Consider the following 57671-nt stretch of genomic DNA (forward strand, 5'->3'; position numbering starts at 1 on the left):
TGGGTGAATATCAGGCAGATAACAAGCCGGTGCAGGAAATCATTTGGCTGGGCGATACACCGGTAGCCGTGGTCAGTACAACGGGCGCAAGCGCTAACATCAGCTATATTTGGGCTGATCACCTTGGTACGCCTCGCCAGATTACTGACCCAGCCAGCAAACAAATCCTCTGGCGCTGGGATGGTGAAGCCTTTGGTAACAGCCTAGCAGATGAAGACCCAAGCAATACGGGTAAGAAATTCAGCTACAGCCTACGCTTCCCCGGCCAGTATTTTGATAAAGAAACCGGCAAGCACTACAACTACTTCCGGGATTACGACCCGGCTACCGGCAGGTATATTCAATCAGACCCGATTGGTTTGGCTGGCGGGATTAATACTTATGGCTATGTGGGTGGGAATCCGGTTTCAGCGATTGATCCTGTGGGATTAGCGGGCATAATTCCAGGGCCAGTTCCGCTGCTAATTCCGATTCAAAATAATATGAATAATAAGAATGAATATGGGCAGCCTCAAGCTGATTCGCCGGATGATATTGTACTAAAGGCGAAAAAATGGTGGAAAGAGACTTGTGGAAATGACGGTAAGTATGCTGGTGATGGAGTTGATCCACCTGGTGATTGTTCAAAAGGAAATTATGATTATTTAAAAAATAGAAAAGATCAAATGTGTAATGTTTCTGGAGGAAGAGGCTGCGGTGGTTTAGATAGCTGTGCTGTAATTAAAGATAAGATGGTTATGAATAATGCCTGCATAAATGCAAGAAATGATGTAATGAATATGTGTTTCCATGGTGGTGATTTACGACATCAGTTAGAAAGGGAAAATGCTCGTAATAGCTTGAACAAATGTATTGTTTATTCTGCGATTAAAGGGTGTTAGGGGGTGGTATGGATAAGTTTGAATTGTTACATATGCTTGAATCTGCCTTTGATGATGCACATACTATTCGTAGTGTTGATTTATTGTTTGATAATAAATGCCAGTTGGAAGATTGCAGGCGTGCAATTAATATATTTAATAATAAGCGATGGGGAGAAGTAAAAGATAGTGACCTTTTATTTACAGAGGGGGTTGTTTATCGATTGTCTGATAAGGCGTTTTCTTATTATGTTGCCTCATATTTACGATGGTTTGTGCAGGATTATGCTAATGCAGATGTTATGGTTGATTGTGTTTTGTCAATGCTAACTCCTCCGTTTAGTAATGGTGAGGTTAGGTTGTCTTGGGTTGAAAAACGGATTAATTATTGGTCTATTAGCCAGAATAATGCAATTGCTAAGGTACTTGATTATCTTGCTGATAAACAAGGCTGCTATTTGTCAAGTCAAGCGTTGGATGTTTTTTGGGAGCAGTATTTAACCAAGTAAGGCGGGTTAGTTTTATCAACCTGAGCTAACGGCCGTCAAATTGGCTGCTTTTAATTCATCACCACTCTGGCTATTCAAAATAGTGGCGGGTTATCTCTATCGCTAACCCGCCATACACCACATTGGGCTTTTGTAGTGTGTGGCTGAGTCTACAACGCCCAACACTCAAGTAATGTTGAGTAAATAACAATGACGCCGCCAGCAATTTACGCCGCATTGAAGACATTAATGCCTCGCTGTGCAGCCAGGAATATAGTTATGATCTGCTCGATCGGCTAAATCTGGCCATTAGTCATAACAGCTCGTAAGCTGAAGTTTTTTTTGTCAGTGCAGCTAGAGTCAGAGGTTGTCCATATAATCAAGATGCAGATCGAGAAATTACTCTTGGTCCTAAATCACCAACAGCGAAATATTAAAAATGCGATACTTGATTTCTAAAAAATATACTATTTATTTTGAAGTTAATGTAGGCGATGAAGAAATTGAGATTGCAGCTTACGCTAAGGGTATCCAAGGTGGGGATGTAAAAAAAATAGCAAATTCAGAGTCCGCTGGTTTTTATGATGTTTATAATAAAATTGGCCTATTCCTTGACAAGGGTAGAGAGGAATATGCTGGCAATAGTTATTTCAAAGTTGCGCTAGCTCATGTTCAACAATATAAAGATAATCTATATGGGTTTTCAATTTTTGAAGGATCTGTCTTTAATCTCGAAAAGCTGCTGTTTATCCAAGAGGCATATGTACAATTTTTTTCGTTAGAAATAGCTTCATTTTTTTATGAGCTAAATGAAAGTGATTGGGCCATGTTTTATCAAGAGCTAACAGTATGTTCAGATAGTAAAAATGAACACTATTCTGAAGTGATTGAACTTGAGAGGCTTGTACAGTGCTGGAAACGTATTAGCTCCTAAATTGAACGTATACGTTGGGCTTTGGTATTTTTCCTTAAGCCTACAAAGCCCAACTTCCAATCAATGTTTACTAAATAACAACGATGCCGCCAGCAATTTCGCCGTATTGATGACATTAACGCCCCGCAGCGCAGAAAAGAATATAGCTACGATCTGCTCGACCGGCTAAATCTGGCCGTCAGCAATAACAGCTCGTTTAATTATTTTTATGATTTTAACGGCAACCGTACTGACCAAACCGTTGGAATAACTGGGGTCAGAGTAAAGTTAAATCTAATTTCTTTGGCTCTGAGAATGTTAAACAAAGGAATTAAACTTTTTCTGATCCAAGTTATACGCTGAGTTATTCCTGCTCTGTGTATCAATGATACTCAGGGCCATTTACTGGGTGAATATCAGGCTGATGGCAAGCCTGTGCAGGAAATCATTTGGCTGGGCGATACGCCGGTAGCTGTGCTTAGCACTGCGGGTGCCAGCACTAACATCAGCTATATCTGGGCCGATCACCTTGGCACACCTCGCCAGATTACTGATCCAGCCAGCAAGCAAACCCTCTGGCGCTGGGATGGCGAGCCATTTGGCAATAGCCTGGCTGACGAAGACCCAAGTAAAACGGGTAAAAAGTTCAGCTACAACCTGCGCTTCCCCGGCCAGTATTTTGATAAAGAAACCGGCAAGCTCTACAACTACTTCCGGGATTACGATCCTGCGACAGGGCGATATATTGAATCTGATCCGATTGGTTTAGCGGGAGGGATTAATACTTACTTATGGATATGTGGGAGGAGATCCGCTGAGTTACACCGATCCGTCAGGCTTAGTGCCGAATTTTATGGTTCCACATCAGGTAGGAAGAATACTCAGCAATTGGTTCAAAAGGCTTGCAATAATGTATTCAACAAGGATGAGTTGGAAGGTTTGACCGAAAAGGTCATAAACGATATTTCCTTGTCAGATGCTGTTAAGTTCAAAGATATTGATCCGAATAGCACTCCGGTGGTTCTGACGTCAGAGCAGAAAAAAATACTTGACGGCGTCATGAAGGGGCTTCAGGGCGATGCGCTTGGTGATAAAGCCAACAAGCAATATCAGAAGGCCATGCAGAATGGCGTCATTAAGGTGCGATAAAACAATGACTGACAAGTCGAACTTCTTATCAGGACTGCAGGCTGGCAGTATGGTTTATGCTGTTGGCGTTATCCTGTACGTTGGATTATGCCTAACCTTAGTGGTGGCGAACCTTTTGCTCGGGTACGAGGAATGGCATACGGCAAGAAGGGTAGTATTGATGCTATCTGACGGATTGTTGTTTCCGTTTCCCAACGATTTGCTCCCGCTATTTTATGGGTTGTTTGATAGTTGGCCCGGGGCAATTGGGATGGTTGGCGGCCTAAATCTGGCATTTTTTTGGCTGGCCGGGAGGTTTGTTCATGCGCGCAGATCAAACAGTGCGATAATTTTTGCATTTATTGGATATTTATTGCTTTCCGTACTTATCTATTTTTTTGCTAATTATTTATTTTTCTCTGTTTTTTTTATGCAGCCACACCCATAGGCAGCCACATTTCCGAGACTGACCACCAACAATCTATGGGTATGTGGGTGGGATCCGTAATAGTTAAAATAGATCTCAAGGACATTTTTATGCGAAGTAATGCACTTGTTCTTTCTGCTTTTTTTTGAGTTTAATTTTTTTTTTTTTTTCAGTTTTTTGTACTACATATTTTTTGCATTGGCATGATCAAGGTGTTGCGCAGTCATATATTTACCATGCTATGAATGATAAAAATTTATCAAGCATTAAGAAAATTGAATTATTTAATAGAGCTATTGCGCTTAATGAAAGCTCTGTCGAGGCTAGGCTAGGGTTAGCTGCAGCGTATGAGAATTCAGGTTTTGAAGCCATGGCTAAAAATGAATATGAAATTGCTATTTTACTAACTAGTCCCAGTGATATTGGGGTAAAAAAAATGATAGCGCATAAAATTGATAAGATTCAAAGGAAGTAAGAACAATGGAATTAGCCGGGATAGCTATTGAGACTTTGTTTGTGTTTTGGATCGTTTTTATGAGGGGAGCAGACGAAATAAAAGAAAATTCGTTCTGGTGTCAATTTGTACATCCTCTTGCTGGAAGATGGAATGCGGACGGTATAAAGATTTATGTAATCGGAGGCTGGATTGCAACTATTCTCATATATTTTATCCTTAATTAGGGGCTCGTAGAGCACGATATGCTTATGGCTCTGCAGGGCAATTAGCTGGAGGTCCTGGTGGTGGATAACCAAGGATCAAGGTGAAACAGGAATAAGTTGGGATCCTGCAGCATCAAAATGCAGTTGTGAGAAATAAACCGGGGATTTTATGCTTATTGGTGGTTACAAACGCGATGGCACAAAAGATAAAATTAAACCTTGGGTATTTATATGTGTTGGAATAACTTTCTTCCTTGTTCTTCTTGTGCTTGTATTTCTTGATTAAACTTCATCACGGGTATCTTTTATAAGCTGCCGTGCTTCGCTTGTCGGCCAGCTAAATAGCAACACACTAAACACCGTGTGCCGCCATTGAGTTGGCTTTGTCTTTTGGGTTAAATTTATTATGCGGGGGTTAGATTGAATCGCCCCCTGTTTTGTCGACAATTTTTGTCCGCTTAGCTCGGTAGGTTGGGCTAAAGCTTTATCAGCCCAACATTTGCATCATGGAATTGTTGGGCTGATCGGTCACCAGCCCAAGCTGCAGAGCTTTTAACTATTATTACGATTTCAGCGGTAACCGTACCGACCAAACCGTTGGGGCGGGGACTACAAATTATAAGCACGCTGACAATAGCAACCGCCTGTTCTCATCCAGCGGGGCCAATAAAGCCACTTACACTTACGAGGCTTGAGTAAAGTGTCATGAAATAAGGGCATCCCACCTATTTGACCATCCGAAATAGCTATGTTGGGCAAGCAGCTAAATCAAGGGTTCCGGAGCAAGAGACATAATTAGGCATAAAATTAAACCTGATTATGTTTTTTGCTCAATAGCATCTGCATAGATGGTTTTTGTGAGTGTGTAGAATGGGGGCTTATCTGAGAGTAGTGCTGAATAAATACTCGGATGAGCACTCGCTTTACCATATTGTAGTTTGAATAAAGGCATAATCAGAAAATGAAAAGAGTAGCAAAAAATCAATTCTATTTGGCTCTTGGGCAAGCAGACCCTCGGTTCACAGACGAATTTTCTATTAATATTGTTCGCAGAGATACATTTGAATTGGTGTTGGTAAAAAAGTCTATTGAACATAATATGGATCAGTTGAATCATTTTGCTGTAAGTTTATTGAGTAATCTTCCTTGTCCAGAAGATTGGATGCTTGCAAGTAGGAAATGCCTTGCCATTTATTTAAAGGCAAGAAGAAAAAAAGAATGCTTTATTACTGAGCTTTTAGGTAAAGATAAAACTGTGATTGATGTTGCTAAATATCTAAAAACACTTGAAAGTCACGTTGCCTACATAACACAATGTTACAACTTATTAAATGAGAAAGAGCTTGTTTTTTTACTGACTCCCACAAAAGTGGAAATTGAAACATATGCATCAGCTGACACAAGTGATTTGTTTTATGGGAGAGTGGCTTCTTATAAATTTATTACAAAAAAAACGCCTGAAATAGACAAGGCATATAAAATATTGCTGAATATTATTTCAACTATATATCCAGATTGTGATTTGGAGAGTATATCTACTAGCTTATAAAAAAATTAAATTAAAACCTTGTAGAAAGGATTGATTTTATCAACCCGCGCTGACGGCCATAAAATAGGCGGTCTGTATTTATCGCCATTCTGGCGGTAATAAATATTTGTGGGTTAGGCTTATGGCTAACCCGCCATACACCTCATTGGGATTTTGTAGTTTGTTACTAAGCCTGCAAAGCCCAACTTCCAATCAATGTTTATTAAATAACAACGATGCAAAAAGTAATTTATGCTGTTTCTATAAAAATAACGCCCCGTAATGCAGTCAGGAAGATAGTGATGATCTGCTTGATTGATTAAATCTGATCGTCATTAATAAATGGTTTAATTCGATATTTTAAGGCTTTAACAGCGTAATTCTAATTAATACAAATAATCAGCGCCCTGCTATTTAGCTGAAGTTCTGAGCTTTTATCCCCGGCTTTTTATCTCTGTGCATTTTGTAAAGAAACACCCAAGCCACAGGCTGCGCTTGGCTTTATGATGGTGTTTTTTGCCGGTTGGTTGCCATGCTGCATAAACTTGCGATTGCCAATTACCGTTCCCTGCGCGATTTAATTATTCCTTTGGCTCAGCTCAATGTTATCAGTGGAGCTAATGGTTGCGGGAAATCGAGTTTATATCGCGCTTTACGCCTGATTGCGGAATCTGCGGCGGGGCGTTTGATTGGGTCTTTGGCGCAGGAAGGGGGCTTTGCTTCTACTTTGTGGGCGGGGCCGGAGAGTATTTCTGCTGCAATGCGCCGTGGTGAGGTGCCGATTCAGGCAACGGTCAGAAAAGCGGCGGTTTCACTGAAGCTGGGTTTTGCTGGCGATGATTTTTCTTATGCGATCGATTTGGGTTTGCCCACACCCAGCTCATCGTTATTTGCGGCCGATCCTGAAATAAAGCGTGAGAAAATCTGGGCGGGCAATGTTCAGCGTGATGTGGCCTTGCTGATGGACAGGCGTAATGCCGTAGCCAAAACACGCGTGGGGCGCAGCTGGCAGGTGGTCAGCCAGCATGTGCCTGCTTACGACAGTATTTTTAGCCAGTGTGCCGATCCGGTGAATGCGCCCGAGGTTTTGCAGCTGCGCGAGGCGATGCGCCGCTGGCGTTTTTATGATCATTTACGTACCGATGCCAGCGCGCCCGCCAGGCAGGGGCAGATTGGTACTTACACGCCTATTCTGGCGAATGATGGTGGCGATCTGGCTGCGGCGCTGCAAACCATCATTGAGATTGGCGATGCCGCTGCACTCATGGCGGCGGTTGACGACGCTTTCCCCGGTGCACGAATCGAGATTACCGTGAATGATGGGCGCTTCAGCGTTTTGATGTGGCAGCGTGGCCTGTTGCGCCCTTTGGCGGCAAGGGAGTTATCGGACGGTACGCTGCGCTATTTATTGCTGATTGCCGCTTTGCTTAGCCCGCGCCCGCCGGAGCTTTTGGTACTGAACGAGCCTGAAACCAGTTTGCATCCGGATTTATTGCCTGCTTTAGCCCGCTTAATTTCTGCTGCGTCGGCGCACAGCCAGGTAATTGTGGTCAGCCATGCCAGCCGTCTGGTTGCTGCGCTTGAGCGTGAGGCAGATTGCAATTCGATTATTTTGCAAAAAGACTGTGGCGAGACGTCGGTTTTAGGGCTGCATGATTTAGATAAGCCGGTATGGTCGTGGTCAAACAGATAGGTTTTGTATTTGGGAAGGCCTGTTTTGTTCTTGATTACGTTTTTTGATTCGGGATTCAGCGCTTAGCGGCGTTGATTTTTGTATGCCTCTTTTTATTGGTTCTGAATGCTGAAGCTTCTAAGTTCTCCCGCTTATGTGTTTTTAATGCTGGCCATTGTATGTGTGTGGCTGCCTGCGGTGCGATGGGGCAGGTTTGCTGTATTGCCTTATTGGGTCTTTTTTGGGCTGGCGCTTTGCGCCGGGCTGGCAACAGGTGTGCTGGGACTGGTTGGCGTATTGGCGGTGTTTTTGCTTGCTTTAAGCTTGCTGGTGGCGGAGTGCAACCGGCTGCCAGGGGTTTTACGGCTGGCTTTGGGCGTGATTGCGGCGGTGCTGGCGCTGGCTTTGGCGGTGCATCGCGTGCCGGGTTTTAATAATTTGCTGCTTTTTAATGGCGTGCAATTAAGCGCTGATTCGCCGCCATTTACGCTGTATGCCAATTTAGATAAAGGGCTGGCTGGCTTCTTATTGCTTGCCATTTTTTGCCGCAAGGCCGCAAGCCGGGCGGAGTTGAAAGAGGGCTTGCAGCGTTCATGGCGGCTGGCTTTGGCAAGCATTGCAATCCTGATAATGCTTGGGCTGCTAAGCCAGTTTTTCCGTGTGGATTTAAAGTTGCCAGCGCATACGGCGGTGTTTTTGCTGGTGAATTTACTGCTGACTTGCGTTGCCGAAGAGGCTTTTTTTCGCGGCTTTGTGCAGGAGTCTTTGCACCGCTTAAGCAGCAAGCCTTTAGGCACGGCACTGGCGGTGGGGGCTTCGGCGCTGTTGTTTGGGCTGGCCCATTTTTCAGGCGGAGCAATATATATGGCTTTAGCTTGCCTGGCGGGGCTGGGCTATGCCTTGGTGTATCAGCAGAGCCGGCGTATAGAAATGGCGGTTTTGCTGCACTTTGGATTTAATCTGATCCACTATTTGTGCTTTTCTTACCCAAAGTATGCGGGCGTTTAAGCCTGATCTTCAGCTCTGGCTTACAGGAATGCTGGCGGGTTGTGCATGTGCCACTTTAGGCGCAGTGCTGGATTTTACTTCGGCCACTACAGTGCTGCTATCGCACGCGTCCCCTGCGTTTTCTACCCAGCATTCACACTGATCAATATTGCCTTTGCTGTCTATTTGTACTTTTAGCGGGCCAATTTTGCACCAGTTGTTATTCTGGCTGGAATACAGATGATCTACATCCAGTGCTTTGGGGCTAAAGCTGTGAGCAGGCAGGGTGTAAATGCCGTGTTCGCCATCCCAAACGGCAACGGGCAGGCTGCTTTGATTTACCACTTTGCCATTTAAGGGCCATGGCCAGTATATGGCAGAGGCATAGGTGCTGAGGCAGCTGATAGTAAGGAAAAGCAGGGTATAGAGAATTCGGGTCGTGCGGGTCATGTGTCTGCGCGCTGAAAAGTCAGCCGTCTATCATGCCGCTATTCGCTTGCCTGTGGCTGTGATCTATTGCCGCTTCTGAGCGTTAAAATTGAATACACGCCCGGCCTGCTTCAAGCGAGAAACAAGGGCAGTTTTCCAGATAGCCATCAGCTTTCAGCGTAACAGTCTTCATGCCTAATTTGCACCAGCGCCCGGATGCGGTTTCTTGAACATGATCGATATCCTGGTGATCCCCGGAGCGGGTTTTTGCGGCAATTGTGTAGTAAAGATGGTCATCATCCCAAACTTTGGCAGGCTGGGCGGATTGATTGATCAGCACGCCATTCAAAGGCCATGGCCAGTGCCCGTCCTGCTCTTTTTCTTGCATGATGGCAAAGTAAGCGACGGCGCTGGCGCTTATGGCAAGGAAGAGGCCAAGGGCAATTAACCTTGCTGGGGTGAATATTTTCAGCATCGTTGGCACAGGCTCTCTGGGGGGTAAAAAATTAATTGCGTTTAAATAAAGCCAGTGCAGCCAGGCGCTGTGCTGCGTGATCCACAATCGGCTCAGGATAATCATAGTTGGCTTTTTGCCCGAAAATAGCTTTAGCCAGCCATGGCGCGTGGATTTCTTTATTGCTGAGCGCGGCAAGCTCGGGGCAATAGCGGCGGATAAACTTACCCTGAGGATCAAAGCGCTCTGATTGCGTAACCGGGTTAAATATCCTGAAATAAGGTTGGGCATCGCAGCCGGTGGAGGCGGCCCATTGCCAGCCACCGTTATTTGCAGCTAAGTCAAAATCATTGAGTTTTTCGGCGAAATAGCGCTCGCCCCAGCGCCAGTCAATCAGCAGGTCTTTGACTAAAAAGCTGGCGGCAATCATGCGCAGGCGGTTATGCATAAAGCCGGTTTGATTCAGCTGGCGCATGGCGGCATCCACAATCGGAAAGCCCGTGCGGCCTTCGCACCATGCGGCAAAGTAATCCGGCTTATTCGGGAAGGGCAGCGTGTCGTATTCTGGCTTAAATGCGTGCTGAACAACTTCAGGCCTGTGCCAGAGGATTTGCTGATAAAACTCGCGCCAGATCAGCTCGGAAAGCCATGTTTCTGCACCTGCGCCACCAATCTGCCAGGCTCTTTTTGCTAATTCTCTGATCGATACCGTGCCAAAGCGCAGATGCACAGATAAATAAGACACGCCCTTTACTGCCGGAAAATCTCTTGCCTCATGGTAATCCGTGATGCGTTGGCAAAAGTCATCAAACAGTGCCTCGCCGCCGTCCATGCCGGGTTTGAGTATGCTTACGTCTGTATCATCAAAACCCAGCTCTGCCAGTGTGGGCATTGCTTCGCCACTCAGCGGCGCAAGGCTGCTTAAATAAGGGCGTATGGGGTAGGACTTCAGATAAAAGTCATTTACTTTTGCCAGCCATGCGCGTTTATACGGAGTAAATACGCTGTACATGCCGCCGGTTTTTGTGAGCACTTCGTCTTTTTCAAAAATCACTTGGTCTTTGAAGCTGTAAAAGCGGCAGCCCATGGTGGCTAATTGCCCGGCTACACTGAGATCTCTGGCAATGGCTGCGGGCTCGTAATCGTGGTTGCAGTAAAGTGCTGTGGCTTTGAATTCTTTAACCAGGCTGGGGATTTCATCACTGGCCACGCCATGGCGAATGATTAAATCCGATCCTTGCTCTATTAAGCTCTTTTTTAATTGCTGCAGGCTGTGCCAGATAAATGCCACGCGCCGGTCATCTTTTGATAATCCATCTAAAATGGCAGTATCAAAGATAAAAACGGCAATCACACTTTTGGATGCTTTCAGTGCGTGGTACAGGGCGGCGTGATCAAATAAGCGCAGATCGCGTCGAAACCAAACAAGTGATGTCATGGACTAAGGCAGTGAAGTGGGATGCGGTATTGTGCCATTGGTCCGAGGCGTTGTTGAATGATTTGTCACCAAGCTGATGCGCCCATTTTTAGCGCCTTGTGCGATAATTACAGGCATGGATAACGCAATGAACTTTTCTCGTCATTTTTTGATTGCGATGCCTAGCCTCGTTGATCCCATTTTCTCCCGGGCCCTGACCTTTGTGTGTGAGCACAATGAGCGGGGCGCTATGGGGGTGATTGTGAATCGGCCGCTGGGCATGACGCTGTCGTCGCTGTTTGAGCAGATTGATATCGAGCTGCACCGCCCCGACATGGCCGCGCTGTCGGTGCATTTTGGCGGGCCGGTACAAACTGATCGAGGCTTTGTGCTGCACACGCCCTTGGGCAGCTGGCAATCCAGCCTGGCCGTTTCAGATGAAATGGGGCTGTCTACTTCCAGAGATGTTTTGCAGGCGCTGGGGGACGGCGAGGGGCCGGATCAGGTGTTTCTGACTTTGGGCTATGCGGGCTGGGATGCCGGCCAGTTAGAAAACGAGATCGCTCAGAATTCCTGGCTTACGGTAGAAGCCGATCCCAAAATTATTTTTGATTTACCGCCCGAAGCGCGTTATGCCGCAGCCTTGGGTTTGCTGGGTATTGATATTGCCATGTTGTCTAAAGAAGCAGGCCACGCTTAGCAGCGGCTTTGTTTGGGCATACCACATTTTGAAATAGCCCGAAGCATCCGGGCTGTCATCTGGAAAATAATGAGTACTCTCCTGGCTTTTGATTTTGGTGAAGTGCGGATAGGCGTAGCAGTTGGCTCATCCGAGCTGGGCATTGCCCACCCGGTAGAAACCATCACCGCAGAAGAAAACGAGCGCCGTTTTGCGCGGGTTGAGCAGCTGATTCGTGAATGGCAGCCTGCAAGTTTAATCGTTGGCCTGCCCAGCCATTTAGATGGCACGCCACATGAGATGACGCGCCTTTCGCGCAAATTTGCCAATCGCCTGCACGGGCGTTTTGGCCTGCCGGTATTTCTGGTGGATGAGCGCTTATCCAGCGCCGCTGCCTGTAGTGCATTAAACGAAGCGGGTGTTCGTGGGCGCCGCCAAAAGCCAGCTTTAGATCAAGTGGCTGCCATGCAGATTTTACAAACTTATCTGGATTCACCGGCTACGGGCGAGGCGCTCAGCCACCGCTCACCGGAGGCTTCAGCTGATCGTTCCGACGAGGATGCCGATGTATAACCCGCAGTTAAATGCTCAAGGTGAGCTGATCCACCTGTTAACGACCGAAGGCCTGCCTAAGCGCATCCTGACCCAAATCCTTGATCAGGCTGCCGAATATGTTGAGAACGGCGAATTACTGAATAATAAATGGCAGGATCTGGCTGGCACTTCTGTTTTTAATTTGTTTTTTGAAAATTCTACCCGCACCCGCACCACCTTTGAGCTGGCCGCAAAACGCCTGAGCGGCGATGTATCCAGCCTCAATATTCAAGCCTCCAGCACCGCCAAGGGCGAAACTCTGCTCGATACCATCCACAATCTGGAAGCGATGGGCGCTAATTTATTTGTGGTGCGCCATTCAGAATCGGGCGCGGCGCATTTAATTGCTAAGCACGTTAAAAAAGGCGTCGCGGTGGTGAATGCAGGCGATGGCCGCCATGCTCACCCTACGCAAGCCATGCTGGATATGTTTACTATCCGCCACTTTAAGGGCGACTTTACCAAGCTGCGCGTAGCGATTGTTGGCGATGTTTTGCATTCGCGCGTGGCGCGCTCGCAAATCCATGCGCTGAGTACTTTAGGCTGCCCGGAAATCCGTGTGATTGCGCCAAAAACGCTCTTGCCGACCGGCATTGAGCAGCTGGGCGTGCATGTATACCACGATATGGCCGAAGGCCTGAAAGACGTGGATGTGATTGCCATGCTGCGTTTGCAAAATGAGCGGATGGCGGGGGCTTTTCTGCCATCGACTCAGGAATTCTTTAAGTATTACGGCCTTACCCCGGAAAAACTGGCGCTGGCGAAACCGGATGCCATCGTGATGCACCCCGGCCCGATGAATCGTGGCGTAGAAATCGATTCGGCCGTGGCCGATGGCCCGCAGGCGGTGATCTTGCCGCAAGTGACTTTCGGTATCGCTGTGCGCATGGCTGTGCTGGCGATTGTGGCCCGTAATCAGAAAGCGAATAAATAATATGAAAAATGTTCTTTCGGTATTGACCCGCGTATGGCCGTATTCAGAGTGTTTCGCCAGCAAAGTGGGTAAACAAAAATGAAAAACATCGCAATTCTTGGCGGGCGATTAATTGATCCGCTGAATAACACCGATCAGATTGCTGATTTATACCTGGCTGGCGGCAAAATTGTTGGAGTAGGCGCGGCTCCTGCTGGCTTTGTGGCGGATGAAACCATAGATGCCAGTGGCTTATTAGTCTGCCCCGGTCTGGTTGATTTAGCCGCACGTTTGCGCGAGCCTGGCTTTGAATATAAAGCCACTTTGGCATCCGAAATGGCCGCTGCGGTGGCCGGCGGGGTGACCAGTATTGTGTGCCCGCCAGACACTGATCCGCCGCTCGACGAGCCCAGCCTTGTAACCATGCTGCGCCAGCGCGCTAAAAATCTGGATTTGGCCCGTCTCTATCCTGTGGGCGCTTTAAGCCGCCAGCTTAAAGGCGAAGAGCTCACCGAAATGGCCGAGCTGCGTGATGCCGGTTGTGTGGCGTTTTCGCAAGGCGATCAGCCTATCAGCGATTTACAAATTATGTATCGCGCCATGCAATACGCCGCTACTTTTGGCGCAGAGCTGCGTCTGCGTGCGCAGGATGCCGGTTTAGGCAAGGGTGTGGCCCACGATGGTGATTACGCTACCCGCCTTGGGCTGACGGGCATTCCAGTGCTGGCCGAAACCGTGGCGATTTCTAATATTCTGCTGCTCATGAAAGAAACCGGCGCGCGCGTGCATTTGTGCCGACTTTCATCCATGGCCGGGCTGGATCTGGTGCGTAAGGCTAAAAAACAAGGCCTGCCGGTGACTTGTGATGTGAGCATTAATCATGTTCATCTGGCCGATGTGGATATTGGCTTTTTTGACAGCAATTTCCGTTTTGATCCGCCATTACGCTCGGTTCGTGACCGGGATGCCATTGTGGCCGCGCTGGCGGATGGCACAATTGACGCCATTTGCTCCGATCACAGCCCTGTGGATGACGACGGTAAATTACTGCCGTTTGCTGAGGCAGAATCAGGTGCCACAGGGCTTGAGCTGCTCTTGCCGCTGACCCTTGCATGGGCAGAGCGCCAGCATATTTCATTGCCGCAAGCGCTGGCTAAAATCACCGCTGTGCCTGCTAAAATGCTGGGTTTTGCTGCGGGTTTAGAAGTGGGCCATCGTGCAGACATGGTGATTTTTGATCCGGAAGCGCATTGGCAAGTCACGCCTGCTGCATTAAAGAGCCAAGGCAAAAACACGCCGTTTGTGGGCATGGAAATGAAAGGCCGGGTGGTGCATACGCTGGTGAAAGGAAAGCGTGTGTATCAGTTAGCCGACTAAGGGATATCAACAAGCCCGTGTTGCTTGGTTTATCCAGGCGCACGGGCTATACTTTTGCCTTATTAAAACGATCGTTTTATCCCTCTTTGGAGAACACAATGTCTGATCTCGCTTCCCTGTTTCAAACCGCTCAGGATGATGTGGTTAAATTAAACGATGCGCCTGATGTGGCAACGAAGCTCAAGCTTTATTCTTTGTTTAAGCAAGCAGCGGAAGGTGATGCAACAGGCGATCGCCCGTCTGCAATTCAGTTTGTGGCCCGTGCCAAGTTTGATGCATGGTCAGAATTAAAAGGTATGACTGGCGACGAAGCCAAACAAAAATATATTGATCTGGTTACAGAATTAAAAGCAAACGACGAATAAAAAAATGCCGGGTGATTAAGCCCGGCTTTTTTTACAGCGCTAATTTTTTGCTGCTTATCAGCATTTCTTCAAACGCCGCTGCAGTAACAGGTTTACTAAATAAGAAACCCTGAATTGATGCAGTTTGTGTTTGTTTTAAAAATGCCAGTTGTTCGCGTGTTTCTACGCCTTCTGCCAGTACATCCATTCCCAGTGTTTGCCCCAGACCAATAATGGCCAATACAATTGCAGCATCATTATTATTACTGCAGGCATCCCTTACAAAGCTCTGGTCTATTTTTAGCTTATTAAAAGCAAATTGTTTTAAATAGCTCAGGCTGGAATAACCCGTTCCAAAATCATCTAAAGACAGTTTTACGCCAAGCTGTTTAATACCATGCAGGGTAGACATCACTTGTTTAACCTCCTGCATAATCACCGATTCGGTTACTTCTAATTCCAGATGGCGGGCATCGAGTGCGGCATCATTTAAGGCCGAGGTAATGATTTCTAAGAAATTAGCCTGGTGTAACTGGTGGGGGGATAAATTCACCGCCATATTAATCGGAGCTAATCCCATTGATTGCCATGCAGCAGCCTGGCGGCAGGCTTCTTTTAACACCCAATTGCCAATCGGGATAATTAAACGGCTTTCTTCTGCAATGGGTATAAATTTAGTGGGCGATATCAGCCCATGCTTAGGGTGATTCCAGCGAATAAGTGCTTCTGCACCAATGATTGTTCCGTCTTTAAGGCTGAGCTGCGGCTGGTAATAAAGAATAAACTCATTATTAAGCAGCGCGGTGCGCATGCTGGTTTCCAGTTCCAGCCTTTCTGAAGCACGGGCATTCATTTCAGGCGTGAAATATTGAAAATTGCTGCGCCCCTGTGCTTTTGCCTGAAACATAGCCACATCGGCGTTGCGAATTAAATCATCTGCTGTTGTGCCGTCTTCAGGATAAATACTGATACCAATTGAAGTAGAGGTTGAGAAATGCCCGGCCTCTAATTCAAAGGGTTTGGCAAAGGAAGCCAAAATAGCTTCTGCAATGGACCCCGCAATCAGGGAATGGGAGATATTGGTCAGCACAATGACAAATTCATCCCCTCCTAATCTCGCCAGAATATCTCCCGGGCTGATTAGTTTTTTAAAGCGGTTCGCTACCTGAGCCAAAACGGCATCTCCTGCGGCATGGCCCAGGGAGTCATTAATCGTTTTAAAACGATCTAAATCCAAAAAGAAAACCGCTAAGTTTTGCTGATTGCGCTCTGCTGAGGCAAGCGCAAGCCTGAGTTCATCACGCAGTAAATTGCGATTAGCCAAGCCTGTAACAGAATCGAAATTCGCTAATTCAACGATGCGCTCCTGGGCTTCTTTGCGCTCAGTAATATCGGTCATGGTGCCAATAATGCGGGTGGGTTTGCCACTGGAATCAAATGCGACAAATTTACCGCGCGATTGAAACCAGCGGTATTCTCCTGACTGTGTTTTACGGCGATATTCGCTGATTAATTGCGGCGCTTCCCCTTTCAAGTATTGCTGAAAATGGGCAAGCGATTGTTCTTTATCATCAGGATGAACCTGTGCCTGCCATTTTTTAAAGCTTTCATCTCCGGGCTTTAAGCCCAGCAGCCTGTCATATTCAGGGCTGGTAATGGCAGTTTGATCGCCAGTCATCTGCATATCAAATAAGCCAGTATTTGAGGCTTCCAGGGCCAGCCGCAGCTGTTGCTCACTTTTAATAATGGCAAGCTCAGCCAGACGGCGCTCGGAGATATCCCGGACGACAGCGCAATTGAATTCCAGCTTTTTAAAGACAATAAAATTAGAGTTGATCTCGGTAGGAATGCTGCTTCCATTACGCGCTTTAAGTGAAATTTCATCTCTTAAATGTTTATGGGTTTTTAATTTCTGCCAGAATTTAAGCCAGTAATCCGGGTTGAATGTGGGGTTAATATCGCGCAATTGCATAGAAAGCAGCTCTGATTCGCTATAACCCAGCCGGGTACATGCAGTGGTATTCACATAGCGGATGCGGCCCATGGCGTCCAGCCAGATGGCCATATCCGCACCATGCTCTACTGCAACTTTGGTGAGATAAAGATCCGCTTCGGTTTTTTCTAAACGAGATAACTGGCGAAATACATAAACGAGCAGAAGCGCGCCAAAGAGCAGCATTAAAAAAGTAATGCCAATATTAAGCAGGCTTTCGTTTTTCCATGAGCGTAATGCTTCGTCTTTATCTATGCCTACCGAAATACCAAGATGCCATTGCTCCAGATATCGCCAGCCAAAAATGCGTGTCATTTGCTCAACCTGGCTGTGCTCAGTAAAGAGGCCACTTTCTTTACGCGCAAAATGATCGCCAAAAAATTCTTTGCCTGATATATCCCGGCCAACATCCCGATCGTTATGCGGAAAGCTGGCAAGAGAAATGCCATCATCCCTGAATAAACGAATAACAATGCCTTTTCTCTGGCTGAGTGAAGAATAGAAGCGCTCAAAATAGCCAGGGTTAATGCCTGCAATTAATACGCCATTAAATTGGCCTTGTTTATCAATTAAGGGGCGAACCAGAGGAATAATATCGAGGTTACCGCTGGGGTCTGCCTGCTGCTCAGCAATATAAAAGCGCGCCTGTGGCTGCATTTTTGGGGCGCTAAAGCTCATTGACTGAGAAATATTATGCTCGGGAGCGGGGTGTTGCAGGGTGGAGGCCGTGATATTGCCTTGCGAATCGGCCGCTGCAAAGGTGCTGAGCTGGGGGTACTGGCTCAGCTGGCGGCTTAGAAATGCGTACAGGCAAGGCTCATTTCTGGCGGCAAGGCAGCTTTGAAAAATATCATCGTTTTGAATCTTATACAGCCCCTGCAGGCTGTTTTCCATGCTGCGGCTTAAGTGCTCATCAATGGCCCGCGCCATGGTCAGAATTTCTTTTTCGCTGCTGTGTAAAGTGTCTTTATAGTCCCGGTAAACAGACCAGCTGACTGCGGCAATCGTAAAAATAAAGATAGAGCTGGAAAGCACAATCAATAAGCGGCGAATCTGCTCAAAAGAGTGTTCGGCATCGGGAGAGGATGCCGCTTGAGGATGAGACACACAGTCACCTTAAATAAATACAAAATAAAAATTAAAGCGCTGAGCTTAAGGGAGAAATCGCGGCACATTATCCCATCGGTTAAAACAGGCTTAATGTAATGTGATCTACTTAAGCTTGGGCTGGGTAATGACTTTGTTATAGGCAATATAAATCAGCCTGTGCAGGGCAGACGGAGCCAGCGCGCTGTGCGCTGGTCCTTTTGAATTTGCTGATGCAGCCAGCGCAGTGCGCCGGCTGGTTTAGTGGCTGAGTACGGCGGGCAGCTGGTAATCGCCACTGATTCTGGCGGCTGCCAGCTCGGCACTTTTTCTGTCAGGGTAGGGGCCAAGCCTTACCCGGTGAAGCTGGCCTATGGTCTGAATCAGCAGCTTGCTTGAGTCGCTGTCCAGCTGGCTGGATAAGTGATTGCGGAAGTTTTCGGCATTGGCTAAAGAGCCAAATGCGCCCAGTTGCAAGTAGATTGCACCATTACCTGCATCGGCCAGCGGAATGCTGACGGGTTTGGGTTTGGCTGCAATTACGGGCTGAACGGCTGCGGCCACACTGCCTGGCGTGTCGCTGGCGAGTAAGCTTTCAACCTCTACTTCGGCACTGCCTTCCATGGTGTAGCCCAGGCGGCAGGCGGCCAGAAAAGACAGATCCATCACGCGGCCATGCAAAAACGGCCCTCTGTCATTGACGCGCACAATAATGCTGCGGCCATTTTTTACATTGGTGACGCGGGCATACGATGGGATGGGCAAGGTAGGATGCGCTGCCGTAATGGCGAACATATCGTAGATTTCACCAGTCGATGTTTTTTGCCCGTGAAATTTGCGCCCGTACCATGATGCAGTGCCACGTTGTTTTAATTCGCCAGGCCGTGGCAGCGGGGTGAAATTTTGTCCCAGCACGGTATAAGGATTATTTGCCCAGCGGTGCAGCGGCTCCCAGCGTGGCAAAGGCTCAGGGATCTGATCTATCCCTGAGGGAAATGAATCCATCGGGCCATCATCTTTGTAAAAAGCGCCGCCCCCTTTGGCCGAGTAGTTGCAGCTGTACTGCGGCGGCGTAGTCGGGCCTGGTGGTAAATTAGCTGGTAAGGGCTTGCCAGGCTGAGCCGGGGGCAGAGGTGTGGTGCTGCAGGCTGCCAGCAGGAGGGCGGCGATCAGCGGTGAATAATGTGTTAGCTTCATGATTTCATCAACTTACGATCACCCTGCACACTCATTAAAAGGCCAAAGCCGGTCAGCAGCGACACCATCGATGTGCCGCCATAAGAGACCAGTGGCAGCGGAACGCCTACTACGGGCAGAATTCCGGAAACCATACCCATATTAACGAAAGCGTAGGTAAAAAATGTCAGCGTAATCGCCCCGGCTAATAAACGCCCAAACTGGGTTGAGGCGTTATTGGCAATAATTAAACCGCGGCCAATCAGCAGCAAATATAAAATTAACAGGATGGCATTGCCCAAAAGGCCGAATTCCTCGCCAAACACGGCAAAGATAAAGTCTGTGGTGCGCTCCGGAATAAAATCCAGATGGGTTTGTGTGCCGTTTAGCCAGCCCTTACCAAAGATTCCACCTGAGCCAATTGCAATTGTGCCCTGAATAATATGGTAGCCGGCGCCCAGCGGATCTTGCATGGGATCAAGCATGGTGGCAATACGGCGGCATTGGTATTCGTGCAGAATATTAATGCAGGAGTTCCAGTGCATGACTATATAGGCCAGCCCGCCGCCCGCCGCCCCCATCAGGCCGATAAACTTCCATGATAAGCCGGCAAAAAACAGCACATAAAAGCCGGATGATGCAATCAGCAGGCTGGTGCCCAAGTCGGGCTGTTTCATAATCAGGCCAACCGGCACAATCATCAGCAAGGCCGCAAACAGGTAGTGTTTCCAGCGGATGCTGGTTTCAAAGTGATGAAAGTACCATGCCAGCATCATAGGCAAGGCCAGCTTCATCAGCTCTGAAGGCTGAATTTTTGTGACCCCAATATGCAGCCAGCGGCGTGCGCCGTGGCTGATATCACCAAAGAGCGCCACGGCAATCAGCAGCAGTAAACCCACCACATAAGCCGGTACGGCGAGGCGGATCAGGGTTTGCTGGGAGGTATTAGCGACCAGCCACATCACCGTCAGGGCGATGCCCATAAAGGTAATTTTGTTGATGATCATGTCCAGATCGCGGTTGGACGCAGAAAACAACAAAATCGTGGAAAGCACAAGCACCAAAATGGTAAACAGTAAAAGCCAGGGATCAATTGGCCGGATAAAGCGGCCCCAAAGATGCTTAATCACCGATGATCTCCTCTGTGCTGCTTGCTGCCTGAGGAGCCGCGCTGCTGGCTGCCGCTTTAGGGATGGCAGGCATTTTGCCGGTAAGATAAAAATCCAGCGCCTGTCTTGCAATCGGAGCTGCCGCCTGTGCGCCAAACCCCCCGTTTTCTACAATAACGGCGAGTGCAATGGTCGGCTTGTCTGCCGGGGCAAAAACAATAAACCAAGAGTGATCGCGTAAACGCTCGCTGATGTTTTTATTATATTTACTGCCTTTCAGGCTATACACCTGCGCCGTACCGGTTTTACCCGCGGCAACATAAGTAGCACCAGCAAAAGTACGTGCTCCGGTTCCTTCGCGGATCACCCCTTCCATACCCCGGATCACCCGCTCTGTATTTTCACTTTTCCAGTTCATGGTTTTAACGGGCTGTGGCTCCACAATTTTTACAATCCCGGTGATGGGATCAATGATTTTGCCAACGGCGTGCGGGCGGAACATTACGCCGCGATTAGCCAGCGTGGCGGTTGCATGGGCCATTTGCATCGGCGTGTAGCTGTTATATCCCTGGCCAATCCCAATCGAAACGGTTTCGCCTGAATACCATTTTTGCGTGGCGGGTGTTTTAAAGCGTTTTTTCTTCCATTCCGGGCTGGGCAAAACGCCTGGACGTTCGCCATTCAGGTCGACACCGGTAGGGCTGCCAAAATCGAGCGTGCTCATAAATCTGGCGATATTGTCGATGCCCATTTGTACGGCAAGCTGGTAGAAATAGGTGTCGCTGGATACCACAATCGAGCGGTCAAAGCTCATTGAGCCATAACCACCGGCATGTGAATCGCGGAATTTATTATTGCCATACATAAAATAGCCGGGATCGCTGATGGTTTGCCGTGTCAGCGGGAAATCCCCTTCGAGGGCCGCTAAAGCCATAAATGGTTTAAAGGTTGATCCGGGAGGATATTCGCCGCGAATCGCCCGGTTGAGCAAAGGCTTATCAATCGAGGTATTGAGCTCATTCCAGTTTAATGGATCAATTCCATCCACAAATAAATTGGGATCAAAGCCCGGCTTGGAAACCATGGCTAATAAGCCGCCGGTTTTAGGATCAATAGCGACTAATGAGCCACGGCGCTTATCAAATAAATCTTCTACTACTTTTTGCAATTTAATATCGACAGACAGCGTGAGATCACTGCCGGGCACAGGCGGCGTGCGGCGTAAGGTGCGCACGGCCCGTCCGCCGGAATCAATTTCAACTTCTTCAAAGCCGGTTTTGCCATGCAATTGCTGCTCGTAGCTTTGCTCAATCCCAATTTTGCCTAAATGATCGGTGCCACGGTAATTGGCGGCAACACCGTCTTCGTCGAGTTGTTCTAAATCTTTGGTATTGATACGGCCAATATAGCCAATTAAATGGCTGGCGATTTCGCCTAATGGGTAATGTCTGAATAAACGCGCTTTAATTTCTACGCCGGGAAAGCGGTAGCTGTTGGCCGCAAAGCGGGCGACTTCTTCATCGCTTAAACGGGTGCGGATAGGCAGCGTTTCAAAATCACGTGTTTCATCACGCAGCTTTTTAAAGCGGCGTTTATCTTTGGCCGTGATTTCGATAATGCCGGATAGCTGCTCGATTGTTTCTTCCAGATTGGCCTGCTTGGAAGGGGTGATTTCCAGCGTATAAGCAGAAAAATTATGCGCCAGAATAACGCCGTTTCTGTCCCGGATAATGCCGCGCGATGGCGGAATCGGCACGAGAGAAATTCGGTTTTGCTCGGCCAGCGTCATGTATTTATCGTGCTGAACAGCTTGCAGCCAAAAAAAACGGCCAAACAGCAGGGAAAAAAGAGATAAAACAAAAAGAGCAGCCGCGATGATTCGCAGCTGGAAAGCGTATCGCTCTCTATGCTGATTTTTAAGTTCGCCGCGGCTCATAGTTCTTCAGTCGTCGGTCTGCGTTGATGAGAGAGCAGAATATTTGAAAGGGGGGGCCAGATAAATGCAGCAACAAAACATCCTGCAAAATAGGCCCAGCCAGGGAAAGGTGCACCCATTGCAGTACGCAGGGCCAGCATCAGCGCCTGCCCGGACAGCATCAGTGCTAAAGCAACAAAAGCCTGCTGCCAAAATGGGAAAACGGCCAGCTGGCGCTGACGTGCCAGTGTAAGGTAGGCGATCACGGTATAGGCAAGTGCATGCTGGCCAAGAATATTCCCGTCGGCCACATCCATTAATAGCCCCAGAAAAAAGGCCCAGCCCACACCCACACGACGGGGCTGGTTGAGTGTCCAGTAGATAATAAATAAAGCGACAAAATCCGGTGCAAAGCCGATCAGGCCTGCCTGCCAGGGCAACAGATTAATGGCAAGCGACAGAACAAAGGTCAGCAGGATGAAACCACTGCTGACCGGGCGAAGTAATTGACGTGAAACAGGCATTAGCGACCCTTCTTTTTCTTGGCCCCAGCCGTTTCCGAAGCATTGGCTGGATAAGGGGCAGCGGCTTGATTGTGATCTAAAATAAGTAAGAAGCGATGTTGCTCAATACCTGCCAGAGGGGTGCAATAAATTCGGGCAAAGGCATTGCCGGTATTGCGTTCGATTTTTTGCACTTTGGCTACAGGTAATCCTTGCGGATATAAACCATCAATACCTGAAGTAATCAGAATATCGCCTTCTTTAATTTCTGAATTAGATGACATATTGCGAATTTCAAGCGGTAAACCACGCCCCATTCCATAAATCACCGTACGCAACTGATTGCGCTCAATCTGTACCGGCACCATATGATTACGATCAGAAATCAGCCGCACTTCACTGGTCATTGATTGCACCCGGACCACCTGACCTACCACGCCGCTGGCATCTACAACAATTTGCCCTTCACTGATCTTGGCTCTTTCACCCCGATCGACAATCAGGCGGGCGGTAAACGGATCGCGGCCATTGTAGAGGATTTCTGTAAGCTGGCTGGGCTGGCTGGCCTGAACACTATTGAGCTGCCTCAGGCGGGCGTTTTCTGCTTCCAGTGATTTTAATTTCATCGCGTTAACACTGGCTAAGAGCTGGGCATCGTGCAGTTTACGGTTTTCCCCCAGTAGCTCAGCTTGCCTTGATAAAAAGGTGCTGGTGTCTCTGAGTACCTCGAATGGCGCGGTGACCAGCCATTGCAAAGGGTAAAGCAGGATAGAGAGCTGCTGGCGGACAGGCCCGAGCATCTGATAGTTGGCGTCCCCTACTATCAAACTAACAGACAGGACAGAAAACAGGAAAAACCGCGTCAGCGGTTTTGGTCCCTGCTTAAAAAAGGCGGGCTGAGAGGCTTGCATGAAAGACGGCCGATGTTTCTCAAAAGCTAAGTAAAACGCAAACCACCTCTTTAAGCGGGTGGTTTGCGTGTGTTTTATCGCAAATCGTTATTTCATACGACTTGCCGCCTCACGATGAGCGCTTAATCGTAAGTAAAGATGCTGCCCGCTTTGTCCAGCTTCTCCAGTGCCTTGCCTGAGCCACGCACCACGCATGTCAGCGGATCTTCAGCTACGAATACCGGCAGGCCGGTTTCTTCCATGAGTAAGCGGTCCAGATCGCGCAGCAGTGCGCCGCCGCCTGTGAGTACCATGCCTTTTTCGGCGATATCCGCACCTAATTCCGGCGGGGTTTGTTCCAGGGCTTGTTTTACTGCCGAAACGATCTGGTTAAGTGGTTCTGTCAGCGCTTCCAGAATTTCATTGGAAGAAATCGTGAATGAGCGCGGGATCCCTTCGGCCAGATTACGGCCTTTTACTTCCATCTCGCGCACTTCTGCACCCGGGAAGGCGCTGCCGATGCGTTTTTTGATTTCTTCTGCAGTGGCTTCACCAATCAGCATGCCGTAGTTGCGACGGATGTAATTGATAATGGCTTCGTCAAACTTATCGCCGCCTACGCGTACGCTGGATGCGTAAACAATACCGCCAAGCGAGATCACGCCCACTTCGGTGGTACCGCCGCCGATATCCACAACCATCGAGCCGGTTGCTTCTTCAACCGGCATACCTGCACCAATTGCAGCAGCCATTGGTTCTTCGATCAGCTCTACCTTACGTGCGCCTGCACCCAGAGCAGATTCGCGAATCGCACGGCGCTCAACCTGAGTAGAGCCACATGGCACGCAAATAACGATGCGGGGAGGGGACGAGAACATGCGGCTTGGGTTCACTTTTTTAATGAACTGTTTGAGCATTTGTTCGGTGATGGTGAAATCGGCGATCACGCCGTCTTTCATCGGGCGGATGGCGTTAATGCTGCCAGGGGTTCTGCCCAGCATTTTTTTTGCTTCTGCGCCAACGGCTAAAATGGTTTTCTTGCCTGATGGGCCGCCTTCTTGCTGAATGGCTACCACGGATGGTTCATCAAGCACGATGCCCTTGCCCTGCATATAAATCAGCGTGTTGGCAGTGCCCAGGTCAATGGCGATGTCGTTGGCAAAGTAGCCGGAAAGAAGTCCAAACATTCGGGTCTCACACTTTTATAGAGGTGTTGAAGGCCGCCGGTAAAATACCCACGGGCTATTAAGTTTTGCTGTTTAGTTTTGCCTTTCAGGCAAAATATTTTTTACGTCTGCTCTAAGCGGGCTTGTCATGGACAACGCCCTATACAAAAAAAGCCCAAATATCTGGCTTTTTCGCATGCAATTTATTTTTGCTGTCCGCCGGCATTGTATTGCCACGGCACGATATCGGGTTTTTCCACCCGGCTTTGTCTTGCGCTTAATTGACAAGAACAGCCTGTTAAGGCGGCGGTGCAAGCGAAAAAGTTCCGCGGCACATTTGAACGTTACAGCCTCCGCCCTAGTGTACTGACGGGTGGTGGTAATCAAACCCTGTATGATACCCTATCGAGTTGACGTTAATAAATGTTTACGGGGTAAATCCGACATGTCCCTGTCTATTGAAGATGTAGCGCGCATCGCCCGCTTGTCCCGCATCGCGGTGACCGGTGATGAATTAGCGGCTACCCAAGGCCAGTTAAACCAAATTCTTACTTTGATTGAAGAAATGCGTGCCGTCGATACCACAGGTATCGAGCCGATGGCGCATGCGCAGGATGTGATGCTGCGTTTGCGTGACGATGTGGCGCGTGAGCCCGATCGTCGCGAAGCATGGCAGGCGGTGGCGCCAGCAGTTGAAGCTGGCTTATATCTTGTTCCGCAAGTGATTGAGTGAGGGGCAGGGGTTATCCCCGCTAAAAAATAATGATAGAAAAATCAGTAAAACAACTGTCGGCCATGCTGGCCGCCAAAGAAATTTCTGCGGTAGAAATGGCCAGCGAATATTTAGCACGCGCTAAAGCCATGCAGGACTTGAATGCCTTTATTACTTTGGATGAGGATAAAACCCTTGCCGAAGCAAAAGCCGCTGATGCGCTGCTGGCCAATGGCCAGGCGGGTGTTCTGACTGGTGTGCCGATTGCGCAAAAAGATATTTTTTGCCAGCAGGGCTGGAAAACCAGCTGTGGCTCCAAAATGCTGGATAACTTTGTTGCGCCTTACGACGCCAATGTGATCGAGCTTTGCCGCAAGGCAGGTTTGGTGAGCTTAGGCCGCACCAATATGGATGAGTTTGCCATGGGCTCATCCAATGAAAACAGCTTTTACGGCGCGGTTAAAAATCCATGGGATAAATTAGCTGTGCCAGGTGGCTCATCGGGTGGCTCGGCTGCTGCAGTGGCTGCGCGTCTGGCTCCGATTGCTACGGCAACCGATACCGGTGGCTCGATTCGCCAGCCTGCGGCATTTTGTGGCGTAACAGGGATTAAGCCTACTTACGGTATTGTCAGCCGCTTTGGGATGATTGCTTTTGCCAGCTCGCTGGACCAGGGTGGCCCGATCGGTAAAAGCGCTGAAGACTGTGCACTGCTTCTGAATGTGATGGCGGGCTTTGATGAGCGTGATTCCACTTCGCTCGAGCATGCCAAAGAAGATTACAGCCGTGATTTAAACGCACCGCTGGCTGGTTTAAGAATTGGCCTGCCTAAGGAATATTTTGCTGAAGGTTTGGCTAGCGATGTGGCTGCCGCAGTAGATGCGGCGATCAGCGAATATAAAAAGCTGGGTGCTAGCGTTGTTGAAGTCAGCTTGCCGAATACCAAACTGTCGATTCCAGCTTATTACGTGATTGCCCCGGCAGAAGCTTCGAGTAATCTGAGCCGCTTTGATGGCGTGCGTTATGGCCATCGCGCTGCGGAATACTCTGGCCTTGCGGATATGTATGAGAAAAGCCGTGCAGAGGGCTTTGGTGCAGAGGTTAAACGCCGCATTCTGACCGGTACTTATGTACTCAGCCATGGTTATTACGACGCTTATTATCTGCAAGCGCAAAAGATCCGCCGCATTATCGCCAACGATTTCCAGGCTGCGTTTGAGCACTGCGATCTGATAGCAGGCCCTGTTGCACCAACGGCTGCCTGGAACCTGGGCGAGAAAAATGCCGATCCAACTGCAATGTATTTGGAAGACATCTACACACTGGCTGTGAATCTGGCAGGTTTGCCAGGCATGAGCCTGCCTGCGGGCTTTGCTGCCAATGGCCGCCCGGTTGGCTTGCAGCTGATTGGTAATTATTTTTCTGAAGCCAAAATGCTGAATGCGGCGCATCAGTTGCAGCAAGTCACCGATTGGCACACCCGTGCGCCCAGCCTTTAAGCAGCCATAGGAATCACCAAAATGAAATGGGAAGTAGTGATCGGGCTGGAAGTGCATACCCAGCTCTCGACTCAGTCGAAAATTTTCTCCAGCGCCAGCACCGCTTACGGCGCTGAGCCAAATACACAAACCGCCGTGGTCGATGTGGCCATGCCGGGTGCCTTGCCGGTAATGAACCGTGGCGCGGTAGAGCGTGCGATTCAGCTTGGCCTGGCGATTGGCGGCAAGATTAATCGCAAGTCGGTTTTTGCGCGTAAAAACTATTTTTATCCTGATTTGCCTAAGGGCTATCAGATCAGCCAGTTTGAACTGCCTGTGGTTGAGGGGGGTGCGATCGAGATTCAGGTTGGCGATGTCACAAAAACAATTAATGTGACCCGTGCTCACCTGGAAGAAGACGCGGGGAAATCGGTGCATGAAGACTTCCACGGCATGACCGGGATTGATCTGAACCGCGCCGGTACACCGTTGCTGGAAATCGTTTCCGAGCCGGAAATGCGTTCCGCAGCCGAGGCGGTTGCTTACGCCAAAGCCCTGCATAGCCTCGTGACCTGGATCGGTATTTGCGATGGCAATATGCAGGAAGGCAGCTTTCGCTGTGACGTGAACGTTTCTGTGCGCCCGGAAGGTCAGAAAGAATTTGGTACGCGCCGCGAAATTAAAAACTTGAATAGCTTTAAGTTTATGGAACAGGCGATCAAGTTTGAAACACAGTGGCAGATTGAGCAGATCGAAGACGGCCATAAGATTCAGCAGGCAACTATCTTGTTTGACCCGGACAGCGGCGAAACCCGCATGATGCGCAGTAAGGAAGACGCGCATGATTATCGCTATTTCCCGGATCCGGATCTGCCGCCACTTCGCATCTCGGAAGACTGGATTGAGCGTGTGCGCGGCGAAATGACCGAGCTGCCTCAGCTGATGCGCGAGCGTTTTAGCAAAGAGTACGGTTTGTCGGCTTATGATGCCAGCACGCTGACCAGCTCTAAAGAGATGGCTGTGTACTTTGAAGCCATGGTTGCTGCAGGCGCGGATGCCAAGCTCGCTGCTAACTGGATCATGGGCGATGTTTCAGCCACACTGAACCGTGAAGAAAAATCGATCGGCGACAGCCCTGTTTCTGCCGCAGCTTTAGCTGGTTTAGTGAAGCGGGTGATGGATAACACCATCAACAATAAAACCGCTAAAGACGTGCTGAAAAAGATGTGGGAATCTGGTGATGCAGCGGATGCGATTATCGAGCGTGATGGCCTGAAGCAAACCACGGATACCGGCGCAATCGAAGCGATTATCGACGAAGTGCTGGCCGCCAATGCCAAGGCCGTTGAAGAGTATAAGAGCGGAAAACTGGCTGCGATTAACTCCTTAATGGGCCAGTGTATGAAAGCCAGCAAGGGTAAAGCCAACCCGGCTATGGTGACTGAGATTCTGACTAAGAAGCTAAGCTGATCATTGCTTAATCATCAGAAATAGCGAGCCTGCGGGTTCGCTATTTTTTTGCAAAAATGCAGGGCGGGTGAAAGCCCAAGTGCGCTAAGCAATTTGTTTTTACATCAATAAACAACGAAAAAACGTAATAACCACGATCTTGGCATAGGGCTTAAAAGTCCCCTTGAAGCACGCCGAAGCGAGGAACAAGCGGGGCGGGGGATCGCTTGGGAGCGAGGAACGAGCTAATCCCGCCCGCCGCCGACTCGATTGTCCGCAGCTGAGGGGCTTTCGTGCTGGTCGGGGCGGCCTTCTTTGCGTACCAGGATTTCTGGCCGTTCAAGAAAGTGAGTTCCCGCGGGGATGCCGCACCTGAATCAGCGTGCCGAAGGCACTAAAAAGATCTTTTTGACTTTGCTTAGCGCACATGGGGTGCGCACCTAGCCTACGAACAATGCGATGCTTGTAAAGCCACCCAAGCGTTGTATACCGCCTTTGTGATCAGGCGCGCTTTCTCTGTGCACTGCTTTTTAAATTCTGTGTTCTCTGTGCCTGCAGATTTAAGGATATTTCATAAAAATCCGCCTGAAGGCTGTTGCTTAAAAATTAGGCAGGCGTTAGAATGCGCGGCCTTTTACTGCGCCAGCAGCATATGCATATCGGCCCCTATCCCCTTGTAAATAATCTGATTGTCGCTCCCATGGCGGGGGTGACCGATCGTCCTTTCCGTATGCTTTGCAAGCGTTTTGGCGCCGGGCATGCGGTGAGCGAGATGATTACGGCCGACAGCAGCATGCGCTCGCACAAGAAGACCCTGAATCGCGCTAATTTTGAAGGTGAGCTTGCGCCGGTTTCTGCGCAGATTGCCGGCTCTGATCCGGAATTACTCGCAGCTGCAGCCCGGCATAATGTGGCGCACGGTGCGCAGATCATTGATATCAATATGGGGTGCCCGGTTAAAAAGGTGTGCAATAAGCTGGCTGGCTCCGCCCTGTTGCAAAATGAAGACTTAGTTGCAAAGATTCTGCATGCCGTGGTGCGTGCCGTAGACGTGCCGGTTACACTGAAAACCCGCTTGGGCTTTGCCAATGGCGAAGAAAATATTATGCGTGTGGCCAAAATAGCTGAAGAGGCAGGGATTGCCGCGCTGGCTATTCATGGCCGAACGCGTGAAGATATGTACTTGGGTCATGCGCGCTATGCCTTGATTGCCCAGGTAAAACAATCGATTCAGATTCCTGTGATCGCCAATGGCGATATCGACAGCCCGCAAAAAGCGGCACTGGTGCTTAAAGAAACCGGTGCGGACGCGATTATGATTGGGCGGGCTGCACAGGGCAGGCCGTGGATTTTCCGTGAAATTGCCCACTATCTGGCCAGCGGTGAGTTACTTCCCCCGCCGGAAGTGGTAGAAGTTCGCGATGTATTGCTCGGCCATCTGGATGATCTCTACGCCTTTTATGGCGAGTATTCTGGTTGCCGTATCGCTCGCAAGCATATCGCCTGGTACACCAGGGGCTTACGTGGCAGCAATGAATTTCGTCAGGCTATGTATGCTCAGGAATCAACGGCAGGGCAAGCGGATACCACCCGCCAGTATTTTGATGGCTTGCTTACTTTAGGTGAGCGGCTGCAGTACGAAGATTTACCAAAAGAAACAAAATCACAAAAAGATGAATCGGGAGATTTATGAGTACTCAAACCGATCTGATCGCCGAGGCGATTTACGCTTCTCTCGACCAGTATTTCCAGGACCTGGACGGCGAACCGCCGTGTGCAATGTACGATATGGTCCTGGCTCGTGTTGAAAAGCCACTGTTAGAATTGATTTTAGAGCGCGTAGAGGGCAATCAGACCCGAGCGGCCGATATGCTGGGTATTAACCGCAATACCTTGCGTAAGAAATTACAGATTTACGATTTGCTGTAATGCGCAGACGCGCAGTTTTCACAAGAAACGAGTTTGTATCTTTATATACAGGGAAGCTGAAATCATGACCAAAATTACCCGTGCGCTAATCAGCGTATCCGATAAAACCGGTGTACTCGATTTTGCCAAAGCACTGGCAGCGCAAGGCGTCGAAATTTTGTCGACCGGTGGGACCGCTAAATTGTTTGCTGACAATGGCGTGCCTGTGATCGAAGTGGCTGATTACACCGGCTTTCCTGAAATGCTTGATGGGCGTGTAAAAACGCTGCATCCAAAAATCCACGGCGGTATTTTGGGCCGGCGCGATTTACCTGCACACGTTGCCACCATGGCAGAACACCAAATTGGCAATATTGATCTGGTCTGTGTGAATCTCTACCCATTTGAAGCCACTATTGCCCGCCCTGATTGCAATTATGAAGATGCGATCGAAAATATCGATATCGGCGGCCCGGCCATGGTGCGCTCTGCTGCTAAAAATCATGCCCATGTGGCGATTGTGACCGATGCCAGTGATTACGCAGATCTGATTAAAGAAATGCAGACCAATGACGGCGCTTTATTACTGGCTACACGCAAAGTGTTGGCTAAAAAAGCCTTCAGCCACACCGCTGCTTACGATGGTGCAATTTCTAATTACCTGACTGCACTGACTGCAGAGGGCGAGAAAAAATCCTACCCGGATCGCCTGAATATGCAATTCGTTAAAGTGCAGGATATGCGCTACGGCGAAAACCCGCATCAAAGTGCTGCTTTCTACCGTGATATTGATCCGGCCATGGGCAGCCTCGCTGCTTATAAACAATTGCAAGGCAAGGAATTAAGCTACAACAATGTGGCCGATTCCGATGCAGCATGGGAATGTGTGAAACAGTTTGCAGAGCCTGCTTGTGTGATCGTTAAACACGCCAACCCGTGTGGCGTGGCTGTTGGCGTAGATAGCTACTCGGCTTACCGCCTGGCTTTTGCCACCGATACCACCAGCGCGTTTGGCGGCATTATTGCGTTTAATCAGACTGTTGATGCAGATACGGCAGAAGCGGTTTCCAAGCAGTTTATGGAAGTGCTGATTGCCCCTGCCTATACCGCAGAAGCCTTGGCATTGCTGGCTAAAAAGCAAAATGTTCGCGTACTGGAAGTCCCGGTAGAGCAGGGAGCTAATCGTTTTGATCTGAAACGCGTGGGCGGTGGCTTGCTGGTGCAAACGCCTGATTCGCATGAGCTGACCTTGAATGACTTGAAAGTGGTTACCAAACTGCAACCAACCGAAGCCCAGCTTAAAGATCTGTTGTTTGCCTGGAATGTGGCTAAATTTGTTAAATCAAACGCCATCGTATTCTGCGGCAAGGGCCAGACACTGGGCGTGGGTGCAGGGCAGATGAGCCGTGTGGATTCCACTAAAATTGCGGCTATTAAAGCCAAGGCTGCGGGTCTCGATTTACGTGGCTCGGTGGCAGCGTCTGATGCTTTCTTCCCATTCCGTGATGGCGTGGATGTCATTGCAGAGAACGGTGTTTCGGCCATTATTCAGCCAGGTGGTTCGGTGCGCGATGATGAAGTGATTGCTGCTGCGGACGAGCATGGTATTGCGATGGTGGTGACAGGGATTCGTCACTTCCGTCATTAATCAAGTGATTTGACTATTTAAAAGCGGGGAAGAGATTCCCCGCTTATTGTGTTTATGGTGTTGTGTTTAATTGAGAAGCTGGCGGAGCTGCCGGTGCTTTGAAATATTTTGGTTGAGATAATGAAAAAACTGTTTGCCACCCTTTGCTTGCTGATTGCCTTACCCGCATCTGCAATGGATTGCTCCAATATGTGGGATTGGGCGACGGCTGCTTGTCAGCGTGTGGATAAAATAAACCGGGAAGGTAAGAATGATTTATTGCTGTCGGGGTATTCCTGGCACGATCGTTCAACCTATACCGCTGAGAAACTCGAAGACTTTCAAGAGTTTGCTTACGGTGGTGGCCTGGGTAAGCGTATTAGTGATGAAAATAATAACCAGGAATTTATCTACGGAATGATTTTTGCCGATTCGCATAATCAGCCGCAGCTTCAGATTGGATATATGCATCTTTGGTATTGGCCGATTGTTGGTGAGTTATCAGCTGGTCTTGGTGTGTCGTTACAGCTTATTTCACGCCAGGATGTTATCGGCGGCGTTCCTTTTCCTGCTCCTTTGCCTGTTGCATCGGTTCGCTATGGCAAGGCGTCTTTGATTGGTACCTTTATCCCAAGGCTGAATGGTCAGTTAAATAATGGCAATGTGGCTTATGTGTTTGGCCGCTACGAATTCGATTAACAGGAAACAGATTCATGAATATTTTGGTGATTGGTTCGGGTGGTCGTGAGCATGCACTGGCTTGGAAAATTGCTCAGTCAGAGCGCGTAGGTAAAGTGTTTGTAGCGCCTGGTAATGCGGGTACTGCACTTGAAAAAGATTTAATTAATGTTGATATCTCGGCCATTGATGAGCTGATTGAATTTGCAAAAGCAGAAAATATTGCCATTACCGTGGTTGGCCCGGAAGCACCATTGTCGCAAGGCGTGGTTGATGCATTTCGCGACGCAGGTTTAAAAATCTTTGGCCCAACCCGCGCCGCAGCGCAGCTGGAATGGTCTAAAGACTTTGCCAAAGCCTTTATGCAGCGCCATGGTATCCCTACTGCGGCTTACCAAACTTTTGCCAATGCGGATGAAGCGCATGCTTATATCAAGGCTCAAGGCGCACCGATTGTGATTAAGGCTGATGGCCTGGCTGCGGGCAAGGGTGTGGTTGTAGCGATGACGCTGGATGAAGCGCACGCTGCGGTGGATTCCATGTTGTCTGATAATAAATTTGGCGATGCGGGCGCTCGCGTGGTGATTGAAGAGTGCCTCTTGGGTGAAGAAGCCAGCTTTATTGTGATGGTTGATGGCAAAAATGTGCTGGCCATGGCTTCCAGCCAGGATCATAAACGCCTCCTGGATGGCGATGAAGGCCCGAACACTGGCGGCATGGGCGCGTACAGCCCGGCACCTGTGGTCACCCCTGATGTGCATGCCAAAGTGATGCGCGAAGTGATTTTGCCTACCGTGCAAGGGATGGCTAAAGACGGCACTGTATTCACCGGCTTTTTGTATGCAGGCCTGATGATCGATGCTTTGGGTAACCCTAAAGTGATCGAATACAATTGCCGCTTTGGTGACCCGGAAACCCAGCCGATTATGCTGCGTTTAAAGAGCGATTTTGTCACCCTGCTTGAGCATGGCGTGAATGGCACGCTGGATCAGGTTGAAGCTGAATGGGACAGGCGCGTGGCAATGGGCGTGGTGATGGCTGCGGCCAATTACCCGGAAACCCCGCGTAAAGGCGATTTAATTTCCGGCCTGCCAACAGCGGCTTTAGAAGATGGTCATGTTTTCCATGCGGGGACTACGCTCAATGAGCAAGGCGAAGCCATCACTGCTGGTGGCCGTGCTTTGTGTGACCGCTTTTGGCGACAGCTTTAAAATGGCGCAAAAACGTGCTTATCAAATTCTGGCAGGCGTTTCATTTGCGGGTGCGCAATACCGCAGCGATATCGGCTGGCGGGCGATTAGCCGTAAGTAATAGCCTGACGGGCTGAAAAAAAGCCATGCATTGATTGCATGGCTTTTTTATTACGTGAAAATAGTGTACTGATGTAAGTCAATAAACCAAGGGGCTCGCATTGACTCTTGTTGATGTAAGGTAGAATATGAAGTTAACAAAAACCGTTCTCATTGCTAAAACCATGACACTTGCTGATCTTCCTCTGAACACCCTTGCCAGAATTCTCTCCACTCAGCTTCCACCAGATTTAACGCAGCGCCTTGCCGCCTTAGGTTTGCATGTAGAGCGCGATATCGAGGTGATACGCCGTGGTTTTCTTGGCGGACCTTTGCAGCTGCGCGTTGCGAGCACCGACTTTATGCTTAGAAGGGAAGATGCGCGGCAAATTCTGGTCGATATTCTGCCGCAAGCGGATAGTAACCTGATCGCGGTGGCGGTATGAAGCGTGTTGCCCTAGTGGGCATGCCTAATACCGGTAAATCGACCTTATTTAATCGCATCACAGGTGGCACTGCCCGCACGGCTAACTGGCCAGGGCTGACAGTAGATCTGGCTTCCAGCCGTATTTTGCTGGGCGGATCTATGGTGCAGATGGTCGATCTGCCGGGGATTTATGATCTGAGTGGCGGGGCAGAAGACGAGCGTATTACTCAGGCGTTTCTAAATAAAACCGAGCTGGATGCCGTTCTCCTGGTGCTGAATGCCACGCAGCTGGACAGGCAGCTGGTGCTGGCTCTGCAGCTAAAGGCACTGGGCGCGCCGCTGATTATTGCGCTCAATATGAGCGATGAAGCCAGGCAGGCCGGGGTGCAAATTAATCTGGAAGGGCTGTCTGCAGAGCTGGCCTGCCCGGTGCTGAAAATCAGTGCCAAGCATGGCCAGGGTGTGCCTGAGTTAAAAGAGGCGCTCAATCGTCTGATCAGCCAGCAAGCGCCTAAGCAAATTACGCTGGTCAATGCGCCTGCATCAAATACCCTGCATCAGGACGAAGCCCGGCTGTATAGCCGTTTTATTCAGCGCCCCTCTGTTTTGCCCCCTGGCCCCACCGCTTTGCTGGATCGCTGGGTTCTGCATCCGGTGCTGGGTTTGCCGCTGTTTGTGCTGATGATGTTTTGCCTGTTTCAACTGACTTACGCCATTGGCGTGCCTTTGCAAGATCTGGCAAAAGATGGGCTGGAATGGTTTAAAACCGATATTTTAAAAACGGCCGCTGCTTCCTGGCCGCCATTTTGGTCAGGTTTTTTAGTCGATGGTGTGTTTGATGGCCTGAGCACGGTACTAACGTTTATCCCAATTATTTTTCTGTTCTTTTGCCTGATGGCCATTATCGAAGACTCAGGTTATTTCTCGCGCGCCGCTTTTATGATGGACGGGCTGATGGCGCGTCTGGGTATGGATGGTCGTGGCTTTGTAATGCTGATGATGGGCTTTGGTTGTAATGTGCCAGCGCTGATGGGCACACGAGTGATTCGGGATAGAAAGGCCAGGCTATTAACCATGCTGGCGATTCCTTTTTCGCTTTGCTCGGCGCGTTTACAGATTTTTCTCTTTTTAACCGGCGCGCTCTTTAGTCCTTTGCAAGCACCCTGGGTGCTGTTGTCACTCTATTTTGCGAGTATTTTTATTTCTATGGGCACGGCGCTTTTGCTGCGTGGCCGCTTTAAATCGACCGAGCCATTTACGCTGGAGCTGCCGCCTTATCGCTTTCCTGTGCTGCGGCAAATCTTTTTACGTGGCTGGGGAGAGGCGGCGGGCTTTGTGCGCCTGGCGTCTACCATGATTGTGATTGGTGTGGTCCTGGTTTGGCTGTTGAGTAATTACCCAAGCTCACAACACAGTTACTCCACCATGATTGCCGGATTCTTTCAGCCCGTACTATCGCCGATTGGTATTCAGGCCGAGCTGTCGATTGCTTTGATGTTTGGCTTTGTGGCTAAAGAAGTGGTGCTTGGCGCGCTGGCGGTGATTGCCGGGCAGGATGGCCCGGCTTTGGCGCATCATTTATCTGTCGTGCTTGATCCGGTCTCGGCTTATAGCTTTATGCTGTTTTCATTGACCTATGTGCCCTGTGTTTCTACTATTGCGGCCATGCGCAAGGAATCGAACAGCGTAGCGCTGACGACATTCTCTGTGGTCTATTCTTTATTACTTGCCTGGGTGCTGTCGTTTATCTTTTACCAGGGGGCGCGAGCCTTAGGTTTTTGATTCGTAAACAGGGGCAGCAATGCCCCTGTTTTGCATCCATCTTACAAAGGTTAATAATGAGCGATTTATTGTTTCCGGACATTCAGCCCCACCGCAGCGGCCGCCTGGCCGTGGATGATGTGCATACCCTTTACTGGGAGGAATGCGGTAATCCTGATGGCGTGCCGGTGCTGTTTTTGCATGGTGGCCCCGGTGGCGGTATTTCGCCCATGCATCGCCGTTTTTTTGACCCTGGCTACTACCGCATTGTGTTGTTTGATCAGCGCGGCGCAGGGCAATCGACGCCCTTGGGTGAGTATCGCAATAACACCACCGCTCATTTAATCGCCGATATCGAAGTCTTGCGTCAGATGCTGGATATAGAGCAGTGGCTGGTGTTTGGCGGCTCCTGGGGCTCTACCCTGGCGCTGGCTTATGGCGAAGCGCATCCTGAGGCGTGTTCAGGCTTTATCCTGCGTGGGATTTTTCTCTGTACTAAGGCTGAGGTGGATTGGTTTGTGAATGGCATCGGGCATTTTTATCCGGAAGTTCACGCCGAATTCGCCGCGCAAATTCCTGCTGCCGAGCGGGACAATTTGCTCGAAGCCTATAGCCAGCGCCTGTTTAATGATGATCCGGAAGTCTATCTGCCTGCTGCCCGCAGCTGGAGCCGCTATGAAGGCAGTTGCCTGTTTTTAGAGCCGCAAAGCAGTGCCATTGCTCAGTTTGAAACCGACGCTGTTTGCACAAGTCTGGGCCGCTTAGAGGCGCACTATATGCGTTACGGTGCTTTTATGGATGAAGACCAGCTGGTGCAACAGGTGGGCAAGATTCGCCATCTGCCTGCGGTGATGATCCAGGGCCGCTACGATGTGATTTGCCCGCCAAAATCGGCTTATCGCCTGCATCAGGCCTGGCCTGAATCCACTTTGCACATCATCCCTGATGCGGGACATGCGGCGATGGAGCCGGGGATTGCTGCGGCTTTAATTAAAGCGACTGAGGAATATAAATTGCAGGGTAGGTTTTCTTAATAGGGATGGTGCTTTGGGGTGAGTTTTTTGTTCGTAGTAGTGAATCAAAGGCAAAAAGAGCTTAAGACCTTTTTAGTGCCTTCGGCACGCTGATTTTGGTGCGGGCGTCCCGCTGGACCTTCCTTTCTTGCGCGGCCAAGAAAGGAAGCGAAAGAAGGCCGCCCCTAAAACACGAAGGCCCCTCGCTGCGGACAATCGAGGCGGCGGCTGCGGAACTCGCTTCGCTCAGACAGTCCTCGCCGAAACCCCGCCCCGCTTGTTCCTCACTTCGGCGTGCTTCAAGGGGGCTTTAAAAAGCCCCATGCCATGAGTCGCGATGTAAATCCAGTCGTTTGAATTTGAAAATACTCAAGCCTCAAAGCTGATCGCTTGTTCTCCCTTTGTTTTTCTCTGTGAAACTCCGCGTTCTCCGTGCCCTTCGTGTTTCAAGGTTTGGGTTTGTGCTTACCCAACAACAAAACTACTTACTCTCTTCGTCTTCAGGCTTTTTAGCCCTTGGGTGAGTTCGGTCGTATTCTTGTGCCAGGTGTTGGTAATCGAGATGGGTATAGACTTGGGTGGTGGCGATGCTGGCGTGGCCGAGGAGTTCTTGCACGGCGCGCAGGTCACGGGAGCTTTGGAGTAAGTGGCTGGCGCAGCTGTGGCGCAGTTTGTGCGGGTAGAGTGGTTCTTTTATATTGAGTTTGGTTTCCCAATATTTAATACGTAATTGCACCGCGCGGGTGCTGAGTGAGCCGCCGTTTTTGCCGATAAATACCGTGTTATCCCTCGGTGCCAGTTTGGGGCGTTCTACCAGCCAGCGGCGGATGGCTTCGCAGGCTACGCTGCCAACGGGCAGTTGCCGCGTTTTGCCACCCTTACCTGTAACCACTGCCATGCCGTGGTTGAGGTCTAAATCCGGCAAGGTAATCGAAACCAATTCAGCCACGCGCAGGCCCGAAGAATAAGCGAGTTCAAAAATCGCTTTATCGCGGCAGCCCAGAATTTCGTCATCTGGCATGTTTTCTAAGAAGCCGCTGGCGTCATCAATGGTCATTGCCGCCGGCAGCTTTTTGCTGGATTTAGGCGGTTTTACCCCATCAGCGGGGTTCATCGGCCAGTGATAATCACGGCACATCAGGCGATAAAATGTGCGCCAAGTGGAAAGCGTGCGGGCGATACTGCGGGCCGACAGGCTTTGGCCGGTGAGCTTTCGCACATAGCCGCGAATTTCTTTGGGCGTGAGCGCCGGTAAATCCTGGCCGGCAGCGCATTCCAGCAGGGTGGCCATATCGCGGGCATAAGCCGCACGAGTGTGCTCCCCTGCGCCTTTTTCGCCTTCCAGATATTGTACAAAATGAGCAAGCATGGCTTGTTTTGCGCTGATTTGCTCCGGGCTGTCGTCTTCAGCCGCAGTGGTCAGTTTTTTACTGACCGCTTTGTCTTCCCCGCTGGAAGGGATTAAACGCTCTGTTGCTGCTTGCATCACACTTCTTCGGTTAGCAGCAAGGGCTCGTCATCGGGGGTAATCACAGGAACGGCGCGGCGAATTGATGCGGATACTAAATCAGATAAGCGCTGCAAATACAGCGTGCCCATATCAGGATAGAATCGCTCGATATCTTCGCTGGCCATGACGAGGACACCAAAGGGCTCGCCGCCGGTACGCAGGGCAAACTGGGCGAAAGATTTCAGCGTATTGGCTTCAACATCAAACCACGACAGTACTTCATCGGTGACATAAGGGCCGCAGTAAGGGGATACTAAGTTTTGCGCTAGTTTTTGTACTGCTTCTCCCACGGGGGCAAATTCGCGCAGATTACAATCACTGTTCAGCCACAGCCTTAATGCGATATGCGGCACGCCAAAGCGGTGCTGCAAATGGTATTCCAAGGTACCTATCATGCTGGCTAAGTCATCTGCCTGCATCAGGCTGACGCTCAGTTGGTGCAGCTTTTCTGAGATATGGTCGTTCTCCTCACCAAATTGCAGCAAATCGCCCAGGCGCAGCTCCAGCGAGCGGTTTTTTTCGCGCAGGGTGAGCAGTTGCCGCTCTGCGAGAGAAATAGCCTGGCCGCGGTGTGAGTGTGGTACATAAATTTCGGCCAGCTCATCGGCGTATTGGTCAAAAAATTCTGGGTTGTCCCTAAGCCAGGTGACGATTTCATCAGGCTGCATATTCTTCTCCCTGGAGATTGATAGTGCCGTCAAATACGCTGACGGCCGGGCCGGTCATCCAAACTGCGGCTGAGCCACCTGCCCAGGTAATGGTCAGCTCTCCGCCATGTGTATGCACACGAACACGCGGGTTTAGTAAGCCACGGCGGATTCCTGCTACTACTGCTGCACAAGCGCCGGTGCCACACGCCAGTGTTTCACCCGCAGCACGTTCAAACACGCGCAGCCTGATTTCATCACGGCTGATAATTTGCATAAAGCCAGCATTCACTTTAGCCGGAAAGCGCGGGTGGGTCTCAATTTTTGGCCCAATGCTGGCAACAGGGGCGACATCAACATCGGCAACAATTTGCACGGCGTGCGGGTTGCCCATTGATACCACGCTGATTGCAAAGCTGGCTCCGTCCACATCCAGCGGGTGAATAATAAGATCGCTGTCAGCAATAAATGGGATTTCCTGCGGGGCAAATTGCGGTACGCCCATATTCACGCTGACATTGCCGTCGTCTTCCAGCCGGGGATAAATCACGCCTCTTGCTGTTTCAACGGCAATTTCTTTTTTAAGGCTCAGGCCTTTATCGTGCACAAAACGTGCAAAGCAGCGGGCGCCATTGCCGCATTGCTCCACTTCACCGCCATCATTATTAAAAATGCGGTAGCTAAAATCGATATCGGCACGCGAGGCGGGCTCTACCAGTAAAAGCTGGTCAAAACCAATACCAAAATGCCGGTCTCCAAGCTGGCGTATGGTGCTGGTGCTCAGCCTGACCTGCTGATTTACCCCATCAATCACCATAAAATCATTACCCAGGCCTTGCATCTTTGTGAACTGAAGTTTCATATATCTGGCGCCGCTGAAGAGTTTGACTAAAGGTAAACGCAGCTACAGTTTAAGGCAATGCGTTAGCCCATATTTTCTGTGTTTTTGGGGTAAATTCCTCACTGGGGGGCTGAGGAGGGCGGGTATTATTTCTTCCGTACTTTAAAAGCGAATAAATCGTGCTGATCCGGGTGGCTTTCCATTTCGATTTTGCCTTGTGCCGCCAAGCTGCGTAAGCGCCACATGGCTAAGACATCACTGCGAAAAAAGCCTTTGGCAGACTGCATCCAAAGTAGCGCAATCTGGCGGCAAGGCAAGTAATCAGCGGAGATTAAATCCAGCATTTCGCTGTCAAGCGTGCTTGCATCCAGATGCTGGAATGTCTCTCCATTCCAGCCGCGAAACATGCTGGTTTGCTGGGTCAGCGCTTGCCATTCTTGCGCTAATTTGTGTAATTGGGCGGGAGGAATCAGTTCGCTGCTGGCCGATTCGATTTGTTCCGGGCCAATCAGGCTGAGTGGCACCTGGCCTGCAATATAGCTGTCAGCGCCTGTGGTATCAGGCATAGTCAGTTTAAAGCTTTGCCCTTTCTGATAGCGCCACCATGCTAAGCGGCGCAGCAGCAGTGCCTCGCCACAGGAGGTGCCTGCCCAGAAAGTAAGATCTTCCGGCAGCGCCGCAAGCTGGGCATTGCCCGCGGGGAGTGCATCGCTAAAGTCAAAACTGGAGAGCGGGAAGACTTCATTCCAAAATTGGATTCTGGCTGCAGGATAAACGTGGTCGATATCGTTGAGCGGGCCAAGCGCTAAGTCATCCTGGTGAATGCGGATATCGGCATAGGGGCCAAGCGACTGACGCAACAGATCGGCTGCAAAATCCCCTAAAACCAGATGGCAGCTCACAGACAAAGCCTCAGATAATCAATTTTGATACATCTGTCCATCACCACAAACAGTCCTGCCGCCTGGGCGCGCTCTGCTGCAGCCTTATTAATAATGCCCTGCTGAATCCAGATTGCCGGAATATTCAGCGCAATCGCTTCATCCACAATAGCGTCGATCTGATCGGCGGCCCGGAACACATTCACCAAATCCACCTTGCCCGGCACATCGCTGAGGCTGGCAAAGGCTGGCTCGCCAAGTACGCTTTCGGTAAACGGGCGCACCGGCACAATTTTCATGCCCGCCTGTTGCATCACCTTGGCTACAGCAAAACTGGGCCGGTCGGGCTTGGGCGAGAGGCCAACCACCGCGATGCGGTGGATGCTGAGCAAAAACTGGCGGATGGCTTCGTCATCAGGATTTTGGAAGGACATTATTATGATTCGCTTAAAACCATCACGCCATCGGCCTCAACCAGCGCACCCTTAGGCAGGGCTGCGGCCTGAATGGCGGCCCGGGCAGGGTAGGGCTCGGTGAAATATTGCCCCATGATGTCGTTGAGTGCGGCAAAGTTGCTCAGGTCGGTAACAAATACACCTAGCTTAGCTATATTTTGCAAATCACCGCCTGCGGCCTGACATACTGCGCGCAGATTTTGAAAGACTTGATGCGCCTGAGCATTAAAGCCTTCTGCCAGAATGCCAGTGCCAGGGTCGAGGCCGATCTGGCCGGATAAATACACGGTATCGCCCATTTTAACGGCTTGCGAGTAAGTGCCGACGGCTTTGGGTGCGTTATCACTATGAATAATCGATTTGTTTATTGTGTTCATTTATTTAGGCCTTTGAATAATAAAACGCTCGCCTACAACGGCGTAATCCGGCCCGCCCAGGCGGGACAGCGGGTCGAGTGGCTCGGGGTGGATACGCCCGTCTCTGAGTAAATCGTCGGCCACACCAAGGTGGATGACTTCCAGCAGCATTAAATCAGCAACCACAGGATCACCTACTTCTACGTGCATATGCAGACGGCATTCCAGCGCAATGCCGCAATCGGCAAGGCGGGGTGGTTTCACGGCAGCGGAGGGCGACAGTGCCAGCCCAAGTGCAGTGGCTTCGCTTTCATTGGGGGCAAAAGATGCTGCAGAAGCGTTCACTTGCGGAGCATGCCCGCGCGAGGGCAGATGCACAACGCATTCGCCCGTTTGTAAAATATTACGCGCAGTATCTTTAAGCAGGGCATTATCGTGGCGGCGATTAATACTCACCGACACAATCATGGGCTCATTCGAAACAATATTAAAATAAGAAAAAGGCGCTACATTGACTATGCCGCTGGTGCTTTGGGTGTTAATCCAGGCAATCGGGCGTGGTACAACACAATCGCTGATCAGCGCGTATTTTTCATCGGGCGAGAGCGCCGAGATTGTTAATTCCATGCTTGTGCTGCCCATTCTGGCTTAAGTATTAATCGTAAATGGGGGCAAAACCGATTAACTCAATACAAATAAGCAAAGATAAGATAATGATTCAAAATTGTTTTGTTCGCCTTTGGCGGGTAGAATTACGCCCCTTTTTGCCGCCCGGAACAGGCCTGTGACTACTCCTAATTTTGCTCGTGCCTGCGGCATCGATTTTGGTACATCCAATTCTACGGTGGGTTGGGTTCGCCCCGGCCACAGCACGCTGATTTCCCTGGAAGATGGCAAGGCCACGCTGCCTTCGATGGTGTTTTTTAATGCTGAAGAAGATTCGGTTTGCTTTGGCCGCGCGGCCATGGGCGAGTATCTGGAAGGCTATGAAGGCCGTCTGATGCGCTCTCTTAAAAGCCTTTTGGGCAGCAGCCTGATTGACGCACAAACCGAAGTAAATGGCCGTGCTTTGCCATTGCGCGGGCTATTGGCTAAATATATTGGCGAATTAAAGCTGCGTGCAGAAAATGCCGCTGGCCGCCCTTTCGAGCAGGCGGTATTTGGCCGCCCCGTCCATTTTGTTGATGACGATACGGCGGCAGATGCGCAGGCCGAGAAAACGCTGGCCGAGATTGCCTATCAGGTTGGCTTTAAAGAAATCAGCTTTCAGTTTGAGCCGATTGCCGCCGCTTTTCATTACGAGTGCAGCATTCAAAAAGAAGAGCTGGTGCTGATCGTGGATATTGGCGGGGGTACTTCAGACTTCTCGCTGGTGCGTTTATCCCCAGAGCGCGCTAAGGTTTTAGACCGCCGGGAAGATTTATTGGCCAGCGCCGGTGTGCATATTGGTGGTACGGATTTTGATAAAGCACTGAGCCTTGCTGGTGTAATGCCACTACTTGGCTATAAAACGCGGCTGAAGAATAACTCGGAAGTTCCATCAGGCACCTTCTTTAATCTGGCCACCTGGCACACGATTAACTTTGCCTATACCCGCCGCTCCTGGAGCGATCTGGCCGATGTTTACCGCGATGCAATGGAGCGCGATAAGCTGGATCGCTTGATGAGCCTGATCGAGCAGCGCGCCGGTCACTGGCTGGCCCTGCAAGTTGAAGACGCCAAAATTGCGCTCTCTGCCAGTGACAAAACCACCATCTCTTTGGATCGCTTAGAAGACGATCTGACCCACGATCTGACCCGTGCCGATTTTGACAACTCAATCTCACGTCTTGTCGATACGGTGGAAAAAACCGTGACCGGCTTATTAAGCAGTGCTGGTATCGGTGTGGAGCAGGTCGACACCGTATTCTTTACCGGCGGCTCCAGCGGCGTGCCGCTGCTGCGCGCGCAGGTCGGCGCATTACTGCCCAATGCCCGCCATGTAGAAGGCGATTTATTCGGCAGTATTGGCACAGGTTTGGCTGTGGAAGCGGCAAGACGGTTTGGCTGATCATCCTTTGCGGGGTGGGGGCACAGCCAGATCGTGCCCATGTTTGCGGGTGTGGTGCTATTCGCAGGGCGGGTGAAACCCGGCGGGCTTTACCTATAGGCGCTAAGCAAAGTCAAAAAGACCTTTTTAGTGCCTTCGGCACGTTGATTTTGGTGCGGTTAGCCACCGCAGGGGCGTTCTTTTCTTGAACAGCCAAGAAAAGAACCAAAAGAAGGCCGCCCCACGAAACACGAAGGCCCCTCATCTGCGGACAATCGAGCGGCGGCTGCGGAACTCGCTTCGCTCAAACAGTCCTCGCCGAAACCCCGCACGCTTGTTCCTCGCTTCGGCGTGTTTCAAGGGGACTCAAAAAGCTCCGTGCAAAGAGCGCGGCCATTACGTTTTTTTGCTGCTCGCTAATGAAAGAAAACTTGGTTAACACGTATGAGGTTTCACCCGCCCTTAAGGTTTTCTCCGTGTTCTCTGTGTCTACAGATCTTAGGTTTGCCTTCCTTTCACCGCTTCGCTTTGATAATCACAAATTTTGCATTCTGAGCGATGAGCTCGATCTGTCTGAAGTGTTTCTTTAGCGCTGCCTGGTAGTTTAAGTGCCGGTTTGCCACTATCCATAATTCGCTGGTGGCTGCCATGCATTGCCAGGCTTGGGCAAACATGCTGAGTGCAATATCGGTGGTGACAGTGTTTTGCTGATGAAATGGCGGGTTGATCAGAATTAAGTCAAAAGTTTGCCCGTTTGCCACTGCAGCAGAGAGGCCATCGCTGTGCTGAATCTGGTAAGCCGCTTCAGGAAAGCTGGCAGCAAAGCTGAGTTGGGCGGATTCTACCGCTGCTAAAGACTCATCAAATAAATGTAACTCAGCCTTGGGGTGCAGGCGGTGGTAGGCAAGGGATAGTAAGCCATTGCCACAGCCCACATCGGCTATGGTCTCTGCGCTTGGCAGGCGATCAAAATGCTCGATAAAAAAGCGCGAGCCTATATCTATTTTTTGCCCGGCAAAAACACCTGGCATATTGTGAAGTGTAAGGCTCAGCTCAGGCATAGCCTGCAGATAGGGTGTGGCGATTTGTTGGCCTGGCCGCAGGCGGGCAGTGTACATACGCGCCTTGCGCTGCGTGGGCAGGTATTCAACCTCGTCGCAATAAGACTTAATGATATCCAAGTGCCCGCTGCTGACATGCTTTTGCATGCCTGAGAAATATAAGGTCAGCGGCGCGCTTAAATATCTTGCTGCCTCTTGCAGCTGAGCTTCAAATAAAGACAAAGACTTGGGCAGCTTAACAAGGCCATAGGCCAGCGCCTGGCCGGAGTAGGGCGTAAAGCTTTGCTGGCTGTTGATTTCAATCGCGTGGCGCGAGCACCAGGAATCATTGATATGAAACGCGTTTACACCCACGGCACAATGCAGCGCGCCAAAAGCATCGTTGATTAACAGCGCTGGTGCATCTGCACGGATAAATTCTGCAAGGTATTCATCACTGGCATCCCATGCACGTAAATCTTTAGCGTGCTTTGCCGGGTAGCGCAGCAAATTCAGCGCGGCAAAATCAATCAACTTTTTGGGGCTTGCAGACATATATTTCTTTATTTGATAAGGCCAAAGCTTTGGCTAAGGGGGCGATTCTACCAGTTGCCTGCTCTTCTGTAGACAGATCCACGCCCGGAACCCTCACCCTTGATGAGGGTTTTTTTACGCCCTCAGCTTTGGATGCAATCGCTGGGCAGGCGCACTCTTTGGGTGGGATTCTTACAAATTAAGCGCAGTGTTGCCATGGTTTGTTTTTTGGTGTCTCTTTATAAGTCATTGTATTTAAATTGATTTGTGTTTTTTGTAAGAAGAATTCAGCCATCTCGCGCCTGATACGCCGATTTAATCAGCCCGGCAAGGCATTAGTTGCTTACAGCATATTGATTTTTATCAAACCTCTTTTTAGTCGAAAATATACAATATTTCGAAATTATTTAAATATTCGACAAAGAGGCCGAGCATGTCTGGTAGTGAAACCAGCCCCAAAATTGGGGTGTCAACTTTTGTCATGATTACCGCTGCCGTTGTAGTGAGCGTTCGCACGCTGCCTATGACTGCTCAGCCGGGGATGATGACCATTTTTCTAACTCTGGCTGCGGCCTTGTTATTTTTAGTTCCTACCGCCTTGGTGGCGGCCGAGCTGGCCACTGCCTGGCCGCAGGATGGCGGGATTTTTATCTGGGTGCGTGAGGCATTTGGTGAGCGTTTAGGTTTTGTCGCCGTGTGGATGCAATGGATTCAAATGGTGTTTGGTATGACATCCATCATCATGATCATTGCCGCAACAATTGCCTATGTGGTTGATCCGGTACTGGCAACCAATAAGTACTTTATGTTGGGAATGATTCTGGCGGTGTGGTGGGGCTGCACACTGGTGAATCTGCAAGGGGTTAAAACCCTTGGCTGGGTTTCTACGATTTGTGTGAGCTTGGGTGTGTTCTTGCCGGGTATTGTGCTGATTGTGGCGGGTGTTGCTTATGTGGCTGGCGGCAATCCCATTATGACCGATGTGTCATTCAGTATGGCCAATATGGTGCCCAGCTTTAGCGATGCTGGTACTTTAGGGTTGTTTATTGGCTTTATCTTCGTTGTGATGGGGATGGAAGTCTCGGCTTCAAATGTGTCTTCAATTAAAGACGCAAAACGTAATTATCCGATTGCCATCGTTCTGGTGTCGATCATCATGGTTTTCCTCTCTGTTGTTGGCTCTGCCGCCATTTTCGTAGCGATTCCTAAAGAAGAAATCTCAATGACTGCCGGTTTGATGCAGGCGTTTGAGCTCTACTTCACTAAATGGGGCATGCCCTGGCTTGCGCCTGTGATGGGCTTATCCATTGCTTTGGGTTTAATTGGTCAGGTTAATTCCTGGGTGCTTGGTCCTGTACGTGGCCTGCAAGCTACGGCTAATTCAGGTGCTTTACCTGCCTTCTTGCAAAAATCAAATAAACACGGTGTGCCCGTCACCCTGGTCATTATCCAGGCGCTTGCAATCAGCCTGGTGGGCGTGCTGATCACCGTGATCCCGGATGTAGATAACTTCTACTTTATGTTGATGGGCTTAACTGGCCTGGTTTACCTCGTGGCCTACCTGTTTATGTTTGCCGCAGCCATCTGGCTTCGTTACAAACGCCCTGAAGTAGAACGCAGTTTCAAAGTGCCTGGTGGCAAGCTGGGGATGTGGATTTTCTCCGGTATGGGGTTTGCGATGTCTCTCCTGGCAGCTTATCTGGCCTTTATTCCACCCGGCAGCTTTAAAGGCTCCGCGTCAGGTTACTTCATGTTCCAGCTGATCGGTCTCATCGTGATGCTTGTGATTCCCTTCCTTGTCTATGCCTACGGCCAGAAAGACAAATTACGTCAGGCGAAAAAACTGCAGGTTGTGGCCGCCACTAAGACCACTAAGCAAGAAGCCCTTGACGAGCAACACGCTGCTGCGCACTAAGCGCCGGCTCAAAATTAATTAATCAGGAGTTCAAAATGTTTAAAACCACAATGAATGTTGATGCGCTGTTTCTGGGCCCAAAATCAGAAAATCGTGAATTCTTTAAAGAAATGGTTGAATACGCGGTGGACGAGCATATTCACTGGCGTGCAGATTTTCACCCGGAAGATGAGCCACTGCTCTCGCCTATGGAGCAACATCAGCCTGATTTCCGTAATACGCTTTATCGCACCGAAGGCATCTTGCGTCAGCTTTCATCCAAGCTGAAAACCACTTCAGTGCCTTGGTTCTCGCCGCGTTATTTAGGCCATATGAATGCCGATACGCTGATGGTTTCCAATATCGCCTATGTGATGACTATGCTTTACAACCCAAACAACTGTGCGCATGAAGCGTCTCCAACCACCACCGAGCTTGAATTAGAAGCGGGCCGTGATCTGTGTGCGATGTTTGGTTACGACGTACAAAAATCATGGGGCCATATTACTTCTGGCGGTACGGTTGCAAATTACGAAGGCGTTTGGGTTGCCCGCAATCTGAAATCTCTGCCATTAGCCATTGTTCAGCATGAACAAGCCAAAGATTTAGTGGCTGGCATGAGCGAAAAGCAATTACTGAATATGTCACCCACAGCCATTCTGGATTTATCTGATGAACTGAAAAAACGTGGTCTGTTCGAAGAAGTGCGTGCGCTGACTGTACGTGGTGTGGGTGTTAAACAAGGCCAGCTGGGTAAATTCCTCGTGCCAATGTCCAAGCATTATTCATGGATGAAAGCCATGGATGTGATGGGTATTGGTCAGGAGCATATTGTGCCGCTGCCAGTCGATGAAAACTATCGCACTGACGTTGAAACAATGCGCGCTATTACCTTTAAATTGATCGAAGAAGGTACGCCTGTCCTCGGTATGGTGGCCGTAGTGGGCACAACAGAAGAAGGCTCGATCGATCACGTGGATGAAGTGATCAAGCTGCGCCGCGAATGTGAAGAAAAATACGGCGTGTCTTTCTATGTACACGTTGATGCGGCTTATGGTGGTTATGTACGTTCGATGTTCCTTGATGAAAACAGTAAATTCATGGAATACGACGCACTCGTTGCCCGTTATCGCGCCGAAGATATTATCCCTGAAGGCGTAACCTGGCCTAAGCGTGCAGTGTATGAAGGCTTTAAAGCGATGTCTGAAGCCGATTCGATTACGGTTGATCCGCACAAAGCAGGCTTTATTCAATACGCAGCCGGTGCGGTATGTATGAAAGACAAGCGCATTGTTGATCTGATCTCCTACCACGCAGCTTATGTATTTGAAGAAGCCGATGATGCGGGTGAAGAACAAAATGTGGTGCTGGGTTCGTCCATTATGGAAGGCTCTAAAGCCGGTGCAACCGCTGCGGCAGTATGGGCGGCGCATCGCTTAGTACCACTGAATATTTCAGGCTACGGCAAAGTAATTGGCCGGGGTATTGTGACTGCAGATTGGTTTGCACAAAAATTGTCGATGGCAAAGCCAATTGTGGTGGGTAATCGCCGCTTTGAATTGCGCCCATTGATGCACCCGGATTTTCATATGGTGAACTTCACCTTTAAGGAAATCGGCAATCCAAGCCTGGAAGACCATAACCGTTTGAATCAGCGCATGTACGAAGTGTGCTCTTACTCATCAGGGCGCACTTATAGCAATGATTTCCTGACTTCATCCACTTCGCTCGCCTTTGACGAATACGGGGATACCCCCTGGATGTACGCAGAAAGCCGTGGCTTTAGCCGTAAAGAGTGGGATAAGACCCGCAGCGTTTATATCCTGCGTTCTGCTGTGATGACTCACTTTCTGCGTGATCCGCAAGGCTTTGAAGATTACTGGACTAATCTGCGCGCCATTTTTGCAGAAAAACTAGGCCATATCATCGATATGGAAGCCAAAGAAGCCAATCAATTAAAAGCTGCTTAATGCAATAAAACCCGCCTCAGCTGAGGTGGGTTTTTTGCCATCGAAGAGATCAATGTTTCTATTTAAGTTAATTATCAGATCAATCCGCCTGTTTGTGCGGGATGATTAAAAGGTTGGGCTATGTTTGCGATTAACTACAAAGCGGTGGGCGCTACATTGCTGATTTCCGGCACTATGCTGGGAGCAGGAATGCTGGCTTTACCTCTGGTTTCCTCTGGAATGGGCTACACCTGTGCCAGCCTTGCACTCGTTTGTATCTGGCTGCTGATGACCTATACCGCGCTGATGCTATTGGAAGTTTCGCTGGCTTTTCCGGCAGGCAGCGGTTTTGATGTAATGGCACAAAGTTTGTTTGGCAACAAAGGTTTGTGGATTATCAACGCATCCTTGTTACTTCTTTTATATGCGCTTTCTGGCGCTTATATCTCTGGTGCGGCTTCATCTTATACCTCAAATATTAAACAGTATTTGGGAATAGATGTTCCTCCTGCTGTGGTTGCTGCGATCTTTACCCTGTTGATTGGCTCTATCGTTTATATGAGCACGGGGGCCGTAGACCGTGTTAATCGTGTTTTATTCAGTTTGAATGTTTTTATCTTCTTTGCAATGGCGATCACCATTCAGCCTTATGTTAATCAGGGTAATTTAAATAGCGCGCAAGATTCCAGCCGCTATATCTATGCGGCATTTCCGGTGTTTATTACGGCATTTGGTTTTCATGGCAGCATTCCCAGCATGGTGAAATATATTGGCCGCGATAAGCCACAAACACTGCGCAATATATTTATCCTTGGCGGCTTAATTCCGCTCCTGGTTTACGCGATTTGGGAATATTGCAGTCTCGGCCTTGTGCCCAGAATAGGGGAGAATAGCTTTCTGACCCTTGCAGAAAACCAGGGCTCGGTGGGAATGTTTCTTGATTATATTCATGCCAGTACCAGTAATCATTGGATACCCAGCCTGATTAGCTTGTTTTCATCGATCGCATTATTTACCTCCTATTTATGTGTGTCCTTAGGATTGTTTGATTCGGTGGCAAGCAGCATAGGCTGGAAAGATTCTAAGCATGAACGCTTAATTACAGCGCTGGCCACTTATCTTCCCCCCTTTGTTTTTGCATGGATTTATCCGGAAGGTTTTGTTTTAGCCCTTGGGGCCGCCGCTATTTTCTTATCGATTCTGGCGATTTTATTTCCCGCTCTGGCGCTTTATAAATTACGCGCACGGGACAGTTATCAGGCTGGTTGGCGCGTGCCGTGCAATACCTGCTCGTTTTGTACCGTAACGATGATGGGCGGGTGCATTATCGTTTTCCAAATTATGAAAATGCAGAATTTATTACCGATTTGCTAGGAGATCGTAATGAAAGAATCAAATTTAATCAGCCAGCTACAAGAGCGCGGGCTGATTGCGCAAGTAACTGACGCTGCGGCGCTCGATGCCATCCTCGCCCGGAAATCCGTTACGCTCTATTGTGGTTTTGATCCAACGGCAGACAGCCTGCATCTGGGCCACCTTGTTCCATTATTGGCTTTAAAGCGTTTTCAGATGGCAGGCCATCGCCCCTTGGCTTTGGTGGGCGGCGCGACCGGTATGATCGGCGATCCCAGCTTTAAAGCCACCGAGCGTTCACTCAATACCCCTGATGTGGTGGCAGGCTGGGTAGAAAAAATTCGCAAGCAAGTCTCGCCATTCTTAGATTTTGACTGTGGTGCCAATAGTGCAGCCATGGTGAATAACAACGACTGGTTTGCGGGCATGGATGTGCTGAGCTTCTTGCGAGATATCGGCAAGCATTTCTCAGTGAATGCCATGATTAATAAAGAATCAGTGAAGCAAAGGCTGAACCGTGATGAAGTGGGTATTTCATTTACCGAGTTCGCTTACAGCCTGCTGCAAAGTTATGACTTTGCGGTATTAAATAAGAGCCATGATTGCCAGCTGCAATTGGGCGGCTCGGATCAGTGGGGCAATATCACGGCAGGGGTTGATCTGACCCGCCGCATGAATCAGCAGCAGGTGTTTGGTATTACCATGCCGCTGATTACTAAATCGGATGGTACTAAGTTTGGTAAGAGCGAAGGCAATGCGATCTGGCTGGATCCAAGCAAATGCTCGCCTTATAAGTTTTACCAGTTCTGGCTGACCACATCGGATGACGATGTATACCGCTTTATGAAGTACTTTACCTTTATGACTCTGGCTGAAATCGATGCGATTGAAGCGGCAGATCGTGCCAGCGGCGCAGCGCCAACAGCGCAGCGTATCCTGGCCGAACATGCAACAGAGCTGGTGCATGGTAAGGAGGCTTTGGAAGCGGCAAAGCGCATCAGCCAGAATCTGTTTGCAGAAGATCAAAGTGCTTTAACTGAAAGTGATTTCCAGCAATTAGCACTGGATGGCGTACATCATATTGAGCTGGGTTATACCGAAACCAGCCTTGTCGATGCGCTGGTTCAATCTGAATTAGCCAGCTCAAAAAGCCAGGCGCGTGGCTTTATTGAAAGCGGTGCGGTGAGTATTAACGGCCAGAAGATCAACGATCTTACTTACCATATGGGCATGGTTGATCACCGTTTCAGCCGTTACACTCTGCTGAGACGTGGTAAAAAGAATCATTGCCTGATTATCTGGAAGTAATCGTTTTCAGAAGGTCCGTGCCGGGCAGGGGGTAATGCATGTTTATTTCTGTGTTACTGCTGACTGGCCCATTAAATCATCACTTTCACTGAGCCCGGAAGTGGTGATTTTTTTATGCAGCTATTTCACTATTGGATCTCATATGAATATTTTATCTATTCAGTCACATGTGGTATTTGGCCATGCAGGAAATAGTGCTGCGGTGTTTCCTATGCAATGCATGGGGGCGAATGTCTGGCCATTGCATACCGTACAGTTTTCTAATCATACGCAATACGGGCATTGGGCAGGCATGGTGATGCCAGAGGCGCAGATTAGCGGGCTGACAGCAGGCATTGCCCAAACGGGGCAGCTGGCTCAGTGCAATGCAGTATTGTCCGGCTATATTGGTAGCGCGGCTCAGGGGGAGCATATTCTGGCTGCTTTGCAATTGGTGAGAGCGGCCAACCCATTGGCGATTTATCACTGTGATCCCGTGATGGGCCACCCGCTTAAAGGCTGCATTGTGGCGCCCGGTGTGGCGGAGTTTCTGATCGAAAAAGCGATTCCGGCTGCAAATATCGTGTCGCCTAATCAGCTTGAGCTTGAAATGATAGCAGGCCGCTCATTAAGCAGCCTGCCTGAGATTGTGGCGGCTTGCCACGAGGTGCTGGCCAGAGGGCCACAAACCATCCTGATTAAACATCTGCATTATCAGAGCAAGGATCCAGCCAGCTTTGAAATGCTGGCGCTCAGCAATGATGAAGCCTGGCTGATTCGCCGCCCGATTCTTGCTTTTGATAAAGAGCCGGTTGGGGTAGGGGATATGACTTCGGCGCTGTTTTTAGCCTGCCTGCTGACTGGTAAAACGATTGCAGCTGCACTGGAGCACACTACGGCAGCGGTGTATGGCGTGCTGCTGGAAACCGCCAGCCAGTCGCGTTATGAGCTGGCCGTGGTTGACGCAAGGCAGGAGTACACAAAGCCAAGTCATGCTCTGCAGGCCATAAGGCTCAGGCCTGAGTAAACTGTCTTAAGCAGAAGCTTCCTGTGGCAGGAAGCTTCAGGCTCTGATGTTTAATTGAATGAATTGATTTTTCTAAGCATGACCAAAGCGTTTTCTTCTTCCTTGCCGCCCGCCGCAATGCAGTTCTCCAGCCCGCCGTTTTCCTGCCAGTGATTGCTGCCGTCTTCTGTGTAAAACGACACATATTTGCACTCGTTTATAACATCGTTAAATCCATTCATTGCGGTGTATTTAACTTTAACGATAAACGCGGTTTGTTTGCTCTTCAGCTTACCTTGCCAGATGACATCACCTTTTTTGAGTGTGAAGCTCTCAGGTTTTTTAAGGGTCTGTTTAATGATGGCGCTGGCGTCATCTACTTCAGATGAGCCACAGGCAGACAAAAATAAAGCCAGGCATAAAGCAATCTTTCTCATTTCAAATCTTTATATTTTGTGTAGACAAATAGCGTGTGTGCTAAAGCTTAAACGCTGGATGGGCTGTGTTTAACGCGCTCCGAAAACTTTTCCGGGCTTAAAGTTTCAGCTAAATCAATCACGTGCTGGTAGTGTGCTTCTATCAGTACCAATGCTTTTTGCAAGTCTCTGGCAAGCACGGCATCCATGATTGCTTTGTGTTCCCCGTGATCGTGATAACGCGTGACCTCGTCCAATTCAACATTGAGCCAGATATGGCGATAGCGTTCCAGTTGGTTATAAATATTTTCTAAAGTAGAAAGCATCATCGGCGAGTTGCATGCCTTGATGAGGGCCATATGAAAATCCATATGACGCTCGCCCCATTCTTCGTAATCGACGCCTGGCTGATCTAACTGAATACGCTCCATGCGGTGGAAGGCTGTAATAATGCTCAGCTCCCATTCTTCACTGCCACGTTGCATGGCTTTTTCCAGTGCAAGGCCTGCGATAGCCCGCCGGGTAGCCAGAATATCGCGTAACTCATTCAGAGAGACGGGCGCAACCCTAAACCCTTTTTGTGGCTCCATAACCACAAAATGCTGCCAGACCAATTGTACTAAAGCTTCACGAATAGGCGTGCCACCAACCTGATAATGCTGCTTTAATTCATTCATCTGCAGCTTTTCACCGGGTAAAAAAGTGCCCAGCAAAATATCACGGCGTATGGCCTTAACCATTTGATCTGAAAGGGTTGTACTGTTTGACATGGGGGTTTATGACTTCGCTCTTTGCTTTAAGACAGCGCAATGACAGCCATTGCAAGAAGCGGACATGATAGCGTAATCACGGAGCATGCCACAGGCAATAACCACAAATAAAAGAGGGGAACTATTTAAAAGCAGGAATGAAAAACGGCCCCAATTTGCATTGGAGCCGTTCTTTTTAAACTGGTGGCCCGTCTCGGAATCGAACCAAGGACACGCGGATTTTCAATCCGCTGCTCTACCAACTGAGCTAACGGGCCGCATAAAGCGGTTTAAAGCCAACCAGATTATAAAAATCTGATCTTATAAAAACTTGGTGGCCTGTCTCGGAATCGAACCAAGGACACGCGGATTTTCAATCCGCTGCTCTACCAACTGAGCTAACAGGCCGCTGAGAGGTCGCTATTAAAGCCCATTTGTAATGAGTCGTCAACCTTTATTATGAATATTTCTTGAAAACAGCTTTATTTTTATATTTCGCTATATAAGATTAGTTGGCTTGAAAACAGCGCTTTTTTAGGTGCAAAGGCGATGTTCAGAGTAATAGAGGAGGGGGAAAGTTAAAAATTTTGCTTTCCTGCTTCAAATTTAGTGTTTTTTTGCAAATTGGGTGTATGAAATATCAGGCGCATTAAAAAATGAAAAGAAAAAACAGCCAGCTTGTGTTTGCTTAATCCCTGTTTTTAAATGATATTCGCTTGTTTTCGTAAGCCGCTTCGTCATTAATTTTGAAAATGTTCTATTTTCGGGCTTGACGCAAGAAAGAACCTTGCCTAGAATGCGCTTCTCTTGTCGGGGGGGTTACCCCAGCGGTCAACGGGTCCGGACTGTAAATCCGGCGGCTTAGCCTTCGAAGGTTCGAATCCTTCCCCCCCCACCAGAATACTGTATGCGTAGTGAAGAATCTGCGTAAAGGTTGTAAGGTTGGATTAAAATAATGCGGGTGTAGCTCAATGGTAGAGCAGAAGCCTTCCAAGCTTACGACGAGGGTTCGATTCCCTTCACCCGCTCCAAAAAAGATTAGTGTGCCGTTGTAGCTCAGGGGTAGAGCACTCCCTTGGTAAGGGAGAGGTCGCGGGTTCAATTCCCGCCAACGGCTCCAATCGCTTGGTATATTTTCAAGTTCTCGAGATAGGAAATATCATGGCAAAAGAAAAATTTACGCGCACGAAGCCACACGTAAACGTTGGTACTATTGGTCACGTTGACCATGGTAAAACTACGCTGACAGCGGCAATTTCGACAATCCTGTCGAAGAAATTCGGCGGCGAAGCTAAAGATTACTCTCAGATTGACAGTGCGCCGGAAGAGAAGGCTCGTGGTATTACAATTAATACCTCGCACGTTGAATATGAAACAGAAACTCGTCACTACGCACACGTAGATTGCCCGGGTCACGCGGATTACATCAAGAACATGATTACCGGTGCTGCGCAGATGGATGGCGCGATCCTGGTTTGTTCGGCTGCTGATGGTCCGATGCCGCAAACACGTGAGCACATCTTGCTGGCTCGTCAGGTTGGTGTTCCTTACATCGTTGTTTACCTGAACAAAGCTGACTTAGTTGATGATGCAGAGTTGCTTGAATTGGTAGACATGGAAGTTCGTGAGCTGCTGAGTAAATATGATTTCCCAGGTGACGATACCCCTATCGTTGTGGGTTCTGCTCGTTTGGCGCTGGAAGGTGACCAATCTGAGCACGGCGAGCCATCGATCTACCGTCTTGCTGAGGCACTTGATTCGTACATTCCATTGCCAGAGCGTGCTGTAGACGGCGCGTTCCTGATGCCAGTTGAGGACGTATTCTCGATCTCTGGTCGCGGTACAGTAGTAACAGGTCGTGTAGAGCGCGGTGTAGTTAAAGTTGGTGAAGAAATCGAAATCGTTGGTATCACTACAACGGTTAAGACAACATGTACTGGTGTTGAAATGTTCCGTAAGCTGCTGGATCAAGGTCAGGCTGGCGATAACATCGGTGCATTGCTGCGTGGTACTAAGCGTGAAGATGTTCAGCGTGGTCAGGTTCTGGCAAAGCCAGGTTCGATTACTCCGCACACAAAATTCACGGGTTCTGTGTATGTGTTGTCTAAAGATGAGGGTGGTCGTCATACTCCATTCTTTAACGGCTACCGTCCACAGTTCTTCTTCCGTACAACTGATGTAACAGGTTCGGTTGATTTGCCAGAAGGCACTGAAATGGTGATGCCTGGTGACAACGTTGAAGTAACCGTTAGTCTGATTGCTCCTGTTGCGATGGAGCAGGGTCTGCGTTTCGCGATTCGCGAAGGTGGCCGTACAGTTGGCGCGGGTGTTGTTGCAAAAGTTATTGAATAAATAGGTTTACAAAAGAGGGTTGAGTTGTTATAGTTCTGCCCTCCCGTAGGCGAGTAGCTCAATTGGTAGAGCACCGGTCTCCAAAACCGGGGGTTGGGGGTTCGACACCCTCCTCGCCTGCCACGGTTTAGACATCAGAGCCGTTTCCGTAGGGAACGGCTCTGTTTTATCCAAGTTTCCGAATCGGACAAATGGTTAGCATCGACAAAATCAAGATCGCAGCATCATTGCTGTTGGTTGCATTGGGCGTTACTGGGTTTTATCTGGTTCCGGCCGATCAAGGAATTGTTCGCTCATTGCCTGTAGTGCTTAGTTTGGCGCTTGCAGGCTTTGTGCTATGGTTTTCGAATCCTGGTCGCGCGTTTGTAGATTACGCGCGCGACTCGATTAAAGAAGCGCAGAAAGTTGTGTTTCCTACACGAAAAGAAACCTGGCAGATGACGGGCGTTGTGTTCCTGTTCGTTGGGGTGTTGTCCCTCTTTATGTGGGGCGTAGACTCCGGTCTGACATGGGTGTTCTATGATCTGATCTTAGGTCGTGGCTAAAGTAAACAGGAATGCGGAGTATCTGAATGTCTATGCGTTGGTATGTGGTACACGCCTATTCCGGCTTTGAAAAAAGTGTGCAAAAGGCGCTGATTGAGCGGATTGAACGTGCTGATATGCAGCACTTGTTTGGTCAGATCTTGGTGCCAGTTGAAGAAGTGATGGAAGTGAAGGCCGGCACCCGTAAGCTGACCGAGCGGAAACTCTTCCCGGGTTATGTATTTGTTGAAATGGAAATGGGTGATGAAACCTGGCACTTAGTTAAGAGTACAGCTAAGGTGAGTGGTTTCATTGGTGGTGTGGGTAATCGTCCTACTCCTTTGCCTGAGCGTGAAGTTAAATCCATGTTGCAACAAGTTCAGGAAGGGGTTGAAAAACCTCGTCCTAAAATCTTGTTTGAAGTGGGTGAAGAGCTTCGCGTTACAGAAGGCCCGTTTGCTGATTTCAATGCAACTGTTGTTGATGTTGATTACGACAAGAGCCGGATTAAAGTGTCTGTGCTTATTTTTGGTCGCGCAACACCAGTTGAAGTCGATTTTGCACAGGTCGAAAAAACCTGATCTGTGTAGTGTAATGCCCTAGGGCATTTTGGTAGGGGAGCGAGTTTTTGCTCGCGTTTGACCCGAATTCAGGAGTTTTAAATGGCTAAGAAAATTATTGGCTATATCAAGCTGCAAGTTCCAGCTGGTAAAGCAAATCCATCGCCACCGATTGGTCCAGCATTGGGTCAGCGTGGTCTGAATATTATGAATTTCTGCAAGGAATTCAATGCGGCTA

The 57671-nt window shown here is 49.4% G+C and carries 54 protein-coding genes, 6 tRNA genes and 1 pseudogene (1 of these 61 running past the window's edge); 39 read left to right on the forward strand and 22 right to left on the reverse strand.

Annotated features, from left to right (window positions below; all coding sequences use genetic code 11):
• The 9 genes from HA050_RS19120 to HA050_RS19165 form a co-directional block, all read left to right on the forward strand.
• Window positions 1-881: RHS repeat-associated core domain-containing protein (locus HA050_RS19120; protein WP_277344430.1), on the forward strand; the 881-nt coding region annotated here is incomplete at its 5' end.
• An 8-nt stretch (window positions 882-889) separates the two neighbouring features.
• Window positions 890-1369: a DUF6714 family protein gene (locus HA050_RS19125; RefSeq protein WP_166829803.1), complete on the forward strand. Its 480-nt coding sequence runs from the start codon at window positions 890-892 to the stop codon at window positions 1367-1369.
• 418 nt (window positions 1370-1787) lie between these two features.
• A complete protein-coding gene (locus HA050_RS19130) occupies window positions 1788-2282 on the forward strand; it encodes a hypothetical protein (protein ID WP_166829807.1) in 495 nt (164 codons plus the stop codon).
• A gap of 414 nt (window positions 2283-2696) precedes the next feature.
• The gene (locus HA050_RS19135; RefSeq protein WP_205836512.1) at window positions 2697-3410 is read left to right on the forward strand and encodes an RHS repeat domain-containing protein; all 714 of its coding nucleotides are present in this window, start codon (window positions 2697-2699) and stop codon (window positions 3408-3410) included.
• 4 nt (window positions 3411-3414) lie between these two features.
• Entirely contained in the window at window positions 3415-3837 is a 423-nt protein-coding gene (locus tag HA050_RS19145; RefSeq protein ID WP_166829812.1) for a hypothetical protein, read from the forward strand.
• 172 nt (window positions 3838-4009) lie between these two features.
• Window positions 4010-4291: a tetratricopeptide repeat protein gene (locus HA050_RS19150; protein ID WP_166829814.1), complete on the forward strand. Its 282-nt coding sequence runs from the start codon at window positions 4010-4012 to the stop codon at window positions 4289-4291.
• A gap of 1146 nt (window positions 4292-5437) precedes the next feature.
• Complete coding sequence (locus tag HA050_RS19155; RefSeq protein WP_166829817.1) at window positions 5438-6025, forward strand: hypothetical protein; 588 nt, start codon at window positions 5438-5440, stop codon at window positions 6023-6025.
• Window positions 6026-6536: 511 nt separating this feature from the next.
• Window positions 6537-7697, forward strand: coding sequence for an AAA family ATPase (locus tag HA050_RS19160; RefSeq protein WP_166829820.1), 1161 nt, complete (start codon window positions 6537-6539; stop codon window positions 7695-7697).
• Window positions 7698-7802: 105 nt separating this feature from the next.
• A complete protein-coding gene (locus HA050_RS19165; protein ID WP_166829822.1) occupies window positions 7803-8684 on the forward strand; it encodes a CPBP family intramembrane glutamic endopeptidase in 882 nt (293 codons plus the stop codon).
• A 9-nt stretch (window positions 8685-8693) separates the two neighbouring features.
• Here the strand turns inward: HA050_RS19165 and HA050_RS19170 are convergent, their stop codons facing one another.
• From HA050_RS19170 to HA050_RS19180, 3 genes are all read right to left on the reverse strand, one after another.
• Entirely contained in the window at window positions 8694-9113 is a 420-nt protein-coding gene (locus HA050_RS19170) for a hypothetical protein (RefSeq protein ID WP_166829825.1), read from the reverse strand.
• Between the two features lie 82 nt (window positions 9114-9195).
• The gene (locus HA050_RS19175; protein WP_166829827.1) at window positions 9196-9567 is read right to left on the reverse strand and encodes a hypothetical protein; all 372 of its coding nucleotides are present in this window, start codon (window positions 9565-9567) and stop codon (window positions 9196-9198) included.
• 31 nt (window positions 9568-9598) lie between these two features.
• Window positions 9599-10984 (reverse strand): cryptochrome/photolyase family protein, encoded by a 1386-nt coding sequence (locus tag HA050_RS19180; protein ID WP_166829830.1) that lies wholly within the window; start codon window positions 10982-10984, stop codon window positions 9599-9601.
• Window positions 10985-11111: 127 nt separating this feature from the next.
• Here HA050_RS19180 and HA050_RS19185 point away from each other — a divergent pair, with 127 nt between their 5' ends.
• The 5 genes from HA050_RS19185 to HA050_RS19205 all read left to right on the forward strand — a co-directional run bounded on the left by HA050_RS19185 (window position 11112) and on the right by HA050_RS19205 (window position 14891).
• Entirely contained in the window at window positions 11112-11663 is a 552-nt protein-coding gene (locus HA050_RS19185) for a YqgE/AlgH family protein (protein WP_233702997.1), read from the forward strand.
• Between the two features lie 69 nt (window positions 11664-11732).
• Window positions 11733-12215, forward strand: coding sequence for a Holliday junction resolvase RuvX (gene ruvX, locus HA050_RS19190; protein WP_099396527.1), 483 nt, complete (start codon window positions 11733-11735; stop codon window positions 12213-12215).
• Window positions 12208-13170: an aspartate carbamoyltransferase catalytic subunit gene (locus HA050_RS19195; RefSeq protein WP_166829832.1), complete on the forward strand. Its 963-nt coding sequence runs from the start codon at window positions 12208-12210 to the stop codon at window positions 13168-13170. Before ruvX ends, HA050_RS19195 begins: the two co-directional genes overlap by 8 nt.
• 78 nt (window positions 13171-13248) lie before the next feature.
• Window positions 13249-14526, forward strand: coding sequence for a dihydroorotase (locus HA050_RS19200; RefSeq protein WP_166829835.1), 1278 nt, complete (start codon window positions 13249-13251; stop codon window positions 14524-14526).
• A gap of 98 nt (window positions 14527-14624) precedes the next feature.
• On the forward strand, window positions 14625-14891 hold the full coding sequence (locus HA050_RS19205; protein ID WP_166829838.1) for an acyl-CoA-binding protein: 267 nt from the start codon (window positions 14625-14627) through the stop codon (window positions 14889-14891).
• A 31-nt stretch (window positions 14892-14922) separates the two neighbouring features.
• On the opposite strand, the gene HA050_RS19210 is transcribed toward HA050_RS19205, so the two are convergent.
• The 7 genes from HA050_RS19210 to HA050_RS19240 all read right to left on the reverse strand — a co-directional run bounded on the left by HA050_RS19210 (window position 14923) and on the right by HA050_RS19240 (window position 24729).
• Window positions 14923-17970 (reverse strand): bifunctional diguanylate cyclase/phosphodiesterase, encoded by a 3048-nt coding sequence (locus tag HA050_RS19210; RefSeq protein WP_166829841.1) that lies wholly within the window; start codon window positions 17968-17970, stop codon window positions 14923-14925.
• 240 nt (window positions 17971-18210) lie between these two features.
• Window positions 18211-19146 carry a septal ring lytic transglycosylase RlpA family protein gene (locus tag HA050_RS22400; RefSeq protein ID WP_166829844.1) on the reverse strand — a complete coding sequence of 312 codons (936 nt, stop codon included), beginning with the start codon at window positions 19144-19146 and terminating at the stop codon, window positions 18211-18213.
• Entirely contained in the window at window positions 19143-20255 is a 1113-nt protein-coding gene (rodA, locus tag HA050_RS19220) for a rod shape-determining protein RodA (protein WP_166829847.1), read from the reverse strand. Before rodA ends, HA050_RS22400 begins: the two co-directional genes overlap by 4 nt.
• The gene (gene mrdA / locus HA050_RS19225; RefSeq protein ID WP_166829850.1) at window positions 20248-22170 is read right to left on the reverse strand and encodes a penicillin-binding protein 2; all 1923 of its coding nucleotides are present in this window, start codon (window positions 22168-22170) and stop codon (window positions 20248-20250) included. The genes rodA and mrdA overlap by 8 nt, the downstream gene beginning before the upstream one ends.
• A complete protein-coding gene (gene mreD / locus HA050_RS19230) occupies window positions 22167-22673 on the reverse strand; it encodes a rod shape-determining protein MreD (RefSeq protein ID WP_166829854.1) in 507 nt (168 codons plus the stop codon). The genes mrdA and mreD overlap by 4 nt, the downstream gene beginning before the upstream one ends.
• Window positions 22673-23563, reverse strand: a complete 891-nt coding sequence (mreC, locus tag HA050_RS19235; protein ID WP_166829857.1) for a rod shape-determining protein MreC — start codon at window positions 23561-23563, stop codon at window positions 22673-22675. Before mreC ends, mreD begins: the two co-directional genes overlap by 1 nt.
• Before the next feature lie 122 nt (window positions 23564-23685).
• Window positions 23686-24729 (reverse strand): rod shape-determining protein, encoded by a 1044-nt coding sequence (locus HA050_RS19240; RefSeq protein WP_046351519.1) that lies wholly within the window; start codon window positions 24727-24729, stop codon window positions 23686-23688.
• Window positions 24730-25153: 424 nt separating this feature from the next.
• Between HA050_RS19240 and gatC the strand changes: the two genes are divergently transcribed.
• The 11 genes and pseudogenes from gatC to pip all read left to right on the forward strand — a co-directional run bounded on the left by gatC (window position 25154) and on the right by pip (window position 37071).
• Window positions 25154-25441: an Asp-tRNA(Asn)/Glu-tRNA(Gln) amidotransferase subunit GatC gene (gene gatC / locus HA050_RS19245; protein ID WP_099396518.1), complete on the forward strand. Its 288-nt coding sequence runs from the start codon at window positions 25154-25156 to the stop codon at window positions 25439-25441.
• Window positions 25442-25470: 29 nt separating this feature from the next.
• Entirely contained in the window at window positions 25471-26919 is a 1449-nt protein-coding gene (gene gatA, locus HA050_RS19250; RefSeq protein ID WP_166829860.1) for an Asp-tRNA(Asn)/Glu-tRNA(Gln) amidotransferase subunit GatA, read from the forward strand.
• Window positions 26920-26925: 6 nt separating this feature from the next.
• On the forward strand, window positions 26926-28368 hold the full coding sequence (gene gatB / locus HA050_RS19255) for an Asp-tRNA(Asn)/Glu-tRNA(Gln) amidotransferase subunit GatB (RefSeq protein WP_308418921.1): 1443 nt from the start codon (window positions 26926-26928) through the stop codon (window positions 28366-28368).
• Window positions 28369-28999: 631 nt separating this feature from the next.
• Window positions 29000-30040 carry a tRNA dihydrouridine synthase DusB gene (gene dusB / locus HA050_RS19260; protein WP_166829983.1) on the forward strand — a complete coding sequence of 347 codons (1041 nt, stop codon included), beginning with the start codon at window positions 29000-29002 and terminating at the stop codon, window positions 30038-30040.
• Complete coding sequence (locus HA050_RS19265; protein WP_099396515.1) at window positions 30037-30276, forward strand: helix-turn-helix domain-containing protein; 240 nt, start codon at window positions 30037-30039, stop codon at window positions 30274-30276. The genes dusB and HA050_RS19265 overlap by 4 nt, the downstream gene beginning before the upstream one ends.
• A 64-nt stretch (window positions 30277-30340) precedes the next feature.
• Window positions 30341-31903, forward strand: a complete 1563-nt coding sequence (purH, locus tag HA050_RS19270) for a bifunctional phosphoribosylaminoimidazolecarboxamide formyltransferase/IMP cyclohydrolase (RefSeq protein ID WP_166829866.1) — start codon at window positions 30341-30343, stop codon at window positions 31901-31903.
• Between the two features lie 120 nt (window positions 31904-32023).
• On the forward strand, window positions 32024-32581 hold the full coding sequence (locus tag HA050_RS19275; RefSeq protein WP_099396513.1) for a phospholipid:lipid A palmitoyltransferase: 558 nt from the start codon (window positions 32024-32026) through the stop codon (window positions 32579-32581).
• Between the two features lie 14 nt (window positions 32582-32595).
• A pseudogene (gene purD / locus HA050_RS19280) lies at window positions 32596-33871 on the forward strand (phosphoribosylamine--glycine ligase).
• 127 nt (window positions 33872-33998) lie between these two features.
• The gene (locus tag HA050_RS19285; protein ID WP_166829869.1) at window positions 33999-34295 is read left to right on the forward strand and encodes a FeoA family protein; all 297 of its coding nucleotides are present in this window, start codon (window positions 33999-34001) and stop codon (window positions 34293-34295) included.
• A complete protein-coding gene (gene feoB / locus HA050_RS19290) occupies window positions 34292-36058 on the forward strand; it encodes a ferrous iron transport protein B (RefSeq protein WP_166829872.1) in 1767 nt (588 codons plus the stop codon). The genes HA050_RS19285 and feoB overlap by 4 nt, the downstream gene beginning before the upstream one ends.
• A 56-nt stretch (window positions 36059-36114) precedes the next feature.
• On the forward strand, window positions 36115-37071 hold the full coding sequence (pip, locus tag HA050_RS19295; RefSeq protein ID WP_166829875.1) for a prolyl aminopeptidase: 957 nt from the start codon (window positions 36115-36117) through the stop codon (window positions 37069-37071).
• Between the two features lie 460 nt (window positions 37072-37531).
• Here pip and HA050_RS19300 read toward each other — a convergent pair whose 3' ends face one another.
• From HA050_RS19300 to HA050_RS19330, 7 genes are all read right to left on the reverse strand, one after another.
• Window positions 37532-38536 (reverse strand): tyrosine recombinase XerC, encoded by a 1005-nt coding sequence (locus tag HA050_RS19300; protein ID WP_166829878.1) that lies wholly within the window; start codon window positions 38534-38536, stop codon window positions 37532-37534.
• Window positions 38536-39228 (reverse strand): DUF484 family protein, encoded by a 693-nt coding sequence (locus HA050_RS19305; protein ID WP_166829881.1) that lies wholly within the window; start codon window positions 39226-39228, stop codon window positions 38536-38538. The genes HA050_RS19300 and HA050_RS19305 overlap by 1 nt, the downstream gene beginning before the upstream one ends.
• Window positions 39218-40069 (reverse strand): diaminopimelate epimerase, encoded by an 852-nt coding sequence (dapF, locus tag HA050_RS19310; RefSeq protein ID WP_166829884.1) that lies wholly within the window; start codon window positions 40067-40069, stop codon window positions 39218-39220. Before dapF ends, HA050_RS19305 begins: the two co-directional genes overlap by 11 nt.
• A gap of 125 nt (window positions 40070-40194) precedes the next feature.
• On the reverse strand, window positions 40195-40950 hold the full coding sequence (locus HA050_RS19315) for a DUF3658 domain-containing protein (protein WP_166829887.1): 756 nt from the start codon (window positions 40948-40950) through the stop codon (window positions 40195-40197).
• Complete coding sequence (locus tag HA050_RS19320; RefSeq protein ID WP_166829890.1) at window positions 40947-41363, reverse strand: CoA-binding protein; 417 nt, start codon at window positions 41361-41363, stop codon at window positions 40947-40949. Before HA050_RS19320 ends, HA050_RS19315 begins: the two co-directional genes overlap by 4 nt.
• A gap of 2 nt (window positions 41364-41365) precedes the next feature.
• Entirely contained in the window at window positions 41366-41752 is a 387-nt protein-coding gene (locus tag HA050_RS19325; RefSeq protein WP_166829986.1) for a Rid family detoxifying hydrolase, read from the reverse strand.
• A gap of 9 nt (window positions 41753-41761) precedes the next feature.
• Complete coding sequence (locus HA050_RS19330; protein ID WP_166829893.1) at window positions 41762-42367, reverse strand: flavin reductase family protein; 606 nt, start codon at window positions 42365-42367, stop codon at window positions 41762-41764.
• Window positions 42368-42524: 157 nt separating this feature from the next.
• On the opposite strand from HA050_RS19330, the gene HA050_RS19335 reads away from it, so the two are divergent.
• Window positions 42525-43790 (forward strand): Hsp70 family protein, encoded by a 1266-nt coding sequence (locus HA050_RS19335; protein ID WP_166829896.1) that lies wholly within the window; start codon window positions 42525-42527, stop codon window positions 43788-43790.
• A 494-nt stretch (window positions 43791-44284) separates the two neighbouring features.
• Here HA050_RS19335 and HA050_RS19340 read toward each other — a convergent pair whose 3' ends face one another.
• Window positions 44285-45364 carry a class I SAM-dependent methyltransferase gene (locus HA050_RS19340; RefSeq protein WP_166829899.1) on the reverse strand — a complete coding sequence of 360 codons (1080 nt, stop codon included), beginning with the start codon at window positions 45362-45364 and terminating at the stop codon, window positions 44285-44287.
• Window positions 45365-45776: 412 nt separating this feature from the next.
• On the opposite strand from HA050_RS19340, the gene HA050_RS19345 reads away from it, so the two are divergent.
• The 5 genes from HA050_RS19345 (at window position 45777) to pdxY (ending at window position 52853) form a co-directional block, all read left to right on the forward strand.
• The gene (locus HA050_RS19345; RefSeq protein ID WP_166829902.1) at window positions 45777-47258 is read left to right on the forward strand and encodes an amino acid permease; all 1482 of its coding nucleotides are present in this window, start codon (window positions 45777-45779) and stop codon (window positions 47256-47258) included.
• Window positions 47259-47293: 35 nt separating this feature from the next.
• Window positions 47294-49207 (forward strand): pyridoxal phosphate-dependent decarboxylase family protein, encoded by a 1914-nt coding sequence (locus HA050_RS19350; RefSeq protein ID WP_166829912.1) that lies wholly within the window; start codon window positions 47294-47296, stop codon window positions 49205-49207.
• A gap of 120 nt (window positions 49208-49327) precedes the next feature.
• Window positions 49328-50560 carry an amino acid permease gene (locus tag HA050_RS19355; protein ID WP_205836515.1) on the forward strand — a complete coding sequence of 411 codons (1233 nt, stop codon included), beginning with the start codon at window positions 49328-49330 and terminating at the stop codon, window positions 50558-50560.
• A 9-nt stretch (window positions 50561-50569) separates the two neighbouring features.
• Window positions 50570-51847, forward strand: coding sequence for a tyrosine--tRNA ligase (gene tyrS, locus HA050_RS19360; protein ID WP_166829914.1), 1278 nt, complete (start codon window positions 50570-50572; stop codon window positions 51845-51847).
• A gap of 142 nt (window positions 51848-51989) precedes the next feature.
• The gene (pdxY, locus tag HA050_RS19365; protein ID WP_166829916.1) at window positions 51990-52853 is read left to right on the forward strand and encodes a pyridoxal kinase PdxY; all 864 of its coding nucleotides are present in this window, start codon (window positions 51990-51992) and stop codon (window positions 52851-52853) included.
• Window positions 52854-52903: 50 nt separating this feature from the next.
• Here pdxY and HA050_RS19370 read toward each other — a convergent pair whose 3' ends face one another.
• From HA050_RS19370 to HA050_RS19385, 4 genes are all read right to left on the reverse strand, one after another.
• Window positions 52904-53269 carry a hypothetical protein gene (locus HA050_RS19370; protein ID WP_166829918.1) on the reverse strand — a complete coding sequence of 122 codons (366 nt, stop codon included), beginning with the start codon at window positions 53267-53269 and terminating at the stop codon, window positions 52904-52906.
• A gap of 47 nt (window positions 53270-53316) precedes the next feature.
• Window positions 53317-54018, reverse strand: a complete 702-nt coding sequence (locus HA050_RS19375) for a GntR family transcriptional regulator (RefSeq protein WP_115230157.1) — start codon at window positions 54016-54018, stop codon at window positions 53317-53319.
• A 181-nt stretch (window positions 54019-54199) separates the two neighbouring features.
• Window positions 54200-54275, reverse strand: a tRNA-Phe gene (locus HA050_RS19380).
• 54 nt (window positions 54276-54329) lie between these two features.
• Window positions 54330-54405, reverse strand: a tRNA-Phe gene (locus HA050_RS19385).
• A gap of 404 nt (window positions 54406-54809) precedes the next feature.
• Here HA050_RS19385 and HA050_RS19390 point away from each other — a divergent pair.
• From HA050_RS19390 to rplK, 8 genes are all read left to right on the forward strand, one after another.
• Window positions 54810-54895, forward strand: a tRNA-Tyr gene (locus HA050_RS19390).
• A 59-nt stretch (window positions 54896-54954) separates the two neighbouring features.
• Window positions 54955-55028: transfer RNA gene (locus HA050_RS19395), tRNA-Gly, on the forward strand.
• Between the two features lie 14 nt (window positions 55029-55042).
• A tRNA-Thr gene (locus HA050_RS19400) sits at window positions 55043-55117 on the forward strand.
• 41 nt (window positions 55118-55158) lie between these two features.
• Entirely contained in the window at window positions 55159-56349 is a 1191-nt protein-coding gene (gene tuf / locus HA050_RS19405) for an elongation factor Tu (RefSeq protein ID WP_166829920.1), read from the forward strand.
• Between the two features lie 47 nt (window positions 56350-56396).
• Window positions 56397-56472, forward strand: a tRNA-Trp gene (locus HA050_RS19410).
• 68 nt (window positions 56473-56540) lie between these two features.
• Window positions 56541-56894, forward strand: a complete 354-nt coding sequence (gene secE / locus HA050_RS19415) for a preprotein translocase subunit SecE (RefSeq protein WP_099396493.1) — start codon at window positions 56541-56543, stop codon at window positions 56892-56894.
• A 26-nt stretch (window positions 56895-56920) separates the two neighbouring features.
• A complete protein-coding gene (nusG, locus tag HA050_RS19420) occupies window positions 56921-57454 on the forward strand; it encodes a transcription termination/antitermination protein NusG (protein WP_046351544.1) in 534 nt (177 codons plus the stop codon).
• 81 nt (window positions 57455-57535) lie between these two features.
• Window positions 57536-57671: the start of a 50S ribosomal protein L11 gene (rplK, locus tag HA050_RS19425; RefSeq protein ID WP_046351545.1), read on the forward strand. 296 nt of this gene lie beyond the right edge of the window; the window shows 136 of its 432 coding nt (coding positions 1-136); it begins with the start codon at window positions 57536-57538; its stop codon lies beyond the right edge, outside the window.

The sequence above is a fragment of the Iodobacter violaceini genome (assembly GCF_011601265.1).
GTDB lineage: Bacteria > Pseudomonadota > Gammaproteobacteria > Burkholderiales > Chitinibacteraceae > Iodobacter > Iodobacter violaceini.

Bases quoted from the DNA above. Each gene is read 5' to 3' on its own strand.
- HA050_RS19125 (WP_166829803.1), top strand. From the start codon at position 890: ATGGATAAGTTTGAATTGTTACATATGCTTGAATCTGCCTTTGATGAT.
- HA050_RS19130 (WP_166829807.1), top strand. From the start codon at position 1,788: ATGCGATACTTGATTTCTAAAAAATATACTATTTATTTTGAAGTTAAT.
- HA050_RS19145 (WP_166829812.1), top strand. From the start codon at position 3,415: ATGACTGACAAGTCGAACTTCTTATCAGGACTGCAGGCTGGCAGTATG.
- HA050_RS19155 (WP_166829817.1), top strand. From the start codon at position 5,438: ATGAAAAGAGTAGCAAAAAATCAATTCTATTTGGCTCTTGGGCAAGCA.
- HA050_RS19160 (WP_166829820.1), top strand. From the start codon at position 6,537: ATGCTGCATAAACTTGCGATTGCCAATTACCGTTCCCTGCGCGATTTA.
- HA050_RS19165 (WP_166829822.1), top strand. From the start codon at position 7,803: ATGCTGAAGCTTCTAAGTTCTCCCGCTTATGTGTTTTTAATGCTGGCC.
- HA050_RS19170 (WP_166829825.1), bottom strand. From the start codon at position 9,113: ATGACCCGCACGACCCGAATTCTCTATACCCTGCTTTTCCTTACTATC.
- HA050_RS19175 (WP_166829827.1), bottom strand. From the start codon at position 9,567: ATGCTGAAAATATTCACCCCAGCAAGGTTAATTGCCCTTGGCCTCTTC.
- HA050_RS19180 (WP_166829830.1), bottom strand. From the start codon at position 10,984: ATGACATCACTTGTTTGGTTTCGACGCGATCTGCGCTTATTTGATCAC.
- HA050_RS19185 (WP_233702997.1), top strand. From the start codon at position 11,112: ATGAACTTTTCTCGTCATTTTTTGATTGCGATGCCTAGCCTCGTTGAT.
- ruvX (WP_099396527.1), top strand. From the start codon at position 11,733: ATGAGTACTCTCCTGGCTTTTGATTTTGGTGAAGTGCGGATAGGCGTA.
- HA050_RS19195 (WP_166829832.1), top strand. From the start codon at position 12,208: ATGTATAACCCGCAGTTAAATGCTCAAGGTGAGCTGATCCACCTGTTA.
- HA050_RS19200 (WP_166829835.1), top strand. From the start codon at position 13,249: ATGAAAAACATCGCAATTCTTGGCGGGCGATTAATTGATCCGCTGAAT.
- HA050_RS19205 (WP_166829838.1), top strand. From the start codon at position 14,625: ATGTCTGATCTCGCTTCCCTGTTTCAAACCGCTCAGGATGATGTGGTT.
- HA050_RS22400 (WP_166829844.1), bottom strand. From the start codon at position 19,146: ATGAAGCTAACACATTATTCACCGCTGATCGCCGCCCTCCTGCTGGCA.
- mrdA (WP_166829850.1), bottom strand. From the start codon at position 22,170: ATGAGCCGCGGCGAACTTAAAAATCAGCATAGAGAGCGATACGCTTTC.
- mreD (WP_166829854.1), bottom strand. From the start codon at position 22,673: ATGCCTGTTTCACGTCAATTACTTCGCCCGGTCAGCAGTGGTTTCATC.
- mreC (WP_166829857.1), bottom strand. From the start codon at position 23,563: ATGCAAGCCTCTCAGCCCGCCTTTTTTAAGCAGGGACCAAAACCGCTG.
- HA050_RS19240 (WP_046351519.1), bottom strand. From the start codon at position 24,729: ATGTTTGGACTTCTTTCCGGCTACTTTGCCAACGACATCGCCATTGAC.
- gatC (WP_099396518.1), top strand. From the start codon at position 25,154: ATGTCCCTGTCTATTGAAGATGTAGCGCGCATCGCCCGCTTGTCCCGC.
- gatA (WP_166829860.1), top strand. From the start codon at position 25,471: ATGATAGAAAAATCAGTAAAACAACTGTCGGCCATGCTGGCCGCCAAA.
- dusB (WP_166829983.1), top strand. From the start codon at position 29,000: ATGCATATCGGCCCCTATCCCCTTGTAAATAATCTGATTGTCGCTCCC.
- HA050_RS19265 (WP_099396515.1), top strand. From the start codon at position 30,037: ATGAGTACTCAAACCGATCTGATCGCCGAGGCGATTTACGCTTCTCTC.
- purH (WP_166829866.1), top strand. From the start codon at position 30,341: ATGACCAAAATTACCCGTGCGCTAATCAGCGTATCCGATAAAACCGGT.
- HA050_RS19275 (WP_099396513.1), top strand. From the start codon at position 32,024: ATGAAAAAACTGTTTGCCACCCTTTGCTTGCTGATTGCCTTACCCGCA.
- HA050_RS19285 (WP_166829869.1), top strand. From the start codon at position 33,999: ATGAAGTTAACAAAAACCGTTCTCATTGCTAAAACCATGACACTTGCT.
- feoB (WP_166829872.1), top strand. From the start codon at position 34,292: ATGAAGCGTGTTGCCCTAGTGGGCATGCCTAATACCGGTAAATCGACC.
- pip (WP_166829875.1), top strand. From the start codon at position 36,115: ATGAGCGATTTATTGTTTCCGGACATTCAGCCCCACCGCAGCGGCCGC.
- HA050_RS19300 (WP_166829878.1), bottom strand. From the start codon at position 38,536: ATGCAAGCAGCAACAGAGCGTTTAATCCCTTCCAGCGGGGAAGACAAA.
- HA050_RS19305 (WP_166829881.1), bottom strand. From the start codon at position 39,228: ATGCAGCCTGATGAAATCGTCACCTGGCTTAGGGACAACCCAGAATTT.
- dapF (WP_166829884.1), bottom strand. From the start codon at position 40,069: ATGAAACTTCAGTTCACAAAGATGCAAGGCCTGGGTAATGATTTTATG.
- HA050_RS19320 (WP_166829890.1), bottom strand. From the start codon at position 41,363: ATGTCCTTCCAAAATCCTGATGACGAAGCCATCCGCCAGTTTTTGCTC.
- HA050_RS19330 (WP_166829893.1), bottom strand. From the start codon at position 42,367: ATGGAATTAACAATCTCGGCGCTCTCGCCCGATGAAAAATACGCGCTG.
- HA050_RS19340 (WP_166829899.1), bottom strand. From the start codon at position 45,364: ATGTCTGCAAGCCCCAAAAAGTTGATTGATTTTGCCGCGCTGAATTTG.
- HA050_RS19345 (WP_166829902.1), top strand. From the start codon at position 45,777: ATGTCTGGTAGTGAAACCAGCCCCAAAATTGGGGTGTCAACTTTTGTC.
- HA050_RS19350 (WP_166829912.1), top strand. From the start codon at position 47,294: ATGTTTAAAACCACAATGAATGTTGATGCGCTGTTTCTGGGCCCAAAA.
- HA050_RS19355 (WP_205836515.1), top strand. From the start codon at position 49,328: ATGTTTGCGATTAACTACAAAGCGGTGGGCGCTACATTGCTGATTTCC.
- tyrS (WP_166829914.1), top strand. From the start codon at position 50,570: ATGAAAGAATCAAATTTAATCAGCCAGCTACAAGAGCGCGGGCTGATT.
- pdxY (WP_166829916.1), top strand. From the start codon at position 51,990: ATGAATATTTTATCTATTCAGTCACATGTGGTATTTGGCCATGCAGGA.
- HA050_RS19370 (WP_166829918.1), bottom strand. From the start codon at position 53,269: ATGAGAAAGATTGCTTTATGCCTGGCTTTATTTTTGTCTGCCTGTGGC.
- HA050_RS19375 (WP_115230157.1), bottom strand. From the start codon at position 54,018: ATGTCAAACAGTACAACCCTTTCAGATCAAATGGTTAAGGCCATACGC.
- tuf (WP_166829920.1), top strand. From the start codon at position 55,159: ATGGCAAAAGAAAAATTTACGCGCACGAAGCCACACGTAAACGTTGGT.
- secE (WP_099396493.1), top strand. From the start codon at position 56,541: ATGGTTAGCATCGACAAAATCAAGATCGCAGCATCATTGCTGTTGGTT.
- nusG (WP_046351544.1), top strand. From the start codon at position 56,921: ATGTCTATGCGTTGGTATGTGGTACACGCCTATTCCGGCTTTGAAAAA.